General features: G+C 59.8%; 51 protein-coding genes and 3 pseudogenes (1 of these 54 running past the window's edge). 37 read left to right on the top strand and 17 right to left on the bottom strand.

All coding sequences use genetic code 11. The features are described from left to right. From phaZ to ACP7E4_RS16465, 3 genes are all read left to right on the top strand, one after another. Nucleotides 1-216, top strand: the 3' portion of a protein-coding gene (gene phaZ, locus ACP7E4_RS16475) for a poly(3-hydroxyalkanoate) depolymerase (RefSeq protein WP_020293525.1). 639 nt of this gene lie to the left of the window's left edge; 216 of the gene's 855 nt are visible here — the last part of the coding sequence; the start codon falls outside the window, past its left edge; it ends in the stop codon at nt 214-216. Between the two features lie 173 nt (nt 217-389). Then, complete coding sequence (gene phaC / locus ACP7E4_RS16470) at nt 390-2,072, top strand: class II poly(R)-hydroxyalkanoic acid synthase (protein ID WP_426116074.1); 1,683 nt, start codon at nt 390-392, stop codon at nt 2,070-2,072. A 141-nt stretch (nt 2,073-2,213) separates the two neighbouring features. Next, nucleotides 2,214-2,828, top strand: coding sequence for a TetR/AcrR family transcriptional regulator (locus ACP7E4_RS16465; RefSeq protein ID WP_331149397.1), 615 nt, complete (start codon nt 2,214-2,216; stop codon nt 2,826-2,828). Between the two features lie 178 nt (nt 2,829-3,006). Here the strand turns inward: ACP7E4_RS16465 and ACP7E4_RS16460 are convergent, their stop codons facing one another. The 3 genes from ACP7E4_RS16460 to ACP7E4_RS16450 all read right to left on the bottom strand — a co-directional run bounded on the left by ACP7E4_RS16460 (nt 3,007) and on the right by ACP7E4_RS16450 (nt 4,819). Further along, on the bottom strand, nt 3,007-3,831 hold the full coding sequence (locus ACP7E4_RS16460) for a phasin family protein (RefSeq protein ID WP_426116072.1): 825 nt from the start codon (nt 3,829-3,831) through the stop codon (nt 3,007-3,009). A 10-nt stretch (nt 3,832-3,841) separates the two neighbouring features. After that, nucleotides 3,842-4,270 (bottom strand): phasin family protein, encoded by a 429-nt coding sequence (locus ACP7E4_RS16455; RefSeq protein ID WP_426116070.1) that lies wholly within the window; start codon nt 4,268-4,270, stop codon nt 3,842-3,844. Between the two features lie 270 nt (nt 4,271-4,540). Continuing rightward, the gene (locus ACP7E4_RS16450) at nt 4,541-4,819 is read right to left on the bottom strand and encodes a polyhydroxyalkanoic acid system family protein (RefSeq protein ID WP_426116068.1); all 279 of its coding nucleotides are present in this window, start codon (nt 4,817-4,819) and stop codon (nt 4,541-4,543) included. Between the two features lie 143 nt (nt 4,820-4,962). Here ACP7E4_RS16450 and ubiE point away from each other — a divergent pair, with 143 nt between their 5' ends. The 13 genes and pseudogenes from ubiE to ACP7E4_RS16385 all read left to right on the top strand — a co-directional run bounded on the left by ubiE (nt 4,963) and on the right by ACP7E4_RS16385 (nt 15,000). Further along, nucleotides 4,963-5,733 (top strand): bifunctional demethylmenaquinone methyltransferase/2-methoxy-6-polyprenyl-1,4-benzoquinol methylase UbiE, encoded by a 771-nt coding sequence (ubiE, locus tag ACP7E4_RS16445; protein WP_020293519.1) that lies wholly within the window; start codon nt 4,963-4,965, stop codon nt 5,731-5,733. Next, entirely contained in the window at nt 5,733-6,356 is a 624-nt protein-coding gene (locus ACP7E4_RS16440; protein ID WP_426116066.1) for a ubiquinone biosynthesis accessory factor UbiJ, read from the top strand. The genes ubiE and ACP7E4_RS16440 overlap by 1 nt, the downstream gene beginning before the upstream one ends. Next, nucleotides 6,353-7,972, top strand: a complete 1,620-nt coding sequence (gene ubiB, locus ACP7E4_RS16435) for a ubiquinone biosynthesis regulatory protein kinase UbiB (protein ID WP_426116064.1) — start codon at nt 6,353-6,355, stop codon at nt 7,970-7,972. The genes ACP7E4_RS16440 and ubiB overlap by 4 nt, the downstream gene beginning before the upstream one ends. 68 nt (nt 7,973-8,040) lie before the next feature. Continuing rightward, nucleotides 8,041-8,433, top strand: a complete 393-nt coding sequence (gene hisI / locus ACP7E4_RS16430; RefSeq protein ID WP_331149402.1) for a phosphoribosyl-AMP cyclohydrolase — start codon at nt 8,041-8,043, stop codon at nt 8,431-8,433. A 3-nt stretch (nt 8,434-8,436) separates the two neighbouring features. Next, nucleotides 8,437-8,769: a phosphoribosyl-ATP diphosphatase gene (locus ACP7E4_RS16425; RefSeq protein ID WP_426116062.1), complete on the top strand. Its 333-nt coding sequence runs from the start codon at nt 8,437-8,439 to the stop codon at nt 8,767-8,769. A 41-nt stretch (nt 8,770-8,810) separates the two neighbouring features. Then, a complete protein-coding gene (locus ACP7E4_RS16420) occupies nt 8,811-9,086 on the top strand; it encodes a twin-arginine translocase TatA/TatE family subunit (protein WP_426116060.1) in 276 nt (91 codons plus the stop codon). A gap of 10 nt (nt 9,087-9,096) precedes the next feature. Beyond that, nucleotides 9,097-9,615, top strand: a complete 519-nt coding sequence (gene tatB / locus ACP7E4_RS16415; protein ID WP_426116058.1) for a Sec-independent protein translocase protein TatB — start codon at nt 9,097-9,099, stop codon at nt 9,613-9,615. Beyond that, the gene (gene tatC, locus ACP7E4_RS16410) at nt 9,612-10,406 is read left to right on the top strand and encodes a twin-arginine translocase subunit TatC (RefSeq protein ID WP_426116056.1); all 795 of its coding nucleotides are present in this window, start codon (nt 9,612-9,614) and stop codon (nt 10,404-10,406) included. Before tatB ends, tatC begins: the two co-directional genes overlap by 4 nt. Next, nucleotides 10,403-11,110, top strand: a complete 708-nt coding sequence (locus ACP7E4_RS16405) for a 16S rRNA (uracil(1498)-N(3))-methyltransferase (RefSeq protein WP_426116054.1) — start codon at nt 10,403-10,405, stop codon at nt 11,108-11,110. The genes tatC and ACP7E4_RS16405 overlap by 4 nt, the downstream gene beginning before the upstream one ends. Before the next feature lie 92 nt (nt 11,111-11,202). Beyond that, nucleotides 11,203-12,045, top strand: a pseudogene (locus ACP7E4_RS16400) (methyl-accepting chemotaxis protein); the annotation flags it as partial. A 24-nt stretch (nt 12,046-12,069) separates the two neighbouring features. After that, nucleotides 12,070-13,119, top strand: a pseudogene (locus ACP7E4_RS16395) (methyl-accepting chemotaxis protein); the annotation flags it as partial. Between the two features lie 25 nt (nt 13,120-13,144). Beyond that, entirely contained in the window at nt 13,145-13,297 is a 153-nt protein-coding gene (locus tag ACP7E4_RS16390; protein ID WP_426116052.1) for a hypothetical protein, read from the top strand. Between the two features lie 80 nt (nt 13,298-13,377). Next, entirely contained in the window at nt 13,378-15,000 is a 1,623-nt protein-coding gene (locus ACP7E4_RS16385) for a methyl-accepting chemotaxis protein (RefSeq protein WP_426116050.1), read from the top strand. A gap of 229 nt (nt 15,001-15,229) precedes the next feature. On the opposite strand, the gene mdoH is transcribed toward ACP7E4_RS16385, so the two are convergent. The 4 genes from mdoH to pip form a co-directional block, all read right to left on the bottom strand. Beyond that, nucleotides 15,230-17,806: a glucans biosynthesis glucosyltransferase MdoH gene (gene mdoH / locus ACP7E4_RS16380; protein ID WP_426116048.1), complete on the bottom strand. Its 2,577-nt coding sequence runs from the start codon at nt 17,804-17,806 to the stop codon at nt 15,230-15,232. Then, entirely contained in the window at nt 17,799-19,664 is a 1,866-nt protein-coding gene (locus tag ACP7E4_RS16375; protein ID WP_426116046.1) for a glucan biosynthesis protein G, read from the bottom strand. The genes mdoH and ACP7E4_RS16375 overlap by 8 nt, the downstream gene beginning before the upstream one ends. 259 nt (nt 19,665-19,923) lie before the next feature. Beyond that, nucleotides 19,924-20,361, bottom strand: a complete 438-nt coding sequence (gene dtd, locus ACP7E4_RS16370; protein WP_426116044.1) for a D-aminoacyl-tRNA deacylase — start codon at nt 20,359-20,361, stop codon at nt 19,924-19,926. Nucleotides 20,362-20,416: 55 nt separating this feature from the next. Continuing rightward, on the bottom strand, nt 20,417-21,388 hold the full coding sequence (gene pip / locus ACP7E4_RS16365; RefSeq protein WP_426116042.1) for a prolyl aminopeptidase: 972 nt from the start codon (nt 21,386-21,388) through the stop codon (nt 20,417-20,419). Between the two features lie 286 nt (nt 21,389-21,674). Between pip and ACP7E4_RS16360 the strand changes: the two genes are divergently transcribed. The 5 genes from ACP7E4_RS16360 to ACP7E4_RS16340 all read left to right on the top strand — a co-directional run bounded on the left by ACP7E4_RS16360 (nt 21,675) and on the right by ACP7E4_RS16340 (nt 30,433). Further along, a complete protein-coding gene (locus tag ACP7E4_RS16360) occupies nt 21,675-24,125 on the top strand; it encodes a glycogen/starch/alpha-glucan phosphorylase (RefSeq protein ID WP_047573151.1) in 2,451 nt (816 codons plus the stop codon). 227 nt (nt 24,126-24,352) lie between these two features. Beyond that, complete coding sequence (locus tag ACP7E4_RS16355; RefSeq protein ID WP_426116040.1) at nt 24,353-27,217, top strand: DUF2339 domain-containing protein; 2,865 nt, start codon at nt 24,353-24,355, stop codon at nt 27,215-27,217. Then, nucleotides 27,214-28,599 (top strand): DUF3999 domain-containing protein, encoded by a 1,386-nt coding sequence (locus tag ACP7E4_RS16350; protein WP_426116038.1) that lies wholly within the window; start codon nt 27,214-27,216, stop codon nt 28,597-28,599. Before ACP7E4_RS16355 ends, ACP7E4_RS16350 begins: the two co-directional genes overlap by 4 nt. Before the next feature lie 217 nt (nt 28,600-28,816). Beyond that, entirely contained in the window at nt 28,817-29,827 is a 1,011-nt protein-coding gene (locus ACP7E4_RS16345; RefSeq protein WP_426116036.1) for a class 1 fructose-bisphosphatase, read from the top strand. A 3-nt stretch (nt 29,828-29,830) separates the two neighbouring features. Next, nucleotides 29,831-30,433 carry a DUF924 family protein gene (locus ACP7E4_RS16340; RefSeq protein WP_426116034.1) on the top strand — a complete coding sequence of 201 codons (603 nt, stop codon included), beginning with the start codon at nt 29,831-29,833 and terminating at the stop codon, nt 30,431-30,433. Between the two features lie 4 nt (nt 30,434-30,437). On the opposite strand, the gene ACP7E4_RS16335 is transcribed toward ACP7E4_RS16340, so the two are convergent. After that, nucleotides 30,438-30,770, bottom strand: a complete 333-nt coding sequence (locus ACP7E4_RS16335) for a type II toxin-antitoxin system RelE/ParE family toxin (RefSeq protein ID WP_426116032.1) — start codon at nt 30,768-30,770, stop codon at nt 30,438-30,440. After that, nucleotides 30,767-31,039: a type II toxin-antitoxin system Phd/YefM family antitoxin gene (locus ACP7E4_RS16330; RefSeq protein WP_426116030.1), complete on the bottom strand. Its 273-nt coding sequence runs from the start codon at nt 31,037-31,039 to the stop codon at nt 30,767-30,769. Before ACP7E4_RS16330 ends, ACP7E4_RS16335 begins: the two co-directional genes overlap by 4 nt. A 185-nt stretch (nt 31,040-31,224) precedes the next feature. Here ACP7E4_RS16330 and ACP7E4_RS16325 point away from each other — a divergent pair, with 185 nt between their 5' ends. Next, entirely contained in the window at nt 31,225-31,479 is a 255-nt protein-coding gene (locus tag ACP7E4_RS16325; protein ID WP_065831637.1) for a hypothetical protein, read from the top strand. 3 nt (nt 31,480-31,482) lie between these two features. Next, nucleotides 31,483-32,061: a lipocalin family protein gene (locus ACP7E4_RS16320; protein ID WP_426116028.1), complete on the top strand. Its 579-nt coding sequence runs from the start codon at nt 31,483-31,485 to the stop codon at nt 32,059-32,061. Between the two features lie 147 nt (nt 32,062-32,208). Here ACP7E4_RS16320 and ACP7E4_RS16315 read toward each other — a convergent pair whose 3' ends face one another. Continuing rightward, nucleotides 32,209-33,570: a formimidoylglutamate deiminase gene (locus ACP7E4_RS16315; RefSeq protein WP_426116026.1), complete on the bottom strand. Its 1,362-nt coding sequence runs from the start codon at nt 33,568-33,570 to the stop codon at nt 32,209-32,211. Between the two features lie 149 nt (nt 33,571-33,719). On the opposite strand from ACP7E4_RS16315, the gene hutC reads away from it, so the two are divergent. The 11 genes from hutC to hutG all read left to right on the top strand — a co-directional run bounded on the left by hutC (nt 33,720) and on the right by hutG (nt 46,654). Continuing rightward, nucleotides 33,720-34,496 carry a histidine utilization repressor gene (gene hutC / locus ACP7E4_RS16310; protein ID WP_426116024.1) on the top strand — a complete coding sequence of 259 codons (777 nt, stop codon included), beginning with the start codon at nt 33,720-33,722 and terminating at the stop codon, nt 34,494-34,496. Continuing rightward, entirely contained in the window at nt 34,493-35,086 is a 594-nt protein-coding gene (locus tag ACP7E4_RS16305) for a HutD/Ves family protein (protein WP_426116022.1), read from the top strand. Before hutC ends, ACP7E4_RS16305 begins: the two co-directional genes overlap by 4 nt. 166 nt (nt 35,087-35,252) lie before the next feature. After that, entirely contained in the window at nt 35,253-36,431 is a 1,179-nt protein-coding gene (nhaA, locus tag ACP7E4_RS16300) for a Na+/H+ antiporter NhaA (RefSeq protein ID WP_426116020.1), read from the top strand. Nucleotides 36,432-36,840: 409 nt separating this feature from the next. Further along, the gene (gene hutU / locus ACP7E4_RS16295) at nt 36,841-38,526 is read left to right on the top strand and encodes a urocanate hydratase (RefSeq protein ID WP_426116018.1); all 1,686 of its coding nucleotides are present in this window, start codon (nt 36,841-36,843) and stop codon (nt 38,524-38,526) included. Between the two features lie 220 nt (nt 38,527-38,746). Next, complete coding sequence (locus tag ACP7E4_RS16290; protein WP_426116016.1) at nt 38,747-39,715, top strand: ABC transporter substrate-binding protein; 969 nt, start codon at nt 38,747-38,749, stop codon at nt 39,713-39,715. A 136-nt stretch (nt 39,716-39,851) separates the two neighbouring features. Further along, on the top strand, nt 39,852-40,703 hold the full coding sequence (locus tag ACP7E4_RS16285; RefSeq protein ID WP_426116014.1) for an ABC transporter permease: 852 nt from the start codon (nt 39,852-39,854) through the stop codon (nt 40,701-40,703). After that, nucleotides 40,700-41,530: a quaternary amine ABC transporter ATP-binding protein gene (locus tag ACP7E4_RS16280; RefSeq protein ID WP_426116012.1), complete on the top strand. Its 831-nt coding sequence runs from the start codon at nt 40,700-40,702 to the stop codon at nt 41,528-41,530. The genes ACP7E4_RS16285 and ACP7E4_RS16280 overlap by 4 nt, the downstream gene beginning before the upstream one ends. Nucleotides 41,531-41,541: 11 nt before the next feature. Then, nucleotides 41,542-43,098 (top strand): histidine ammonia-lyase, encoded by a 1,557-nt coding sequence (gene hutH, locus ACP7E4_RS16275; RefSeq protein ID WP_426116010.1) that lies wholly within the window; start codon nt 41,542-41,544, stop codon nt 43,096-43,098. 130 nt (nt 43,099-43,228) lie between these two features. Further along, entirely contained in the window at nt 43,229-44,620 is a 1,392-nt protein-coding gene (locus ACP7E4_RS16270) for an amino acid permease (RefSeq protein ID WP_426116008.1), read from the top strand. A 14-nt stretch (nt 44,621-44,634) separates the two neighbouring features. Continuing rightward, complete coding sequence (gene hutI / locus ACP7E4_RS16265; RefSeq protein ID WP_426116006.1) at nt 44,635-45,840, top strand: imidazolonepropionase; 1,206 nt, start codon at nt 44,635-44,637, stop codon at nt 45,838-45,840. Nucleotides 45,841-45,850: 10 nt separating this feature from the next. Beyond that, nucleotides 45,851-46,654 carry an N-formylglutamate deformylase gene (hutG, locus tag ACP7E4_RS16260; protein WP_426116004.1) on the top strand — a complete coding sequence of 268 codons (804 nt, stop codon included), beginning with the start codon at nt 45,851-45,853 and terminating at the stop codon, nt 46,652-46,654. Nucleotides 46,655-46,849: 195 nt separating this feature from the next. Here the strand turns inward: hutG and ACP7E4_RS16255 are convergent, their stop codons facing one another. Then, nucleotides 46,850-49,117, bottom strand: coding sequence for a heavy metal translocating P-type ATPase (locus tag ACP7E4_RS16255; RefSeq protein WP_426116002.1), 2,268 nt, complete (start codon nt 49,115-49,117; stop codon nt 46,850-46,852). Between the two features lie 83 nt (nt 49,118-49,200). Between ACP7E4_RS16255 and cadR the strand changes: the two genes are divergently transcribed. Then, nucleotides 49,201-49,647 (top strand): Cd(II)/Pb(II)-responsive transcriptional regulator, encoded by a 447-nt coding sequence (gene cadR / locus ACP7E4_RS16250; RefSeq protein WP_426116000.1) that lies wholly within the window; start codon nt 49,201-49,203, stop codon nt 49,645-49,647. A 135-nt stretch (nt 49,648-49,782) separates the two neighbouring features. Here cadR and ACP7E4_RS16245 read toward each other — a convergent pair whose 3' ends face one another. After that, nucleotides 49,783-50,754: a thymidylate synthase gene (locus tag ACP7E4_RS16245; protein ID WP_426115998.1), complete on the bottom strand. Its 972-nt coding sequence runs from the start codon at nt 50,752-50,754 to the stop codon at nt 49,783-49,785. Nucleotides 50,755-50,806: 52 nt separating this feature from the next. Further along, nucleotides 50,807-51,616, bottom strand: a complete 810-nt coding sequence (gene lgt, locus ACP7E4_RS16240) for a prolipoprotein diacylglyceryl transferase (RefSeq protein WP_065831655.1) — start codon at nt 51,614-51,616, stop codon at nt 50,807-50,809. Nucleotides 51,617-51,822: 206 nt separating this feature from the next. Between lgt and ACP7E4_RS16235 the strand changes: the two genes are divergently transcribed. Next, nucleotides 51,823-52,569, top strand: a complete 747-nt coding sequence (locus tag ACP7E4_RS16235) for an NRDE family protein (protein ID WP_426115996.1) — start codon at nt 51,823-51,825, stop codon at nt 52,567-52,569. Nucleotides 52,570-52,685: 116 nt separating this feature from the next. On the opposite strand, the gene ptsP is transcribed toward ACP7E4_RS16235, so the two are convergent. Further along, nucleotides 52,686-54,965 carry a phosphoenolpyruvate--protein phosphotransferase gene (gene ptsP, locus ACP7E4_RS16230; protein ID WP_065831657.1) on the bottom strand — a complete coding sequence of 760 codons (2,280 nt, stop codon included), beginning with the start codon at nt 54,963-54,965 and terminating at the stop codon, nt 52,686-52,688. A 21-nt stretch (nt 54,966-54,986) separates the two neighbouring features. Beyond that, nucleotides 54,987-55,466: an RNA pyrophosphohydrolase gene (locus ACP7E4_RS16225; protein WP_020293475.1), complete on the bottom strand. Its 480-nt coding sequence runs from the start codon at nt 55,464-55,466 to the stop codon at nt 54,987-54,989. A 142-nt stretch (nt 55,467-55,608) separates the two neighbouring features. Between ACP7E4_RS16225 and ACP7E4_RS16220 the strand changes: the two genes are divergently transcribed. Continuing rightward, complete coding sequence (locus ACP7E4_RS16220; RefSeq protein WP_426115993.1) at nt 55,609-56,265, top strand: HAD family hydrolase; 657 nt, start codon at nt 55,609-55,611, stop codon at nt 56,263-56,265. A 140-nt stretch (nt 56,266-56,405) separates the two neighbouring features. Here the strand turns inward: ACP7E4_RS16220 and ACP7E4_RS16215 are convergent, their stop codons facing one another. Both ACP7E4_RS16215 and ACP7E4_RS16210 read right to left on the bottom strand, forming a co-directional pair. Beyond that, nucleotides 56,406-56,831, bottom strand: coding sequence for a DUF2269 domain-containing protein (locus ACP7E4_RS16215; protein ID WP_426115991.1), 426 nt, complete (start codon nt 56,829-56,831; stop codon nt 56,406-56,408). Nucleotides 56,832-56,963: 132 nt separating this feature from the next. Beyond that, nucleotides 56,964-57,671: pseudogene (locus ACP7E4_RS16210) on the bottom strand (threonine ammonia-lyase, biosynthetic); the annotation flags it as partial.

Here is a 57,671-nt window from a genome sequence, read left to right as displayed (position 1 = left end):
CTGGTGCTGGCCGGTGACGACGACCCGCTGATCCCGCTGATCAATATGCGACTTCTGGCCTGGCGGATACCCAATGCCCAGCTACACATAATCGATGACGGTCATTTGTTTTTGATCACCCGGGCTGAGGCCGTGGCGCCCATCATCATGAAATTTCTGGAGCAGGAACGGCAGCGCGCCGTCATGCATCCACACCCTGCGCCCAGCGCGCGCTGAATTCATCGTCTTTAATCCACCACTCAAGGTTCACGACTCAAGATAGGCAAGACGCTTCACTGACTGCGCGCGAAGATCGGAGTTTCGCACGGCGCAGAACGACGCAAGCCCGCTCGGACAGGGGCTTGCGTAGCTGTATTGGTTCGATGGCCCGACGAAGGAGTGTTGCCCCCATGCGAGATAAACCAGTCAAGAACACTGACATCACTGCGACTTACATCAACGCACAAAGTGCAATCACTGGCCTGCGTGGCCAGGATCTTTTTTCCACCCTGCGGACCATGGCCGCGCAGGGTTTGCGACATCCGCTGCGCAGCGCCCGGCATACGCTGGCGCTGGGCCGCCAGTTGAGCCGTATCCTGTTGCTTGGCGAAACGCCGTACACGCCGAGCCCGCGCGACACCCGCTTCAAGGACCCGACGTGGAGCCTCAACCCGCTTTACCGGCGCGGCGTGCAAGCCTATTTAAGCTGGCAGCATCAGGTCAGACACTGGATCGACGACAGCGATCTGTCGAAAGACGACCGGGCTCGCGCGCACTTCATTTTCTCTTTGATCAACGACGCGGTATCGCCGTCCAACACCCTGCTCAATCCGATGGCGATCAAGGAATTGTTCAACACTGGCGGCAGCAGTCTGTTCAAAGGGCTGAGCCATCTGTTCGATGATCTGCTGCACAATAATGGCCTGCCTCGCCAGACCACTAAAGACGCGTTCGAAGTGGGCCGCACCGTGGCGACGACGGCGGGCTCGGTGGTGTTTCGCAATGAAGTGCTGGAGCTGATCCAGTACAAACCCATGAGCGAAAAACAGTACGCACGGCCGATCCTGATCGTGCCGCCGCAGATCAACAAGTTCTACATTTTCGATCTCAGCCCGAATAACAGCTTCGTGCAGTACTGCCTCAAGAACGGCCTGCAAACTTTTGCCATCAGCTGGCGCAACCCGGATGTGCGCCATCGTGAGTGGGGGCTCTCCAGCTACGTTCAGGCGGCAGAAGAAGCCCTGAACATCTGCCGCGCCATAACCGGTGCGCGGGAGGTGAATCTGGTCGGCGCCTGCGCCGGAGGCTTGACCATCGCCGCGCTGCAAGGGCACTTGCAGGCCAAGCGTCAGCTACGCCGCGTCTCCAGCGCCACTTACATGGTCAGCCTGCTGGACAGCCAGATCGAAAGTCCGGCCACACTATTCGTCGACGAACAGACGCTGGAAGCGGCCAAGCGGCGCTCCTATCAGCAAGGCGTACTGGACGGCCGCGACATGGCCAAGGTCTTTGCCTGGATGCGCCCCAACGATTTGATCTGGACTTACTGGATCAACAATTACCTGCTGGGGAAATCGCCACCGGCGTTCGACATCCTCTACTGGAACAACGACAGCACGCGCTTGCCGGCGGCCATGCATGGCGACTTGCTGGACTTCTTCAAGCACAACCCGTTGACCCATCCAGGCGGCCTTGAAGTGTGCGGCACGCCCATCGACTTGCAGAAAGTGAACGTCGACAGTTTCAACGTCGCCGGCATCAACGATCACATCACGCCATGGGACGCGGTCTATCGCTCGACCTTATTGCTGGGCGGCGAACGGCGCTTCCTGCTATCCAACAGCGGCCATGTGCAAAGCATTCTGAACCCGCCGGGCAACCCCAAATCGACCTTTGTCGAACATGAAAAACTCAGCAGCGACCCGCGTGCCTGGTATTACGACGCGAAAAGCCATGACGGCAGCTGGTGGCCGACCTGGCTGGAGTGGGTTCAGGCGCGGTCCGGCGCACAGCGGGAAACCTTGACCACCCTGGGCAACGCCAATTACCCGCCCATGGAGGCAGCGCCGGGGACTTATGTGCATGTGCGATGACTCGGACCTCTGTGGGAGCGAGCTTGCTCGCGAAGAGGCCCGTAATTCTGAAAAAATCTCGGGGACTGAAACATCGCCTTCGCAAGCAAGCTTGCTCCTACAAGGTCGCCAAAAATTCTGTAAATCAAACAAGAAGACCGGATGAAAACCCGCGACCGCATACTTGAATGTGCCTTGACCCTGTTCAACGAGCAGGGCGAGCCGAACGTTTCAACGCTGGAAATTGCCAACGAACTGGGGATCAGTCCCGGCAATCTGTATTACCACTTTCATGGTAAGGAGCCGGTGATCCTTGAGCTGTTCGAACGCTTTCATGCTGAGCTGGCGCCGCTGCTTGATCCACCGGACAACGCGCGACTGGCGGCAGAGGATTACTGGCTGTTCCTGCACCTGATCGTCGAGCGCCTGGCGTATTACCGATTCCTGTTTCAGGACCTGTCCAACCTCGCCGGACGCCTGCCCAAGCTGGCGCGGGGGATTCGTAATTTGCTCAATGCCATCAAACGCACCCTCGCGTCGCTGTTGGCGCGTCTCAAAGCCGAAGGGCAGATCGTCAGCGATACGCAGGCGCTGGGGCAACTGGTGGAGCAGATCAGCATGACCCTGCTGTTTTCCCTGGATTACCAGCGCATTCTGGGCCGCGAAGGTCAGAGCGAGGTGGTGGTCTACCAAATCATGATGCTGGTCGCGCCGCACCTGATCCCCACCTCACGCGACGCCGCGCAGCAGTTGGCGATGCATTATCTGGAGGCGTGAAGATACCGTGGGACCGGCTTCAGCCGGGAAAGGGCCGGTACATCAGCCGGCCTTTTCGGCGTCATGAACGCAGCCTTCCCGGCTAAAGCCGGTCCCACAGGCTCGGACGTGACCGGATCTGTCGACAAAAAACCCGACCTGCTCACACAGGTCGGGTTTTTTGTTATCCAGCCTTGAATCAGGACTGGCTGGCTGGCGTCGACGATGTCGAGTTCGTGCTCGCTGCCGGGGAAGCTGCCGGAGTGCTGGCAGCCGGTGTAGCGCTTGCGGCCGGAGTGGTCGCAGGTTTTGCCGCAGGTTTCGCAGCGGCCGGTTTGGCGGCTGCGGTCTTCGGTGCAGCAGGTTTTTTTGGCGCTGCCGGTTTCTTCGGCGCAGAAGCCTTGGCCGCTACCGTTTTAGCCTTGCTGGCCGTGGCCGTCGCCGCTTTGTTGGCGGCTGCAACCGGTTTGGCGGCTGCCGCTTTCACAGCTGGTTTGGCCGCTGCGGTTTTGCTCGCGACTTTATCAGCGGTTTTGGCGACGGTCTTGGCGGCGGCCTTGACCAACGGCTTGGCCGTGGCTTTGGGCCGGGATGCCGACGCACGAGTAACCGGCGGTACCGATTCGCCGGTCAGCTTTTCGATCTGCCGGGTCAGCAGATCAACCTTGTTGTGCAGCGCCTTGACTTCATTGCGGCTCGGCACGCCCAGGCGGGAAATGGCACTGTTCAGACGCTTGTCGAAAGCCCCTTCCAGCTCGCTCCATTTACCCAGCGCAAGGTCCTTCACATCACCCACGCGCGACTTCGCCTTGCCTTTGACTTCATCGACCTGCTTGTCGATATCGGCTTTGGATTCTTTCTCAGCCTTCTCGCCATCTTTGACGAGGGTTTCAAACAGCTTACTGCCGTCATTGCTGACTTTAGAGTAAGCGCCCAGACCAGCCAGCCAGATTTGACGGGAGTATTTTTCGACTCCGCCGATCCAGGAGCTGCCTTCTTTCTCGAGTTTTTTCTTGCCAGCCATCCCGCTCTCCTTATTTTTTGTCTACGACACGTTCGAGCAATGCCGTCAGCCCATCGAGCTTAGCAGAGAGTGTCTCGACGTCATGTCTGGATGGGATGCCAATGCGATTCAGGGCACTGGCAACACGCCGATCAAAGGCGTTTTCGATCTTGTCCAACCGGCTTTCAACATTGTCTGCGACTTCGGCCACATCATCGGTGAAGGCCACGATTTCGCTGTTCGCCGCTTCGACTTTTTCGTCGATAACCCGTTTGGCTTTCTTTTCGGTTTCTTCGCCGGTACGGATCAGCTCTTTGATGTAATCGCTGCCTTCCTGCTCGGCCCAGGAATAAGCACCCAGCCCGGCGAGCCAGATTTTACGCGCATAGAGTCTGACTTCGGAAAGCGCCGTTTCCTGGTCGTCTTCGGCTTTTTTCTTCAACAACCTTACTTTGGCCATGCTGCACCTCGGGATCGAAATGTTGGAGGATCATCCCCGTGGGAATGGGGCATAGGCACAAAGTAGGCGGAAAAATTAGAATGCTCACCCTAGGTTGGTGATAGCCGGATTTGTTGGAGATTGCCATCTTGTTGATACGGCGTTGTCGCCCGGCGAACACCAAACATGTGGGACCGAATTTATCCGGGAAGGCGGCATTTCTAACCACGAAATGTAGTGAATGAACCGACCTCTTCCCGGCTAAAGCCGCTCCTACGGGATTGAAGCGACTTACGACACCAACGCCTTATCCAGCTGCTTCTCGACCTCAGCCTGGATCTGCCCGCTCATGGCCGACAAAAAGAAGTTCAGCTCAAGGTTGACCCGCACCAGTGCGTCTTCGACATCGACGCTGCCTTTGGCGCCCTTGCCGTTGAGTTCGACGCTGTCGCCGTTCCACTCATGGGCGATGCCATATTTTTCCGCCAGCTTTTCCACCAGCACTTCAGCCTTCTCGCGGGCCTTTTCTTTGCCCAGTGCATGCGGGCGTTCAACTGTAATTCGGGCCATCAAAGGACTCCTTCAGCGCAAGGTAAATCGTGGCGCAACTATAACAGCCGCTCTGAATGAAGAAACTGTTGTCGATGAGCCTTGTCAAGACAAAGCCAGCCACGACGATTAGAATGGCCGCACTTTATTCCGGTGACCGCGATATGAACGATCCGCGCAAAGGCAGCGATGCCGAACCCACGACTCACTTCGGTTACAAAAATGTGCCGGAAAGCCAGAAGGCCGAGAAAGTTGCGGAGGTGTTCCACTCCGTCGCGGCCAAATACGACTTGATGAACGACCTGCTGTCCGGTGGCATGCACCGCCTCTGGAAACGCTTTGCCATCGAGCTTTCGGGCGTACGCACGGGCAACCGTGTGCTGGACATCGCCGGCGGCACGGGCGACCTGACCAAAAAATTCTCGCACCTTGTCGGCCCGACCGGCGAAGTGGTGCTGGCCGACATCAACGCCTCCATGCTCAAGGTCGGTCGCGACCGCCTGCTGGATCTGGGCGTCGCCGGCAACGTCAAGTTCGTCCAGGCCGACGCTGAAAAGCTGCCGTTCCCGGACAACCATTTCGACTGCGTGACCATTGCCTTCGGCCTGCGCAACGTGACGCACAAGGAAGACGCGCTGCGCTCCATGCTGCGCGTGCTCAAGCCGGGCGGTCGTCTGTTGGTGCTGGAGTTCTCCAAGCCGACCAACAAGCTGATGTCCAAGGCCTATGACGCGTACTCGTTCGCCTTCATGCCGCTGATGGGCAAGCTGGTCACCAACGATTCGGAAAGCTACCGCTATCTGGCGGAGTCGATCCGCATGCACCCGAATCAGGAAACCCTGAAATCGATGATGGTCGAAGCCGGTTTTGACCGCGTGACCTATCACAACATGACAGCCGGTGTTGTTGCGCTGCATCGCGGCATCAAGCCCTGATGTTGCTGCGCGGCTTGCTCGCCAGTGTCGAGCACGGGCTGAACCGTGTGCTGCGCCTGGACAGCACGGCATTGCCGCGTCTGGAGCGTCTGGGCGGCAAGGTGATCGCAGTTGACTGCCGGAACCCGGCATTGCAGCTGTTCATCCTGCCCAGCGAAGAAGGCTTGATGCTCGCCGCGCACTGGGAAGTCGAGGCCGATTGCGCATTGCGTGCGCCGGCCGCGAGCCTGATGCGCCTGGCCTTGAGCCAGGACAAGAGCGCCGTGTTGCACGGCCCGGATGTCGAGCTGGATGGCGACAGTTCAGTGTTGCTGGAACTGTTCGGCATCCTGCAAGACCTGGAGCTGGACTGGGAATTCGAGCTGTCGCGCTGGCTTGGCCCGGTCGCCAGCACGCTGTTGGGCAATCATCTGCGCAGCCGCGCCCGCTGGAGCAGCGAAAGCTTCGCCAGCATGAGTCAGAATCTTGCGGATTACCTGAGCGAAGAATCGCGCACACTGGTAGGTACGCACGAAGCCGAAGCACGTTTCGCCGAACTCGATCAGATCAAACTCGATCTGGAACGCCTTGAGGCGCGCTTTGAGCGCCTCGCCCAATCCCTTAATTCCAGCGATAACGCATGAAGTTGCTTGCCGTCCGCCGTCTGTTCCGCATCCAGCGTGTCGTGATCCGCTACCGTCTCGATGACTTGCTGTTCGCCCTGCCGCTGCCGTGGTGGATGCTCGCCCTGCGTTTTGTCATGCCGTGGCGCTGGTTTCCGCGCAAGGTGTCAGAGCTGCCGCGCGGCGCTCGACTGCGCATGGCGTTGCAGGATCTGGGGCCGATCTTCATCAAGTTCGGCCAATTGCTGTCCACCCGCCGCGACCTGTTGCCGGAAGACATCGCCGATGAGCTGATGCTGCTGCAGGACCGCGTGCCGCCATTCGATCCGCAACTGGCAATCAAGCTGATCGAAGAGCAGCTGGGTGCGAAGATCAGCGAAGTGTTCAGCCGCTTTGATGTCACGCCGCTGGCCTCGGCGTCAGTTGCGCAAGTCCACTCCGCCAAGCTCAAGACCGGCGAAGAAGTCGTCGTCAAAGTGGTGCGTCCGGGCCTCAAACCGATCATCGGCCAGGATCTGGCGTGGTTGTTCATTCTGGCCCGCACCGCCGAGCGCATGTCCGCCGACGCGCGCCTGCTGCATCCGGTCGACGTGGTCGCCGATTACGAAAAAACCATTTACGACGAACTGGACCTGCTGCGCGAAGCGGCCAACTCCAGTCAGCTGCGCCGCAACTTCGAAGGCTCGCAGTTGCTGTATGTGCCGCAAGTCTATTGGGACTGGTGCCGGCCAAAAGTGCTGGTCATGGAGCGCATCTACGGCATTCAGGTCACCGATCTGGCGACCCTGGCCGATCAGCGCACCGACATGAAAATGCTCGCCGAACGTGGCGTGGAGATTTTCTTCACCCAGGTGTTCCGCGACAGTTTTTTCCACGCCGACATGCACCCCGGCAATATTTTCGTCAGCACGGTCAACCCGTGGAGCCCGCAATACATCGCCATCGACTGCGGAATCGTCGGCAGCCTGACTCCGGAAGACCAGGACTATCTGGCGCGTAACCTGTTTGCTTTCTTCAAGCGCGATTACCGCCGCGTGGCGCAGCTGCACATTGATTCGGGTTGGGTGCCGGCCGAAACCAAGCTCAACGAGTTCGAAGCGGCAATCCGCACCGTGTGCGAGCCGATCTTCGAGAAGCCGCTCAAGGATATTTCCTTCGGCCAGGTGCTGATGCGCCTGTTCCAGACCGCGCGACGCTTCAACATGGAAGTCCAGCCGCAACTGGTGCTGCTGCAGAAAACCCTGTTGAACATCGAAGGCCTGGGTCGCCAGTTGTACCCGGACCTGGACCTGTGGAGCACCGCCCAACCGTTCCTGGAACGCTGGATGCGCGAGCGCGTCAGCCCGAAAACCCTGTTCGGCAACCTGCAATCCCAGGTCGAGCAGATTCCGCATCTGGCCAACATGACCCGCGACCTGCTGGAGCGCATGTCCCAGCCCCACGCCAACGATCCGCCGCCACCCTGGCGCGAGCGCGGCGACGGCTGGGCCTTGCGTCTGCTGGGCGCCGGGTTGCTGGCTGGCGGCGCGGTGATGGCCTCGACGCTGGCGGCAGACGGTGGCGCACTGGTTGCGCCCACTGCCTGGCCGGCGTGGATCATGCTCGTTGCCGGTTTGTATCTGGTCGTGCGCCGATAGCCAGCGGCGCTGGCCGCTGGCACACTGTTCAACCCGCCGAGGCCCCAAGCCCGGCTGCCGGAGTAGATATGAAAGACTGGCTGGACGAAATCAAGTGGGACAGCGACGGTCTGGTGCCGGCGATTGCCCAGGATCACAAGACCGGGCGCGTGTTGATGATGGCGTGGATGAACCGTGAGGCGCTGAGCCTGACTGCCGCCGAAAATCGCGCCATCTATTGGTCGCGTTCACGTGGCAAACTCTGGCGCAAAGGCGAAGAATCGGGCCATGTGCAGAAACTGCATGAGCTGCGCCTGGACTGCGACGCCGACGTGATCATCATGATGGTCGAGCAAATCGGCGGTATTGCTTGCCATACCGGTCGCGAAAGCTGTTTCTACCGCGTCTATGACGATGCCGGCTGGAAGACCGTGGACCCGGTGCTGAAAGATCCGGACTCCATTTATCACGCAGGACACTGAAACATGACTGATACCTTGTCCCGCCTGGCCCAAGTGCTGGAATCACGCAAAGGCGCGGCTGCCGACAGCTCCTACGTCGCCAGCCTGTATCACAAGGGTCTGAACAAGATTCTGGAAAAGGTCGGCGAAGAGTCGGTCGAAACGATCATTGCTGCCAAGGATGCCGCCGTCAGCGGCGATTGCAGCGATGTCATCTATGAGACCGCTGACCTGTGGTTTCACAGCATGGTGATGCTTGCCGCGCTGGGTCAGCATCCACAAGCGGTGCTCGATGAACTGGACCGCCGTTTCGGCCTGTCGGGCCATGCGGAAAAAGCCGCGCGCCCGGCCGACTGATTGTCAATTTTCGAATTTGAAACTTCTACGAGGAATGCTTCATGGGTATTTTTGACTGGAAACACTGGATCGTCATCCTGGTTGTCGTGGTACTGATTTTCGGCACCAAGAAGCTCAAGGGCCTGGGTACTGATGTCGGCGAGTCGATCAAGGGCTTTCGCAAAGCCATGAGCGATGAAGAAAAAGCCGATCAGGCTCCGCCGCCGGTGCAGCCGCAGCAGCCACCGCAGGCCGCGCCACAGGGCTCGCCCCTGAACCAGCCGCACACGATCGACGCGCAAGCGCACAAAGTCGAAGAGCCAATCCGCAAAGACTAGGTCGTATCGAATGTTTGGTATCAGCTTCTCTGAACTGCTGCTCGTCGGTCTCGTCGCCTTGCTGGTGCTGGGGCCGGAGCGTCTGCCAGGTGCCGCGCGCACCGCCGGACTCTGGGTAGGCCGGTTGAAACGCAGCTTCAATGCGATCAAACAGGAAGTTGAACGCGAAATCGGCGCCGACGAAATCCGTCGGCAGCTGCATAACGAACACATTCTGTCGCTGGAGCAGGAAGCGCGCAAAATCATGTCGCCGCAACCGGCTGCCGCAGCACCTGCGGCTGCTGTTGAGGCAAGCACTGCACCGACCGAGCCGGTTGTCTCCACGGTGCCGGTTACCCCGCCCGCGCCGACACCTGCCGAACTTGGCCCTGCTGCACCTGCCGGGACTACGCCTGCCGATACAGTGCCGGTCGAGCCGGCAAAACCTGTCGAAGCGACGCCTGTTGAAGCATTGCCGCACGCCGAACCGACGCCAATTCCTAGCGCGCCTTCCGCCAACGATTCGTCACTGCCCCCGCGAGCCCCATGAGCGATATTCCGGAAAACGACCAGCAAATGCCGCTGGTCTCGCACCTCACAGAACTCCGCTCACGCCTGCTGCGCTGCGTTCTGGCGATCTTTGTAATCTTCGGCTGCCTGTTTTACTTCACCCAGAAGATCTACACCTTCGTCTCGGCGCCGCTGCGGGTGTTCCTGCCCGAAGGCGCGACGATGATCGCCACCGACGTGGCCTCGCCGTTCATCACGCCGTTCAAGCTGACCATGATGGTCGCGCTGTTTCTGGCCATGCCGGTCATCCTGCACCAGATCTGGGGCTTCATCGCACCGGGCCTGTACAAGCACGAAAAACGCGTCGCCGTGCCGCTTCTGGTGTCGAGCATCATCCTGTTTTATTCGGGTATGGCCTTCGCCTATTACCTGGTTTTCCCGCTGATTTTCCACTTCTTCGCCAGCGTGACGCCCGAAGGCGTGTCGATGATGACGGACATCGCCAGTTACCTGGACTTCGTCATGACGCTGTTCTTCGCCTTTGGCGTGGCGTTCGAGATTCCGGTGGCCGTGGTGTTGCTGGTGTGGATCGGCATCGTTGACGTGAAGTACCTGCGCAAGATCCGCCCTTACGTGGTCATCGGTTGCTTCGTGGTCGGCATGATCCTGACCCCGCCGGACATTTTCTCCCAGACCCTGCTCGCGGTGCCGATGTGGCTGCTGTTCGAAATCGGCGTGTTGTGCAGCTCGATGATCACCAAGCGTGGCGATCATCCTGAAGACCAGCCCGATGAAGACAAGCAAGATCAGCCGCCTGCGACTCAGCCGTGAATCTGCTGCTTCTCGAAGACGCCGACTTCATTGCGGCTGACCGGGTCATCCTGCGCGACCGGCGCCTCAAGCACATGCAAGAGGTGCATCGCGTCGTGGTGGGCGACAGCCTGCGCGTCGGCCGGATTGGCGGCTTGATGGGCAATGCCGAGTTGCTGCGTCTGGAAGATCACGAAGCGGAACTGCGCGTCAGCCTCGACAGCGCACCGCCCGCCAAACTGCCCTTGACCCTGCTGCTGGCCCTGCCTCGGCCGAAGATGCTGCGTCGGGTGTTCCAGACCGTGGCGACCATGGGCGTGCCGAAAGTCATCCTGCTCAACAGTTACCGGGTCGAGAAGAGCTTCTGGCAGACCCCGTTCCTGGAGCCTGCGGCCATTCGCGAGCAGTTGATCCTCGGCCTGGAGCAGGCCCGGGACAGCGTGCTGCCGGAAATCATCATCGAGAAGCGCTTCAAGCCCTTCGTCGAGGACTGTCTGCCGCAATTGGTCGAAGGCACGCTCGGGCTGGTGGGGCATCCCGGCCAATTCCCGGCCTGCCCGAGAGCGGCGCAACAACCTGTAACACTCGCGATAGGTCCCGAAGGCGGCTGGATTCCTTATGAAATCGACCTGCTGGCCAAGTCCGGCCTGCAGCCTGTGCAGCTCGGAGAGCGCATCCTGCGTGTCGAAACCGCCGTCACCGCCCTCCTCGCCCGCCTTTTCTAATCCCCTCATTCGAGGGCGCTGCGCCTTCAGTTTCCCTTCTGACAGCCGATGTAGGACTACGCCTACAATTATTCGCTACAAGGAGTTGCACCATGCCGCGCTGGTTCACCCAAGCCCTCGGAAACATGAGCGTCAGTCTCAAGCTGGCAGTGGGCTTCGGCCTGGTGTTGTTAATGACCGTGTTGATTACCATCACTGGCTGGCTGAGCGTGACGTCCTTGATTGAGCGCGGCGACAAGCTGGCGTCCATTGAGGAAGTCAGCGACCAGACGATGGAGCTGCGCGTCAAGCGCCTGGTCTACGAGCGGCAGTACGATGCCGAATCGGCAGCGGCTGTGGCCACCACTCTGGACAACCTGGACGGAGTGCTGAAAAAAGCCCGCAGCCAGGTTGCCAGCCCCGAAAGCCTGAAGTGGCTGGACGCGCAGCAACAATCGGCCAGTGAATACCGCCAGGCGTTTGTTGAAATGACCAAGGCCATTGCTTCCCGGGAAGCCAGCCGAGGCCTGATGGGCGACGCTGCAGACAAGGCCGTGGCCGAGATCAACAAGGTCGAAGCGTCGCTGTTGCAGGGCGACGACATGCTGCAATTCAATGGTGCGGTTGAGGTCAGCAAACTGATCCAGCAAGCGCGTTATCAGGTGCGCGGTTACACCTACAGCGGCAAGGCCGAGTTCGAAAAGAACGCCAACGCCGGAATCGATCAGGCGCTGGTCGGCATCAATGCACTGGCCGGCAGTATCCCACCGGTTTATCTGGGGCAGTTGCAGACTGCCATTGTCGGACTTAAAGCCTATCAGGCAGCCGTGGCGCAGTACCGCGATGGCCAACTGGCCGGTAAACAGGCCTTGGAAAAAATGACCAAGGCTGGCCAGGACCTGCTCGATGTCAGCGACAAGCTGAGCGCCGATCAGTACGCCAAACGGGGCACCGAGAGCCAGAACGCCCGGTCGATGTTGAGCATTGCTACTGCGCTGGCGTTGCTGTTCGGAGTGATCGCGGCCTGGATCATCACCCGTCAGATCGTCGTGCCGTTGCTGCAAACCTTGCAGATTGTCGAGCGCGTGGCGTCGGGTGATCTGAGCAACAACCTGACCATCGACCGTAAGGACGAGCTGGGCAAGTTGCAGGGCAGCATCCAGCGCATGACCGTCAGCCTGCGCGAGCTGATCGGCGGCATCCGTGATGGCGTCACACAAATTGCCAGCGCCGCCGAGCAACTGTCGGCGGTGACCGAGCAAACCAGCGCCGGGGTCAACAGCCAGAAGGTCGAGACCGATCAGGTCGCCACCGCCATGCACGAAATGACCGCCACCGTGCAGGAAGTGGCCCGCAACGCCGAGGAGGCTTCCGAGGCCGCCGTGGCTGCCGATCAGCAAGCGCGCGAAGGTGACCGCGTAGTCAACGAAGCCATCGCCCAGATCGAACGCCTGGCTGCCGAAGTGGGGAATTCCACCGAAGCCATGAGCGAACTCAAGCGCGAGAGCGACAAGATCGGCAGCGTCCTGGACGTGATCAAGTCGGTGGCGCAGCAAACCAACCTGCTGGCCTTGAACGCCGCCATCGAGGCCGCGCGCGCCGGTGAAGCGGGCCGCGGATTTGCCGTGGTGGCCGATGAGGTCCGCAGCCTGGCCCAGCGCACGCAAAAATCCACCGAAGAAATCGAGCAGCTGATTTCCGGCTTGCAGAGCGGTACGCAGCAAGTGGCGACCATCATGGACAACAGCCGCGAACTGACCGTCAGCAGCGTCGATCTGACCCGCCGTGCTGGCACCTCGCTGGAAAACATCACCCGCACCGTTTCGGCGATCCAGGCGATGAACCAGCAAATCGCCGCCGCAGCCGAAGAGCAAAGCGCGACCGCCGAGGAAATCAACCGCAGCATCCTCAACGTGCGCGACGTCTCCGAACAGACCTCCGCCGCCAGCGAAGAAACCGCCGCCTCCAGCGTCGAACTGGCGCGTCTGGGTAGTCATTTGCAAGTGCTGGTGAGCAAGTTTCGGGTGTAGTTGCGTAACCACTGTGGGAGCGAGCTTGCTCGCGAAGGCAACGTTCCAGGCGCTGAAAAATGTGCGCGCGGACCTATTCGCGAGCAAGCTCGCTCCCACAAGCTACAAAAACGTGACGCTGATCACCCCGTCCTTCTTCTCGGAAATCTCCTACGACCTGTTCAGGTCGCGCTTCTGATTCACCTGCCGATGCGCTGACAACGCAGGCCGGGGCTCGCCTCGGACCTGCCTGTCTGGCTCACTTGCAGGAGATTCCCCATGTTTCGATGGATCAACCATGCGCTCGGCAATACGAGCGTCAAACTCAAACTGGCGCTGGGCTTCGGGCTCGTGCTGTTACTTACCCTGGCAATCACCCTGACTGGCTGGCACGGCCTGGACAAGATGATCGATTGGTCGCAATCGCTGACCGCCACCGGTCAACTGAGCAACATGACCAAGGATCTGCGCGCCGAGCGGATCATGTTTCGCATAGATCACAGCGCGCAAAACGCCCAAAATGTTGTCGACCGCCTCAATGCGCTGGCAGCTCACCTGCAAGCGCTGGGCAAGGTGACCGACGATGACGCCAGCCTGCGGTTACTGACCGAGCAAAACCAGCTCGTCAGCAAGATGGAAGCAACCTTCACCGAGCTGAGTGCCGAGCGTCAAGCTCGTAAACAATCGCCCGACCTGCCGGAACAAAACTCGGAACAGGCGCAGATCAACATCAACGCGGCCCAGCAGCGGCTGGACGATCTGGGCGACCGAATGCTCGCCTCGGTGGCCGAGCTGATCAGCCTGCAAAACGCCCAGCGTAGCGCCGAAGCCGCCACCTCACGCACGACGCTGACCGGCGTCGCAAGCCTGGCGATGCTGCTGGGTCTGCTCGCAGCCTGGATAATCACCCGACAGATTATCACTCCGCTGCGCCAGACCCTGAACGCCGCCGAACGCATCGCCAAGGGTGATCTGAGCAAGGACATGGACGTCGAGCGCAGCGACGAAATGGGCCAGTTGCAAGCGAGCATCCAGGCCATGACGCTGAGCCTGCGGGATCTGATCGGCGGCATCGGCGACGGTGTCACGCAAATTGCCAGTGCCGCGGAGCAATTGTCGGCGGTGACCGAGCAAACCAGCGTCGGGATCAACAACCAGAAAGACGAGACCGATCAGGTTGCCACCGCCATGAATCAGATGACTGCATCGGTGCAGGAAGTGGCACGCAACGCCCAGCAAGCGTCCGAGGCCGCCGTCCATGCGGATCGGCAGGCGCGCGAGGGTGATCAGGTGGTAGGCGAAGCCATCGGCCAGATCGAGCAACTTGCGCAGGAGGTGGCCAATTCAACCCGGGCGATGAATCTGCTCAAACAAGAAAGCGACAAGATCGGCGGTGTCCTCGACGTGATCAAGTCGGTGGCGCAGCAAACCAATCTGCTGGCTCTGAACGCGGCCATCGAGGCGGCGCGGGCCGGTGAGGCCGGACGTGGCTTTGCGGTGGTTGCCGATGAGGTCAGAAGCCTGGCGCAGCGCACGCAGGAGTCCACCGAGGAAATCGAAGAGCTGATCGCCGCACTGCAGAATGGCACCCAGCAGGTCGCCACGACGCTGGACAGCAGCCGCAGCCTGACCGACAACAGCGTGCAATTGAGCCGCCGCGCTGGCAATGCACTGGAGCAGATCACCCGCACCGTGTCGAACATTCAGGACATGAACTTGCAGATCGCCACGGCCAGCGAGGAGCAAAGCGCCGTGGCCGAACAAATCAACCGGAACGTGCTGAGCGTGCGCGACGTATCCGAACAGACCGCCGCCGCCAGCGACGAAACCGCAGCGTCGAGCGTGGAACTGGCCAGATTGGGCACGCGTTTGCAGGGATTGGTAAGCAAATTTCAGGTTTGATTTGGGTAAACCCTTGTGGGAGCGAGCTTGCTCGCGAAGGCAATAATCCAAGCGCTGAAAATTGTGCTGGACGGACCGATTCGCGAGCAAGCTCGCTCCCACAAAAACGACCAACAACGTGACGCCGATCACCCGGGAATTTATTCCCTCCTACAGGTGATTCCCGCCGTCACCCCCATAAAAAACGGCGCCTTTTCGGGGCGCCGTTTTTGTTTCTACCGTTCAGCTATCAAGCATGAACCAACGTAGGTTCAGGCTCGTGCTCGACGGGCTTGAGAGGCAACAACGGAGCATGTGGATCAGCTTCGATGGAGGCTCTCCAGGCCGCCAGCCATTCCGGATGGCTTTCGTTCCAGACCTGTTCGTGCAAGCGCGCCAGGGCAACCGGGTCGCTCAACAGCATCAGTCGCTCATGGTTATCGAGCTTGTCGGGACCGGCTTTAAGCGCGTGACGCACACGCTCGGTACGCACGAACTCGATAGGCTCGACCACACGGTGACGTGAAGTCGCCAACGCACAGGCCAGGGCATTCTGCTGCGGATCGACCACTGCCCGGATGAAACCCTGCTTCAATGCATGCCAGCGGTTTTCATGGGTGTAGAGATCAGTGGAGATCAGCTCTTGCGGCGGCGCGTATTCCTCAGGAATCAGGAACAGCTTCTCGTCGCGCGCTTTCAGGCCCAGGTTGGTGCGGCTTGAGATCACCGATACCGGGATCGACAGCATCAACGAACCGACAATCGGCGCCAGCCACCACAGGAAGCTCGGGTTCAGCCAAGCCACCAGCAATGCCCAGCACGCGCCCAACAGGGTTTGCGGACCGTGCCGTTTGACCGCCTCAAGCCATGGCGTGGAGTCATCGTCGCGCTGCGGAGAGTTCCAGGTTGCAGCCCAGCCCAGGAAAGCAGCCAGTACGAAGCGGGTGTGGAACAGCATGCGTACCGGAGCCAGCAGCACCGAGAAAAGCATTTCCATCAACATCGAAGCGGTGACCTTGAACTTGCCGCCAAAACCGACTGCGCCCTTGGCCCAGATCAGAATCACGCTGAGCAGTTTAGGCAGGAACAGCAGGACAATCGTCGTTGAGAACAACGCAACGGCTTTTTCCGGGTGCCATTGTGGCCACAACGGATACAGCTGACGCGGTTCGAGGAAGTAGGTCGGCTCCATAAGTGTGTTCACCGCCAGCAAGGCCGTGGACAACACCAGGAAGAAGAACCACAACGGCGCCGACAGGTAGGACATCACACCGGTCAAGAACACCGCCCGGTGAACCGGGTGCATGCCTTTGACCAGGAACAACCGGAAGTTCATCAGGTTGCCGTGACACCAGCGACGGTCGCGCTTGAGTTCATCCAGCAGGTTCGGCGGCAATTCTTCGTAGCTGCCCGGCAGATCGTAGGCAATCCACACGCCCCAGCCGGCACGGCGCATCAGCGCAGCTTCGACGAAGTCGTGGGAGAGAATCGCACCGGCAAACGCGCCTTTACCAGGCAACGGCGCCAGGGCGCAGTGCTCGATGAACGGCTTCATGCGAATGATCGCGTTGTGACCCCAATAGTGGGATTCACCCAACTGCCAGAAGTGCAAGCCGGCGGTGAACAGCGGGCCATACACACGGGTCGCGAATTGCTGCATACGTGCATAAAGCGTGTCCATGCCCGATGCGCGTGGCGCGGTCTGGATGATACCGGCGTCCGGCGTGGCTTCCATCAAGCGCACCAGACTGGTCAGGCATTCACCGCTCATCACGCTGTCTGCGTCGAGCACGACCATGTACTTGTAGTCACCGCCCCAGCGACGGCAGAAGTCATCGAGGTTGCCGCTTTTGCGTTTTACGCGACGGCGACGACGACGATAGAAAATCTTGCCGAAACCTTTGGCCTCGCGACACACCTCAAGCCAGGCTTGCTGCTCGGCCACGGCGATGTCGGAATCATTGGTGTCGCTGAGCACGAAGAAATCGAAGCGATCCAGGTCACCGGTGGCGGCAACCGATTCGAACGTAGCGCGCAGACCGGCGAAAACCCGGGGCACATCTTCGTTGCAGATCGGCATGACCAGCGCGGTGCGAGCACCCTTTTCAATCGGCTCATTACCAGCGCTGGCGCCGGAGATGCGGTACTTATCGCGCCCGGTGAGCAACTCGAGGAAGCCCATCAGAGCAGTCCAGAAACCCGCCGAAACCCAACAGAACAGAATGCCGAACAGCAACAGAATACTGGTCTGCAATGCATACGGCAGCACTTGCATCGCCGTTTGCACGAACGTCTGGTGTGTGATTTCGTCCAGCGAAACCAGGGACCAGCCTTGGTACGGCATGATGCCTTTCATGTACCAGCTGGCGACGATGGTTTGACCCAGCATCAGGATCAGCAGGATATAGCGGCGCGTGGAACCGACCGTGCGCCAGCGTGCCTTGGGCAAGCGGTCCGGCTCGGGCTCGACCGGGTTGGAACGCCCGGTCAGTCGTCGCCAGCCGCGAACCAGAATATTGGTCCGCCATGGCTCGGGAACGACTTTGGTACGGCGAATAGGAGGCGTGGCTTTCAGGCACACCCGCCCGCTTGCATCGACGCCAAGCATCTCGGCTTCTTGCAGCTCGTCGGCAGTGGTCAGCGTCAGGCGACGACCCACCGATGCCTGGGCGGCATCGGCTGGATCGGCAATCGACTGTGCCGAAAGACGTTCATGCAGCTCCGTGAACGATTTACAGGAAGCCAGTTCGGCCCGCTGCTCGTCGCTCATCGGTAGATGTGCCAGATATTCGCTGAGCGACTCTGGCACCGGTAGAGAATTACTCATCGGCTGGCAACTGGTAGCTCCAGGTCTCGGTCATGACTTGCAGCGTCTTGGCCGGTTCCGGATGGGTGGGCGCAGCTTCGGCTACAGGCTGCTGGATCTCTTTGCCGTCTTTGTCTTTAGCGACGTCGGTCTTGGCTGCTTCGGTCTTCGCAGCATCCGCTTTGGCAGCGTCTGCAGGCGTACCCGCGGCGGCCTTGGCCAGGTCAGTCTGTGCATCTTTAGGGGCTTCTTTTACAGCCTCTTTAGGTGCAGCTTTTTTCTCTTCAACATGTGTTTTGTCAGCAACAAGTACCGCAGGTTCCTTGCCCGGTTCGGCTGGAATCTCGCGCAGCAGGTAAGCGCGCATCTCGATCGGCTTGTTGGTGTCCTTGACCTTCATGCGCAGCGTCAGGCGATAACCCTTGGTAACCGGGTTGTAGCGCAGGTTGTTCTCGACCAGATCCGTGTTGTCATCGGTAATAACCTGACTGCGAATGGTCTTGTCTTCCGGCAAGCGCGCCAGAACCGGACCGACGAAATCGACCTGGAAGGCAACACTGCCGTCTGGCTGACGAACCAGGTTGGACTGTTTCACGTCACCGAGCGAACGCAGGGTCTGCTTGACCCAACCCAGATCCGGCGAATGAATGGATTTTTCATCCATGGTCCAGTGAATGCGGTAGTTGAAGTTCACCGGCTCGCCAGGCGCTGGCAGAGTTTCCGGCTTCCAGAACGCAACGATATTGTCGTTGGTTTCGTCGGCAGTAGGGATCTCGACCAGATCGACGGTGCCTTTGCCCCAATCGCCTTTCGGTTCGATCCAGGCGCTTGGACGCTTGTCGTAACGGTCATCGAGGTCTTCGTAGCTGCTGAACTCACGGCCACGCTGCAACAGACCGAAGCCACGCGGGTTTTCTACCGAGAAGCTGCTGACCGACAGGTGTTTAGGGTTGTTCAGCGGACGCCAGATCCATTCGCCATTGGCTGCCTGAATCGACAGACCGCTGGAGTCATGCAGCTCGCGACGATAGTTGAGCACGCGCGAAGGCTGGTTGGCACCGAACAGGAACATGCTGGTCAATGGCGCAACGCCCAGCTTGGTGACCTTGTCACGCAGGAACATGCGCGACTCGACGTCCACCAGGGTGTTGGTGCCAGGACGCAGAGTCAGCTTGTAGGCGCCAGTCGCACGTGGCGAGTCCAGCAGCGCGAAGATCACCAGATGGTTGTCATCAGCGCCTGGCTTTTCAATCCAGAATTCAGTGAAACGCGGAAATTCTTCGCCCGATGGCAGAGCGGTATCGATTGCCATGCCACGCGCCGACAGGCCGTAGACCTGATCCTTGCCGATGACGCGGAAATAACTCGCGCCCAGCATGGTCATGATCTCGTCACGCTTGTCGTCTTTGTTGATCGGGTAAAGCACACGAAAGCCTGCATAACCGAGTTTCTCGGTGGATTTCGGGTCGACTTTCACGTCGCCAAAATCGAAACGACTGCTGTCGTACTTGATTTCTTCAACGGTGGTGGCCGTAACTTCGTTGATTTTGACCGGGGTGTCGAAATGCATGCCCTGATGGTAGAAGGACAATTTGAACGGCGTCTTGTCTGCCGCCCACTCTGCCTTGTCGTCACGGAAACGAATTTTTTGATAGTCCGCGAACTTCATGTCGCGGAACTCTGCAGGCAAATTGCTCTTCGGAGCTTCGTACTTTCGCCCGGACATTTCCTTTGCCTTGGCGGCTACGTCTTCCAGATCGAACGCCCACAGGGACGCGGAGCCGAACAGGCAGATCAGGGCCGAGCTTGCCAACAGCGCGCTACGCAACCGTTTGCCAGGTGTCTTTGCTGCATTACAGGGACTAACAATCACGAGCAACCCTCGCCGAAAACAGATGAAAAAACCAACGGCCAGCTATCAAGTGCCGGGTTGGCGAGCATTGTTCCGACTCCGAAAGGGCGTAATGATTCCCCAAACGATGTCGAACCAGACTACTGACCTTGCCGAACGGACCTACAAACGCCGATACCCGCAGCGCGCGATTATCTAGTAGCACGCGTTACAACGCATCAGGTGCAGCAAAGTATTTATCGCTTTATCGCCTAATAAATTCAGGGCACGCAGGCCAGATTGTCATTTATGACTCAAGCAAAAATGTCACTGGGCCATCATTGACCAAATGCACCTGCATATCCGCACCAAATTGGCCCGCTGAAACCTGCGCGTGCGAGCTTTTTGCCTGTGACAGTAAATAGTCGAACAATTGCGCGCCCAGTGCCGGAGGCGCGGCCCTGGAGAAGCTTGGGCGCATGCCACTTTTGGTGTCAGCGGCCAAAGTGAACTGTGAAACCAGCAGCAATCCGCCCGCGACATCACGCAGCGACAGATTCATCTTGCCCTCGGCATCGCTGAACACCCGGTAATTGAGCAACTTGTGCAACATCTTATCGGCACTGGCCTGCGTGTCTTGAGGCTCGACGCCGACCAGCACCAGCAGCCCTTGGTCGATGGACCCGACAATCTGCCCATCCACCTCGACACGGGCACCGCGCACGCGTTGTAGCAAGGCTTTCATTACCCTTTCCTTGATTCAGTCATGCAGATGACACACAGGCTTGCACCAATTGGTGTCACGCCTCTTCAGGCGGTAAATCCAGCAACCGGCGGGCCACTTGCGCGGCGGCGCGGACCAGTGCGTCGGTGATGCCCGGTTCAGAAGCTGCGTGACCGGCATCGCGAATCACTTGCAGCTCGCTGTTGGGCCACGCCTGATGCAATTCCCAGGCATTGTCCAACGGGCAGATCACGTCATAGCGACCATGCACGATGATGCCCGGCAGATGAGCGATCTTGGGCATGTCGCGAATCAGCTGGTTTTCTTCAAGGAACGACTGGTTGGTGAAGTAATGGCATTCGATGCGCGCAATGGACAGCGCCCGCTGCGGCTCCGAGAAGCGATCAACCACTTGCGGATTAGGGCGCAAGGTCGCAGCGCGGCCTTCCCAGGTCGACCAGGCCTTGGCCGCGTGCATCTGGGCGATCTGGTCGGAGCCGGTCAGGCGTTTATGGAAGGCGGCCAATAAATTGTCGCGCTCGTCCAGCGGGATCGGCGCCACGTAGTCCTGCCAGTAATCCGGGAACATGCGGCTCGCGCCACATTGGTAGAACCAGTCGATCTCTTGTTTGCGGGCCAGGAAAATGCCGCGCAGGATCATCGCATGGACGCGCTCTGGATGCTTCTGGGCATACGCCAGCGCCAGAGTCGAACCCCAGGAACCGCCGAACAGCACCCATTTGTCGATACCCAGATGCTCGCGAATCCGCTCCAGATCTTCGACCAGATGCCAGGTCGTATTGTTTTCGAGATTGGCGTGGGGCGTCGAACGGCCGCAGCCGCGCTGATCGAAAGTAATGATGCGATACATGTTAGGGTCAAAATAACGGCGGCTCTGCGCATCGCATCCTGCACCGGGACCACCATGAATGAAGACCACCGGCAGACCTTCCGGCGACCCGCTCTCGTCGACATACAACACATGCGGCTGCTCCACAGCCAGATCGTGCCGGGCGTAGGGTTTGATCTGCGGGTACAAGGTCTGCATAGGTGCTCCGTGATTGCGATTGGAGGGCTGCTATCTATCTGCCGTTGGGCATCATAAACCCGAAACGAGGAATGTTCATGCTGTCAAACGACAGCTTTCTTGCGACTGGAACGATCAATGCAAGCGTTTTGCCAATTACGTGGGTTCGCGAACCAGAGCGTCAAGCTTGTGTCGAAGCAGGGGATGTTCACCCGGTTAATTCGGATATTTCGGGAAATAACCGGAAACACGCCCTAAAGTCAAAAGAACCCATCCTTCATTCGTCTGACTACTTGAGGTCGCATTGATGTCTCAGGAACCACTCGTTCGTGACGCTGAGGTGGCTGCTTTCCGCGCCGCTGTTCTTGCCAAACTCACCTATGCGGTGGGCAAGGATCCCGACCATGCTTTTGAGCATGACTGGTTCGAAGCCGTGGCACTGGCCGCTCGCGACCACATGGTTGAGCACTGGATGGACCACACTCGGCAGATTTACCGCAAGGTTCAGAAACGCGTCTATTACCTGTCTCTGGAATTTCTCATCGGGCGTCTGCTGTACGACAGCCTGAGCAATCTCGGTTTGCTGGAAATCGCTCGCGAGGCCATGACCGAACTGGGCGTGGACATCGAGCGCATCCGTCTGCTCGAACCGGACGCAGCGCTGGGCAACGGCGGCCTAGGTCGTCTGGCCGCCTGCTTCATGGAAAGCATGTCGACCCTGGGCATTGCCGGGCATGGCTACGGTATTCGCTACGAACACGGCCTGTTCCGTCAGGCGATCGTCGATGGCTGGCAGCAGGAACAAACGGAAAACTGGCTGGACTTCGGTAACCCATGGGAATTTGAACGCCCTGAAGTGGTTTACCCCATCGGTTTCAGCGGCAGTGTCGAAACCGTCCTCAATGACGCGGGCGAACCGCATCAGGTCTGGCGTCCATCGGAAACCGTGCGGGCCATCGCCTATGACACGCCCGTGGTCGGCTGGCGCGGCAAGAGTGTGAACACCCTGCGCTTGTGGCGCGCCCGAGCCGTGGGCGATCTGCACCTTGAGCGTTTCAACGCCGGCGACCACTTCGGCGCGGTTGCCGAGGTCGTGCGTGCGGAAAGTATTTCCCGCGTGCTGTACCCCAACGACGCCACGGAAGCCGGCCAGGAACTGCGCCTGCGCCAGGAATACTTTTTCGTCTCCGCGTCCTTGCAGGACCTGCTGCGTCGTCACCTGAACATGCACGCCACGCTGCTGGATCTGGCCGATCATGCGGCGATCCAGATGAACGACACCCACCCGTCGATCGCCGTGGCCGAACTGATGCGTCAGTTGATCGACAATCACGGCATTGCGTGGGACACCGCGTGGAAAATCACCGTTGGCACCCTGGCCTACACCAACCACACCTTGCTGCCGGAGGCGCTGGAAACCTGGTCGGTGGGCCTGATGGAGCGGATGTTGCCGCGCCACATGCAGATCATCTACATGATCAACGCGCAACATATCGACACCCTGCGTGCCAAAGGCATTCATGATTTCGACGTGCTGCGCGCCGTATCGCTGATCGAAGAAGACAACGGCCGCCGCGTGCGCATGGGCAACCTCGCGTTCCTTGGCTCCCACAGCGTCAACGGCGTATCTGCGTTGCACACGCAACTGATGCGCAAGACGGTGTTCGCCGAGCTGCACAAGCTGTATCCGGAACGCATCAACAATAAAACCAACGGCATTACCTTCCGCCGCTGGCTGTTCCAGGCCAACCCGAAGTTGACCGAAATGCTCAAGGACGCCTTGGGCGACGAGGTGCTCGACAATGCCGAGACGCGCCTGATCGAGCTGGAACCCTTTGCTGACAAGAGCTCGTTCCGCAAGCAATTTGCCGATCAGCGACTGCACAGCAAGCGCGCCCTGGCGGCGATTATCCATGAACGCATGGGGATCGTGGTCAACCCGGCGGCGATGTTCGATGTGCAGGTCAAGCGGATCCATGAATACAAGCGCCAACTGCTGAACCTGTTCCACACCGTTGCGCTGTATCAGGCCATTCGCGCCGAGCCAGGCACCGATTGGGTGCCGCGCGTGAAGATCTTCGCCGGCAAGGCGGCGGCCAGTTATCACTCGGCCAAACTGATCATCAAGCTGACCAACGACATCGCGCGGACCGTTAACAACGACCCGACCGTACGCGGCCTGCTTAAAGTGGTGTTCATGCCCAACTATAACGTCAGCCTGGCGGAAAGCATCATTCCGGCGGCCGACCTTTCCGAACAGATTTCCACGGCGGGCCTGGAAGCATCGGGCACCAGCAACATGAAGTTCGGCCTCAACGGCGCGCTGACCATTGGCACACTGGACGGCGCCAACGTGGAAATGAGCGAGCTGATCGGTCAGGAACACATGTTCATCTTTGGCATGACCGCCCAGGAAGTCGAAGCGCACAAGCAGACCGGCGATTTCAGCGCCTATGCCGCAGCGGCGGCGTCCGGCCGGCTCAATGACGTGCTGCAAGCGATTCGTGGCGGGGTGTTCTCGCCGGATGATCCGAACCGCTATGTCGGCCTGATCGACCAGTTGATGGCTTACGACCGCTTCCTGGTCTGCGCCGACTTCGACTCGTATTGGGCCGCCCAGACCAAAGTCGAAGCACACTGGCACGACTCCAAGGAATGGTGGCGCTCGGCCGTGCTCAACACGGCACGCATGGGCTGGTTCTCCTCCGACCGGACCATCCGTGAATACGCGGGCGATATCTGGAAGGCGCTGGACTAATAAGGCCTGACCCGGAACCCGGTGGGAGCGAGCTTGCTCGCGAAAAGGCAGTGCAATCGGCGCATTTTCGGATGCCTGTCGCAATGCCTTCGCGAGCAAGTTCGCTCCCACGAAGTCCGATCAATCGGAGTCAGCCAGCCCCATCACGCCATTCCCCGGCGCGTCTCGCTATACTGCGCCGCTGCGTTCGCCCCTGAACGACTACTGACCGAAAAGGATGTCCTGGCGTGCAATGGATTTTGCTGGTGGTGGGGCTTGGCGCTGTGGGCTTTCTGACAGATGGCCTGTTTTATCCCTGGATGAACGGCAGCGCGTCGATTGCCCTGGTGTTGGCCGCCTGGTTGGGCGTGCGTCTGGCGAAACTGCGCAAGCAATTGGCAGAGCAACGTGAGCAACTCAACGCAGCACAGAAAAACATCGAATCCCTGCAACAACGCCTGACCCGCCTGGAATTCCCGCACACTTCCCCGTTCAGCACAGCCGAACCGGCGCTCGCCGCTGCGCCGCTGCCCGAAGACGCCGTGATCGTCGCCACGCAATCCGATGGACCGGAGTTGATCTGGGACTTGCCGGACGAAGCGCAGGCTCATTCGCAATGGCCACAACCGGCTGCACCGCTGACTCGCGCCAAAGCCATTGAAACTGAGCCCAAAGCAGCACCAGCCAGCCCCAATCCCATTGATGCCGTGATTCAAAAAGCCCGGGACTGGCTGCTCGGCGGCAACACGGTGTTGCGCGTCGGCGTGGTTTTGCTGTTTCTCGGCCTGGCGTTTCTGCTGCGTTATGCCACCGAAGGCATGGTCGTGCCGATTGAAGCGCGTTATGCCGGGGTCGCCGCCAGCGCCATGGCTTTGTTGGGTCTGGGTTGGTGGCTGCGGCAGCGCAACAGGCCTTTTGCCCTGATGATGCAAGGCACCGGGATCGGCGTGCTGTATCTGACGGTGATCGGCGCGATGAAAGTCCATGGTTTGCTCGACCCCAGTCTGGGCTTTGTCCTGCTGGTAGCGGCGACGGCCTTTTCCGCGATGTTGGCAATTATCCAGAACTCCCTGGCCCTGGCCTGCGCGGCGGCACTCGGCGGTTTCGCGGCGCCGATCCTGTCGTCCACCGGGCAAGGCAGCCACATCACGCTGTTCAGCTACTTCGCCTTGCTCAATGCTGGCATCTTCGCCATCGCCTGGTTCAAGGCCTGGCGCCTGCTCAACCTGATCGGGTTCTTCGGCACTTTTGGCATCGGTCTGGCGTGGGGCCTGCGCGGTTACACGCTGGAACTGTTCTGGAGCACCGAACCGTTCTTGCTGCTGTTCTTCTTGATGTATCTGGCCATCGGCCTGCTGTTCGCCCGTCGCAAGTTGCAGGAATTGCCCAGCACCCCGGAAGACGAGAGCCGCGCAGCCATGCTGCGCTGGTCCCGACGGCAGGGCGATTACGTGGACGGCACCTTGCTGTTCGGCACGCCCATCGTCGGCTTCGGCTTGCAATACGCGCTCATGCAGACCATCGAGTTGGGTGCAGCCTTCAGCGCACTTGCATTAGGCCTGCTTTATATGGGCATCGCCCGCTTGCTGGCCGGCCGTGCGCCGGGACGCGCGTTGCTGCTGGTGGAAACCTGTCTGGCGCTGGGCGTAGTGTTCGCAACCCTGGCGATTCCGCTGGGCCTCGATGCGCAATGGACGACATGCGCCTGGGCCATCGAAGGCGCTGCGGTGTTCTGGCTGGGCATGCGTCAGCAACGGCTGCTGGCGCGCATCTTCGGGCTATTGCTGCAAGCGGCTGCCGGGCTGGTGTTCCTCAACGAAATGAACGCCTGGTACTCGTCACTCCTGGCCCACGGCGATTTCTGGACGCCGATGATCATCGCCCTGGCGGGCTTGATCAGCGCCCTGCTGGTGCAGCGCATCGCGGCATCCGGCCCGCTGAAGGCTGAATACCTGTCGCCGCTGCTGACTCTCTGGGGCGGTGGCTGGTGGATATTGGCACTGACCGTGGCTGCGTTGCGTTTTTCCCCCGATGACCTGCTGGCAACCTGGATGCTGCTGCTCGCCGCCGCCAGCGTTGCGCTCTGGACGGTTACTGCCCTGCGCCTGCGTTGGCCGGGACTGGCGAAACTGACCCTGGCGCTGACGCCGATAAGTGGCGTGCTGATGCTCTTCAACTGGCTGTGGAACAATCATCTGTTCGCCCACTGGGCCTGGCTCGGCTGGCTGGCGGTACTCGCCGCACACCTGATTTCTCTACGCCGACTGGCAGACATGCTGCCCGGCAAAGCCTTGAGTCTGGCGCATGTATTGGGTTGCTGGCTGGCGATCAGCGTGCTCGCGCTGGAGTTGAGCTGGGTCATGGCGCAGCTGTCCGAGCATTACAACGCCTGGCGCTGGCTCGGCTGGGCGCTGCTGCCAAGTCTGTATCTGCTGGCGATGACCTCATCGCGCCGCTGGTCATGGCCGATTGCCGCGTATCCGAAAGAGTACCGCGTCTGGGTCGCCGCCCTGCTGGCGCTGCTGATGCTGACGTGGTTTTGGCTGGCCAACTCGTTCAGTGACGGAGCAGCCAATCCGCTGCCGTACATTCCGTTGCTCAATCCGCTGGAACTTGGCCTGCTGTTCGCGCTGCTGGGCGTATTTATCTGGACGCGCAATCTGTTGCCGCAACTGGGCGTGAGCGAACGCCATGCGCAGCGTGCCGCGCTGATCGCCGCTGGCGCCTCGCTGTTCGTGCTGTTCAGCGCCATGGTCACGCGCAGCGCTCACCACTGGGCCGGCGTGCCGTGGGACATCGATGATCTGCTGGGTTCCATGCAAGTACAGGCCGGGCTCTCCATCGTCTGGACGCTGATGGCCTTGACGCTGATGATCGGCGGGCATGTGCGCGCAAGACGCGAGGTCTGGATCGCAGGCGCAATGCTGATCGGCGTGGTGGTCGCCAAGCTGTTCTTCGTCGAACTGAGCAACCGAGGCGGGATGGCGCGCATCGTCTCGTTCATCGGCGTTGGCGTTTTGCTATTAGTGGTGGGATATTTCGCACCACTGCCGCCGAAAACTTCGGCACCAAATAACAAAAGCTCAGTCAATCCTGAGCCGGAAAATCCATGAGGATCGCGTTGGTGAGTCGTCAGCTGCTGTTCAAAACCGTTGTGTTCGGCGCTGCGTTGTTGGCAGCGACGCTGGCCAGTGCCCAGGAAAACCTGAGCGATTTTGCCAGCCAGACACCGCTGAAGCTGACCGGCGAAGGCCCTTGGTATCGCGTCGATTTGCCGCTGACGGTGCAGCTCAATTCGCGGCAGAACAGCCTTGGCGACCTGCGGGTGTTCAACAGCGAAGGCCAGGTCCAGGCCTACGCGCTGACTGAAAGCCCGGTCATGAAGCATGCCGACCAACCATCCACCGCCGTGAAGTGGTTCCCGATCTACAGCGCCGCCGACAATACCGAAGCCGCGCCAGGCATTCGCGTGCAGCGCACGGCCAGCGGCACGGTGATCGAAGTGCAGCCGCAAAGTGATATCGAGGCGGGCGACGAAGTGCTGCGCGGCTGGTTGCTGGACACCAGCGCCATCAAGGCGCCGCTGGAACAACTGATCATCGACTGGGACACCGAACACGAGGGCTTCCAGCGTTTCAGCATCGAAGCCAGCAACGACCTGCAACACTGGAAGGCCTGGGGTAACGGCCAAGTGGCACGTCTTTCCTTCGCTGACGAGTTGGTCGAGCAGCGCGAAGTCGCTTTGCCGGGCCGCTCGGCGCGTTATCTGCGCCTGTTGTGGAACGCACCGCAGACGGCGCCGAACCTGACCTCGGCGCAGTTGCTCAGCGCCAACACCGAGCGTCCGGAATTGCCGTTGACCTGGTCGTCTGCCGTGAGCGGCAAAGTCGAAAAACCGGGGGAATATGTCTGGCAGTTGCCTGGCGGTTTGCCGGTCGAACGCCTGCAGTTTGATATCGCCCAGGCCAACAGTCTTGCGCCGGGCACGCTGTTTGGGCGGCGCAGCGATCAGGACGCGTGGCAACCGGTCAGCAGCGGCTTGCTGTATCGCCTGACCCAGAACGGGCAGGACGTGGTGCAGGATGAACTGTTGTTGTCCGGCCAGATCGTTCGTCAGTTGAAGCTGGAAGTCGACGAGCGTGGCGGCGGACTGGGCAACGAAGCGCCACAGGTGCGCTTTGCCGTGCGCGCCACGCAGGTGGTGTTTCTGGCGCGGGGCAATGGCCCGTTTACCTTGGCCATCGGCAATCCGGCGGCAAAAGCTGCCAATCTGCCATTGGCGACGCTCATTCCCGATTACAGCGTGCAAAAAATGAACACTCTGGGCAAAGCCGAGCCCGCTGGCGCTCCGGTCATTGTTGCCGCGCAGCCAGAACCTGCGGTCGCCAGCATTGACTGGAAACGTGTCGGGCTGTGGGCGGTGCTGGTCTGCGGCGTGATCTTCCTCGGCTGGATGGCCTTGAGTACATTGCGGGCTGCGACGCCCAAGCCGTGAGCCCGCGACCCAATCGTAGGAGCAGCTTTAGCCGCGAGAAACACCCTCCCGGCTGAAGCCGGTCCTACAACATTGCAGGACTCCCATATTTACGATTTCCAGCTACGCTCAGCTGACACGTGAACTCAATGGGTGTTAACCCAGTCTTATGGGCAGTATTACGTCCCCACTCGCGTTAAACTGCGCGGGTTTTTATCCCCCATATTCGGAGCTCTCCATGTCCCGCGTTACCCTGAGTCGCTATTTGATTGAGCAGACCCGCAGCAACAACACCCCTGCCGATCTGCGTTTCCTGATCGAAGTGGTGGCGCGTGCGTGCAAGGAAATCAGCCACGCCGTCTCCAAAGGCGCGCTGGGCGGCGTACTCGGCAGCATGGGTACTGAAAACGTACAAGGCGAAGTTCAGAAAAAACTCGACGTGATCTCCAACGAAATCCTGCTCGAAGCCAACGAATGGGGCGGTCACCTGGCCGGCATGGCGTCCGAAGAAATGGACAACGCCTACCAGATCCCGGGCAAATACCCGAAAGGCGCGTACCTGCTGGTTTTCGACCCGCTTGATGGTTCGTCGAACATCGATATCAATGCCCCGGTCGGTACTATCTTCTCGGTGCTGCGATGCCCGAATGAATACCTGAGCCAGAACGAACACCTGAACGAAAAGGCTTTCCTGCAGCCAGGCACCGAGCAGGTCGCTGCCGGTTATGCAATCTACGGCCCGCAGACCATGTTGGTGCTGACCCTGGGTGATGGCGTGAAAGGCTTCACGCTGGACCGCGAAATGGGCAGCTTCGTCCTGACCCACGAAGACATCAAGATCCCGGAATCCACTCAGGAATTCGCCATCAACATGTCCAACCAGCGTTACTGGGAAGCCCCGGTAAAACGCTACGTGAACGAGTTGCTGGAAGGTGAAGATGGCCCGCTGAGCAAGAACTACAACATGCGCTGGGTTGCCGCGATGGTAGGCGACGTGCATCGCATCCTGACCCGTGGCGGCGTGTTCATGTACCCGCGCGACAGCCGCGAGCCGTCCAAGCCGGGCAAACTGCGTCTGATGTACGAAGCCAACCCGATGTCGTTCCTGGTCGAGCAAGCGGGCGGCGCGTCCACCGACGGCCGTCAGCGTATTCTCGACATCCAGCCTGAAGGCCTGCACCAGCGCGTTGCGGTATTCCTCGGTTCCAAGGAAGAAGTGGCGCGCGTAACGGCCTATCACAAGGAATAAACCATGATTGCCCCTTGGCTGCCCGTGCTGGAGTGGTGGTTCGGCAGTGCCGAAACCGCCACTGAAGTGGTGCAGGCCAAGGGCAAGCTGTGGTTCGGCAAGAAAAAATCCCAGGACACCGAAGCCCTTGCTCGCTTCGGTGAACAGGTCGACAAGGCACTGGCGGGCGGTTTGAACGAATGGGTGGCAAACCCGGACGGCTGGCTGGCGCTGGTGCTGTTGCTTGATCAATTGCCGCGCATGATCTATCGCGACACCCCAAAAGCCTTTGCCGGTGATGCCCGTGCCCAGGCCCTGGTCGAACATGGCTTGAAACTCGGCCGCGACCAACTGCTCGACCCGCTGCAACGCACCTTCATTTATCTGGTCCTGGAACACAGCGAAAACATCGACGCGCAAAATCAGGCCGTCGCCCGTTTCGCCGAACTGCTCCCGCTCCTGCCCGCCACCGACCGCGACTACTTCAACGAAAGCCTCGACTACGCCGAGCGCCACCAGCAAGTCATCGCCCGCTTCGGCCGCTTCCCCCACCGCAACGAAACCCTCGGCCGCCCTTCGACGGATGAGGAAATCGAGTTCTTGAAGGGGCGTGGGTCGAGGTTTTAGGCAATTACAAAGTGCTATGCATCAATCGTTTGGTTAGTAACGAAGTCAGGTTGCGCCGCGTATCAACAATTGCGTGAACGAAAACGACATCCTGTCGCGTTTCATAGATGATGCGATTCATATCCGAAATGATCTGCCGGAACGGCCCCAGATTCAGCATTTCGATTTCTTCAGGAACGCTTCCCGAAAATGGGGATATCTCCAGGGTCTTCAGCGTGCTCTTAAGCTTGTCGGACGTTACCAGCCAAGTTTCATGGGAGAACTTATTTACGATGTAGTTACGAAGCTCTTTCAGGTCGTGCTGTGCGGATTTCAGGATCACCACTTTGAAACTCATTCGTCATCGATCCTATCCAGCTCCGCAAATACTTCCTCGACATTCTTGTACTCCCCTCGCTCGATTTCACGGCTGCCAAGAGCGAGTATTTTTAGCAGAGCGAAGGTTTCCATTTGCTCTTCATAGCTTTTCACATCGATGACTACCAGTTTCGCCTCACCATTCTGGGTAATGAGCATGGGCTCGCGACTCTCCGATATATCTTTTACGATTTCAGCCGCATGGCTTTTGAGATAGCTGATGGGCTTAACCCGGGATGAATACTTCATGCGCATCCTCCTTCAAATTTCCGGAAAGACTGATTTTAGTCTTAATTTGGTCCGACAAGCGAACTATAGGCGACCAAGGGAACCAGATCCGGTTTTTCTCTTCTAAGCTATCGGCATTACGCCAGTATGTTTGTCCATCGGACCGATGCTGCGACGTTGCCCCCTTCCGTTCAGGAGCTTCATCCATGTCTCTGCGCTCTCTCGCGTTGTTGTCGTTTTGCGTTCTGCTGGCCGCTTGCAGCAAGATCACTCAGGAAAATTATTCGAAGATTTCTGCCGGCATGGGCAAGGGCCAGGTTGAGAGTCTGTTAGGCAGCCCGACCGAATGTTCCGGCGCGCTGGGCATGTCCAGCTGCACTTGGGGCGACAAGAACAGCTTTATCAGCGTGCAATACGCGGCCGACAAAGTGGTGCTGTTTTCGGGCCAGGGTCTGAAGTAAGTCATGATCAAATTACTGATGCGATTCGGCCTGGTGCTCATGGCGAGCTTTCTGGCCATCGGCTTTGCTCATTCGGCTGACTCGCTTGAGCCCAAGACCGTCGATAACGTCGACCTGAAGAAATATCAGGGCACCTGGTACGAACTGGCGCGCCTGCCGATGTTCTTTCAGCGTAATTGCGCCCAGTCCGAAGCCCATTATTCGCTCAAAGACGACGGCAACGTTGGCGTGACCAACCGCTGCCAGACTGCTGAAGGCGAGTGGCAAGAAGCGACGGGAACGGCATCGCCGCAGGTTCCGGGCAAGACCGACAAGCTGTGGGTCGTGTTCGATAACTGGTTTTCGCGACTGCTGCCGGGCGTAGCCAAGGGCGATTACTGGGTGCTGTACATCGGCGACGGTTACAAGACCGCCGTGGTGGGCAATCCGGATCGCAAATACCTGTGGCTGCTGTCGCGCACGCCAACCGTATCGGACGCCACCAAGGCCGAACTGCTGAGCAAAGCCCAGCAGCAGGGCTATGACACCACCAAGCTGATCTGGCGGGTTGAAGATTCAAAGATCGGTAAGGCTGGGAAATGATCTCTGACTGAAAAATTGTGGGACCGGATTTATCCGGGAAGGCTTCGGTTCAGCCGCCAGACAAGTGTCGGCAGGAATGCCGCCTTCGGGAATGAATTCCCTCCCACAATGAATCTCATGCCGCCCGTATAAGCCAGCTTCTGGCTATCAGCCCAACATCTCCCGCAACACTTGGGCAAATTCCCGATTGCTCTGCTCTTCCCCGGCATGACGCCCTTCACGCACGACCCATTGGCCGTTGACCATCACGTCACGAATCTGCCGATCACCACCCGCAAACAACCAACGGTTGAGAATCCCGTCGCCCGACGCCGTGGCGATATACGGATCATTGCCATCCAGCACCAGCCAGTCGGCGCGTTGCCCGATCTGCAATTGGCCGATTGGCTGACCCAAGGCCTGCGCGCCGCCCGCCAACGCTGCGTCATACAAAGTCCGGCCAACCATCGGCTGATCGCTGCGATACAAGCGATTACGGCGCTGGTCGCGCAAGCGCTGCCCGTACTCCAGCCAGCGCAGCTCTTCGACGACACTGAGCGAAACGTGGCTGTCTGAACCAATCCCCCAGCGCCCGCCTTGCGCGATGTAGTCGACAGCAGGGAAAATCCCGTCGCCCAAATTTGCCTCCGTGGTCAGGCACAAACCCGCCACCGCACCACTTTTGGCCATTAGCGCAACCTCATCGGGCTGCGCGTGAGTGGCATGAACCAGACACCAGCGCTCGTCCACCGGCGCGTTTTCATACAGCCATTGCAACGGCCGCCGCCCACTCCAGGCCAGGCAGTCATCGACTTCCTTCTGTTGCTCGGCGATATGGATATGCACTGGACATTGCTGGTCGCTGGCGCTCAACACCTCGCTGATCTGCTGCGGCGTGACCGCCCGCAACGAGTGAAAGCACAGCCCTAACGCTTGCGCAGGCTGTTTTGCCAGCAGCGGTTGCAAGCGTGCCTGCAAATCCAGATAGCTGTCGGTGCTGTGGATAAATCGCCGCTGACCTTCGTTCGGTGCTTGCCCGCCAAAACCGGAGTGGCTGTACAGCACCGGCAGCAGCGTCAGGCCAATACCGGCGGCGCTGGCGGCCTGGCTGATCTGCAACGCCAGTTCAGCGGGGTCGGCGAAAGGTTTGCCGTTGGTGTCCTGGTGCACATAGTGGAATTCAGCCACCGAGGTGTAACCGGCCTTGAGCATTTCGATGTACAGCTGGCGGGCGATGACACCCAATTGCTGCGGGCTGATCTGCCCGACCAGACGGTACATGAGGTCGCGCCAGGTCCAGAAACTGTCGTTGGGATTGCCCGCCACTTCGGCCAGACCGGCCATCGCCCGCTGAAAAGCGTGGGAATGCAGATTCGGCATGCCCGCCAGCAAAGGCCCGTTGAGCAGCTCGGCGCCATTCGCGTCGGCATCAGCCGTTACCTGCGTGATAAAGCCATTACTGACTTCAAGACGCACGTTGTTGGCCCAACCACTGGGTAATAATGCACGCTCGGCAAAGAAGGCGGACATGGCTCTGCATCCCGAAAAGAACTGATTTGTATATACATATACAGACGTTTGCCTGCTGGGTAAACTCCGACAAGCTTGCCGCCGGACCGGTTAGTGGTTAGCGTGAGCACACTTACGTAACGGTCGATGCGCCACGTAACTGCATCGACATGACCATTGAAAACAAGGATTGCCCAGTGCCGACTCCGCCTGCCATTTCTCCACTGGCCGCCCAGATGGGTGACAGTCCGGCGCCGCTATACGCCCGAGTCAAGCACATGATCGCCCAGCAGATCCAGAATGGAACCTGGGCGCCACATCACCGCGTGCCGTCGGAAAGCGAGCTGGTCACCCAATTGGGTTTCAGCCGCATGACCATCAATCGTGCCTTGCGTGAGCTGACCGCCGAGGGCTTGCTGGTGCGGATGCAAGGCGTAGGAACATTCGTCGCAGAACCCAAGAGCCAGTCGGCGCTGTTTGAAGTCCATAACATTGCCGACGAAATTGCCGCTCGTGGTCATCGTCATAGCTGCAAGGTCATCCTGCTCAATGAAGAAGCGGCAGGCTCGGAACGCGCCCTGGCCCTGGACATGCGGGAAGGCCAACGAGTCTTCCATTCGCTGATCGTGCATTTCGAAAACGATCTGCCGGTGCAAATCGAAGACCGTTTCGTCAACGCCCTGGTCGCGCCGGAGTACCTCAAGCAGGATTTCACCCTGCAAACGCCCTACGCCTATCTGTCGCAAGTCGCACCGCTGACCGAAGGCGAGCACGTGGTCGAGGCGATTCTCGCCGAGACCGACGAATGCAAACTGCTGCAAATCGAGCCCGGCGAACCTTGCCTGCTGATTCGCCGCCGCACCTGGTCCGGCCGTCAGCCTGTTACCGCTGCGCGCCTGATTCATCCCGGTTCCCGCCATCGCCTGGAAGGACGTTTCAGCAAATGACCCGACTGACTGTTCTGCGCGCCGCCGACTACCCCCGCATGCCTTGGAAAAACGGCGGCGGCAGCACCGAAGAAATCACCCGCGATGCGGGCGTTGGCCTGGACGCTTTTGGCTGGCGGCTGTCGATTGCCGATATCGCGGAGTCGGGCGGGTTTTCGGTATTTGCCGGTTATCAGCGCATCATCACCGTGCTGCAAGGCGCGGGCATGACGCTGGATGTGGACGGCGCGTTGACCGAGCCGCTGCTCCCCGGCGATCCATTTGCCTTCAGTGGCGACAGTCAGGTCAGCTGCAATCTGCTTGATGGACCGATTCGCGACTTCAATCTGATCTACGCTCCCCAGCGCTACCGCGCCAGCCTGAAGTGGATCGATGTCCTGCAACCGCAACGCCTGTTCACCTCGGCGCACACACTGCTGCTGTTCAGCATCGCCCAGCAAATGGCCGCGAACCTGGGCGAACACCCGCCGCAATTGCTGGAAAAGCACGATTGCCTGCAATTGGACAATGAGTCCGGCACGCTGCAGGAAGTGGTGCTCTACGCACCCAAGGCCAGTCGGTGTTGTTTGATTGAACTAAGCAAGATCTGAATTCTGTGGGACCGGATTTATCCGGGAAGACGGCATTCCTGACGACGAAAATGCAGTGAATGAAACGACCTCTTCCCGGATAAATCCGGTCCCACGGATTCTCAACAGATAGTTATGTGTTTTTTTACAGTTCCCTTCAAGGACGCCACGACCGCCAATGACGACGATGAATAACAACAATAAAGAAACCCCACGCGCCATCGCCATTCTTGCCAGCTTCCTGGCGTCCGAGTCCGCTGGCGGCATTGTCTTGATGGGCGCGGCGCTGGCCGCGTTGATCGTCGCCAACTCAGGCATGGCTGCGAGCTATTTTTCGATATTGCACAGCGTCTGGCTCGGCCTTTCCGTCGAGTTGTGGATCAACGACGGGCTGATGGCGATCTTCTTTCTGATGGTCGGCCTGGAAATCAAACGCGAAGTGCTGGCGGGCGGACTCGCCACCTGGGGGCAACGCGCCCTGCCCGGCTTTGCGGCGGCGGGCGGCATGCTGGTGCCGGCGCTGATCTATATCGCCATCAACTGGGGCAACCCGCAAACCATGAGCGGCTGGGCGATCCCGGCGGCCACAGACATCGCCTTCGCCCTTGGCGTGCTGTCCCTGCTCGGCAAACGTGTGCCAACGTCCCTGAAAGTCTTCCTCGCCGCGCTGGCGATTCTCGATGACCTGGGCGCAGTGACAATCATTGCCTTCTTCTACAGTTCCGGGCTGAACATGCCGATGCTGCTGGCTTCGTTCGTGACCCTGGGCGTATTGATCGCCATGAATCGCCTGCAAGTGCGCCGCCTGTTGCCGTATTTGCTGTTGGGTGCGCTGCTGTGGTTCTTCGTCCTGCAATCGGGAGTCCACGCCACGCTGGCCGGAGTTGCGCTGGCACTGTGCATTCCGCTGGGTAAACCCGAAGAAGAAGCGCGCTCGCCGCTGCTGTTTCTCGAAGAAAAGATGCATTACTGGGTGGCGTTCGCCATCGTGCCGATTTTCGGCTTTGCCAATGCTGGCGTGTCGCTGTCCGGGATATCCCTGCAAAACCTGATCGATCCTGTGCCGCTGGGCGTCGCCCTCGGCTTGTTCGTCGGTAAACAGATCGGCGTGTTCCTCGCGGCCGTACTGGCAATACGCGCCGGTCTGGCGACGTTGCCCGAAGGCAGCAACTGGGTACAACTCTACGGCGTCGCGATTCTGTGCGGCATCGGCTTCACCATGAGTCTGTTCATCGGCAACCTGGCATTTCCGGGCTCGGCGCATCTGGTCGATGAAGTGAAAGTCGGCGTACTGATGGGTTCCGGGCTGGCGGCGATTGTTGGCGTGATCCTGCTGCGCAGTCGCGTGAGCACCGGGAAACACTGACTCAAGAATGCTGAATCCACCGGGAAAGCCTGCCGTTCGGCGCAGGTTTCCCGGTAACGGAATTTTGCTCCCGCCTGACCTGTAAGCGCGCCCCGTTTTGTTACCGAACGCCCCGAAACGAGGCACGAATTCGTTCCAGTAACATCCCGCCGACCTCTCCTTGTACCCCTCGCTAAATCCAAGACTTGTTAAAAAGCCAGCAAATCCAGGCGTTTACGCGGTTTTTTGCTGAGCCCTCGATACCTGCCAACAGAATTGGTCCTTCAATTGCATATGCTTGTATGTACAAGTAAAGCCAAGTGCGTCGAATGACCCCTGCTACAGTCAAACGATGCCTGCGCCGTGCTTACCCCAATTGCCCGCTCGCCGACTGATGGCGGGGCTGGATTGATCGCTGAGGAGTTCGTTCGTGACCGAGAATAACCAACACTGGACCCGCTACCGTGACGTCGAAGTGCGTGCTGCCCGTGGCACCCAGCTCACCGCCAAAAGCTGGATGACCGAAGCACCGTTGCGCATGCTGATGAACAACCTCGACCCTGAAGTCGCCGAGAACCCCAAGGAATTGGTGGTTTATGGCGGCATCGGGCGCGCCGCGCGCAATTGGGAATGCTACGACAAGATCGTCGAAAGCCTGACCAACCTGAATGACGACGAAACCCTGCTGATTCAGTCCGGCAAACCGGTCGGCGTGTTCAAAACCCACAGCAACGCGCCGCGCGTGCTGATCGCCAACTCCAACCTGGTACCGCACTGGGCGAGCTGGGAGCATTTCAACGAACTGGATGCCAAAGGCCTGGCGATGTATGGCCAGATGACCGCCGGCAGCTGGATCTACATCGGCAGCCAGGGCATCGTGCAAGGCACTTACGAAACCTTCGTCGAGGCCGGTCGCCAGCATTACAACGGCAGCCTCAAGGGCAAGTGGGTACTGACCGCAGGCCTTGGCGGCATGGGCGGTGCGCAACCGCTGGCCGCAGGCATGGCCGGTGCCAGCTCGCTGAATATTGAATGCCAGCAGAGCCGCATCGATTTCCGCCTCAAGACCCGTTACGTCGACGAGCAAGCCGTGGACCTGGACGACGCCCTCGCGCGCATCGCCAGATACACTGCGGAAGGCAAGGCAATCTCCATTGCGCTGTGTGGCAATGCCGCCGACATTCTCCCGGAAATGGTGCGTCGCGGCGTACGGCCGGACATGGTCACCGACCAGACCAGCGCCCACGACCCGCTCAATGGTTATCTGCCAAAGGGCTGGAGCTGGGACGAATACCGCGCCCGCTCGCTGACCGAACCGGCCGCCGTGGTGAAAGCCGCCAAGCAATCCATGGCGGTACACGTCGAAGCCATGCTCGCGTTCCAGAAAATGGGTATTCCGACCTTCGACTACGGCAACAACATTCGTCAGATGGCCAAGGAAGAGGGCGTGGAAAACGCCTTCGACTTCCCGGGTTTTGTTCCCGCTTACATTCGTCCGTTGTTCTGCCGTGGCGTAGGACCGTTCCGCTGGGCGGCATTGTCCGGCGACCCGGAAGATATCTACAAGACCGACGCCAAGGTCAAGGAGCTGATCCCGGATGACGCTCACTTGCACAACTGGCTGAACATGGCCCGCGAGCGCATTGCGTTTCAGGGTCTGCCGGCGCGGATTTGCTGGGTTGGCCTGGGCCAGCGCGCCATGCTCGGCCTGGCGTTCAACGAAATGGTACGTAGCGGCGAGTTGTCGGCGCCGGTGGTGATCGGCCGCGACCATCTGGACTCCGGCTCGGTCGCCAGCCCGAACCGTGAAACCGAATCCATGCAGGATGGCTCCGATGCAGTGTCCGACTGGCCGCTGCTCAACGCCCTGCTCAATACCGCGAGCGGCGCGACCTGGGTTTCGCTGCACCACGGCGGCGGCGTCGGCATGGGTTTCTCGCAGCATTCAGGCATGGTCATCGTCTGCGATGGCACTGACGAAGCCGCCGAACGCATCGCCCGCGTGCTGCACAACGACCCGGCGACTGGCGTGATGCGTCACGCCGATGCGGGTTATCAGATCGCTATTGATTGCGCCAACGAGAAGGGCTTGAACCTGCCGATGGTTGGCAGCTGAAGATGTGGGACCGGCTTCAGCCGGGAAAGCGATACATCTGCCGCAAAAAATGCAGCGAATGTACTGGCCCCTTCCCGGCTAAAGCCGGTCCCACCAGTTCGATGCCGTAACGCCAGCAAGGGACACAACGCTCAGGACCATCAAGTGTCCAAGCGTCAGGCCGGATGCCTGTTTTTGATCGGAAACTGCCAATCCCATTTCCTGACTCGGAGCTTCAATAATGAAAATGAACAAGGCCCTGCTTTCCACGACGCTTTGCCTGGGAATGCTCACCGCCGCCGGTGCAAGCCAGGCAGCTGGCTGGTGCGAGTCCGGCAAGCCGGTGAAATTCGCCGGTTTGAACTGGGAAAGCGCAATGCTGCTGACCGACGTGCTGCAGGTTGTCCTGAACAAAGGCTACGGCTGTGAAGTCGACAGTCTGCCGGGCAATTCCATCACCATGGAAAACGCCTTGAGCACCAATGACATTCAGGTGTTCGCCGAGGAATGGGTAGGCCGCAGCGAAGTCTGGAACAAAGCAGAGAAAGCCGGGAAAGTCGTCGGTGTCGGCTCGCCGGTCAAAGGCGCGATTGAAGGCTGGTACGTGCCGCGCTATGTGATCGAAGGCGATGCCAAGCGCAAGCTGGAAGCCAAGGCGCCGAACCTCAAGTCAATCAGCGATCTGGCCCAGTATTCGACCCTGTTCAAGGACGCCGAAGAGCCTGACAAGGGCCGCTTCTACAACTGCCCGGCCGGCTGGACCTGCGAGCTGGAAAACTCCGAGATGCTCAAGAGCTACGGCCTGGAAAGCAAGTACACCAACTTCCGCCCAGGCACCGGCCCGGCGCTGGATGCAGCGATTCTGTCCAGCTACAAACGTGGCGAGCCGATCCTGACGTACTACTGGTCGCCGACGCCGCTGATGGGTCAGGTGGACATGGTTCGTCTTGAAGAAAAAGCCGGAGTGAACAAGACCATCGACATCAAGGTCGGCCTGTCCAAAGCCTTCCATGAACAGGCCCCGGAACTGGTGGCGGTGATGGAAAAGGTCAACATCCCTATCGATTTGCTGAACCAGAACCTGGCGCGCATGACCAAGGATCGCATCGAGTCGCCGAAGCTGGCGAAGATCTTCCTCAAGGAACATCCTGAAGTCTGGCACGCCTGGGTCAGCGCAGAAGCGGCCAAGAAGGTTGATGCTTCGTTGTAAGGGCAAAGCTTTGTGGGACCGGCTTTAGCCGGGAAGGCGGCATAACTGACGAAAGAAGTGCAGTGAATGTACCAGCGTCTTCCTGGCTAAAGCCGGTCCCACAGATCAACCGCAATCCAGTTCAGAGAGCACCTTTATGTTCCCCGAAAGCTTCACGTTCTCCATCGCCAACTGGGTCAATGACTGGGTCGACGCGCTGGTCACCAATTATGGCGACGTGTTCCGGCACATTTCCGACACGCTGCTGTGGGCCATCGTCCGTCTCGAAGGTTTGCTGCGCATCGCGCCTTGGTGGGTATTGCTCGCCATCGTCGGCGGCATTGCCTGGCACGCGACCCGCAAATTGACCACCACCGCCGTCATCGTCGGCCTGCTGTTTCTGGTAGGCGCGGTTGGTCTGTGGGACAAACTCATGCAGACCCTGGCGTTGATGCTGGTCGCCACGTTGATTTCGGTGGTCATCGGCATTCCGCTGGGCATTCTGTCGGCGCGCAGCAATCGCCTGCGCTCGATACTCATGCCGCTGCTGGACATCATGCAGACCATGCCCAGCTTCGTGTACCTGATCCCGGTCCTGATGCTGTTTGGCCTGGGCAAGGTTCCGGCGATTTTCGCCACGGTGATCTACGCCGCGCCGCCGCTGATTCGCCTGACCGATCTGGGCATCCGGCAGGTCGATGGCGAGGTGATGGAAGCGATCAACGCATTCGGCGCCAATCGCTGGCAGCAACTGTTTGGCGTGCAACTGCCGCTGGCCTTGCCGAGCATCATGGCCGGGATCAACCAGACCACGATGATGGCGCTGTCGATGGTGGTGATCGCTTCGATGATTGGCGCTCGCGGGCTGGGCGAAGACGTATTGGTAGGGATTCAGACACTCAACGTCGGGCGCGGGCTGGAAGCCGGTCTGGCCATCGTGATTCTCGCGGTGGTGATCGACCGTATCACTCAGGCCTATGGCCGCCCACGGCATGAGGCGAACAAATGATGAGCGTCGAACCGAATAAAATCGTGGTCAAGAACGTCTACAAGATTTTCGGCAGCCGTGCCCAGGACGCACTGAACATGGTCCGCCAGAACCAGAGCAAGGATCAGGTCCTGGCGCAGACGGGCTGCGTGGTTGGCGTAAACGACCTGTCGCTGTCCATTGGCAGCGGCGAAATCTTCGTCATCATGGGCCTTTCCGGCTCCGGAAAATCGACCCTTGTGCGCCACTTCAATCGGCTGATCGATCCAACCAGCGGCGAAATCCTCGTCGATGGCGAGAACATTCTGACCTACGACATGGAAGCCTTGCGTCAATTCCGTCGGCACAAGATCAGCATGGTGTTCCAGAGCTTCGGCCTGCTGCCGCACAAGACCGTGCAGGACAACGTCGCCTACGGCCTGAAAGTTCGCGGCGAAAGCAAAGAGCATTGCGCCGAACGCGCGCTGCACTGGATCAGCACCGTGGGCCTTAAAGGCTACGAGAACAAATACCCGCATCAGCTTTCCGGCGGCATGCGCCAACGGGTGGGTCTGGCGCGAGCCTTGGCGGCGGACACCGATATCATTCTGATGGACGAAGCCTTCAGCGCCCTCGATCCGCTGATCCGCGCCGAAATGCAGGACCAGTTGCTGGAACTGCAAAGCGCGCTGAAGAAAACCATCGTGTTCATCACCCACGACCTGGACGAAGCCGTGCGCATCGGCAACCGGATCGCGATCCTCAAGGATGGCCGGTTGATTCAGGTTGGCACCCCAAAAGAAATCCTCCACTCCCCTGCAGATGATTACGTAGATCGTTTCGTGCAGCGCCGTGCGGTCATTTTGTAAGGACGTTCGAGATGTTGCCAGTTGAAGAAATCGTAATCGACGAAGGCCCGCTGCGTTGGCAGGATGTGGTCGCCGTGGCCCGTAACGGCGCGCACTTGAGCCTGTCGGCCGGCGCCTGGGCGCGGATCGACAATGCTCAGGCCATCGTCGAGTGCATCGTCGCCAGCGGCGAACGCGCGTATGGCGTGAATACCGGGCTCGGCGCGTTGTGCAACGTCTCGCTGCATGGCGAGCAGTTGAGCCAGTTGTCACGCAATACCCTGCTCAGCCATGCCTGTGGCGTCGGCACCGCGCTGCCCGACGAACAGACCCGAGCGATCATCTGCGCGGCGATCATCAATTACAGCCAGGGCAAGTCCGGGCTGCATCGGCAAGTGGTTGAAGCCCTGCTGACCTTGCTCAATCGGCAGATTACCCCGCAGGTGCCATCCCAGGGTTCGGTCGGCTACCTCACGCACATGGCGCACATCGGCATCGCGCTGCTGGGCGTCGGCAACGTCAGCTATCGCGGCCACGTCATGCCAGCCTTGCAGGCGCTGGACGCTGAAGGCCTGAGCCCGGTGGTCCTCGGCGCCAAGGACGGCTTATGTCTGGTCAACGGTACGCCGTGCATGACCGGTTTGAGCTGCCTGGCCATCGCCGATGCGCAACGCCTGACGCAATGGGCCGATGTGGTCGGCGCCATGAGTTTCGAAGCCCTGCGTGGCCAACTGAATGCTTTCGACCCAGAAATCATCGCGCTTAAACCGCATCCCGGCATGCAAATCGTCGGCAGCAACCTGCGCAGCCTGCTCGATGGCAGCGAAGTGCTTGCCAACAGTAAGGGCATTCGCACCCAGGACGCGCTGAGCATTCGCTCGATTCCGCAGGTGCATGGCGCCACTCGCGATCAACTGGCCCATGCCACCCGGCAGATCGAAATCGAGCTGAATTCTGCGACTGATAATCCCCTGGTGCTGGGCACGCCCGAAGCATATCGCGTGGTGTCCCAGGCCAACCCGCACGGTCAATCCGTGGCGATGGCGGCGGATTTGCTGGCGATTGCCGTGGCGGAACTGGGCTCTATCGCCGAGCGCCGCCTGGATCGCCTGATCAACCCGACGGTCAGCGGTTTGCCAGCGTTTCTGGTCAGCCAGCCGGGGGTGAACTCCGGGATGATGATCGTCCAGTACGTCGCCGCTTCGCTGTGCGCGGAGAACCGGCAACTGGCGCAACCGGCGGTCACCGACAATTACGTGACCTCCGGCTTGCAGGAAGATCACCTGAGCATGGGCACCAACGCGGCGCTGAAACTGCATCGGGTGCTGGATAACGCCACGCAGATTCTGGCCATCGAATATTTGCTGGCGGCCCAGGCGTTCGAATTCTTCAAAGGGCAACGCTTTGGCGTCGGCACCGACGCCGCCTGGCGCCTGCTGCGCGAACACGTCCCGGCCTACGACGAAGACCGCTGGCTAGCGCCGGACATCGCCGCCAGCGCGGCATTGTTGAAGAGTGAAGCGTTGTTGGAGACTGTGCTGGCGGAACTGGTTCCTGTGGGGGCCAGTCCAGTCAAACTAAACGTATAGACATCCGTGACACCGGATGTCAGCCAGGCGACACCCGACACAGCGCCGATTCGAGCAACGCAGCCAAACGGTTATCCTTGCCGCCTTGAGCAACTGGCAGTTCGCTGGAAAGAACGGAATTGGATTGGAAATGACGTCACAACAAGGTTTGAAACGCGGGCTGTCGGCCCGTCACATTCGCTTCATGGCCCTGGGATCGGCCATTGGCACCGGGCTGTTCTACGGTTCGGCCTCGGCCATTCAGATGGCTGGGCCAGCGGTGCTGCTCGCTTATCTGATCGGCGGCGCAGCAGTGTTCATGGTCATGCGCGCCCTGGGCGAAATGGCGGTACACAATCCGGTAGCGGGCTCGTTCAGCGAGTACGCCAGCACGTATCTGGGACCGATGGCGGGCTTCGTCCTGGGCTGGACCTACGCCTTTGAAATGATCATCGTCTGCCTCGCCGACGTGACCGCCTTCGGCATCTACATGGGTTTCTGGTTTCCGGATGTGCCGCGCTGGATCTGGGTGCTGAGCATCGTGTTCCTGATCGGCGCGCTGAACCTGTGCAACGTGAAAGTCTTCGGCGAAACCGAGTTCTGGCTGTCGCTGCTCAAAGTCAGCGCCATTGTCGCGATGATCGTTGCCGGCTTTGGCCTGTTGCTGTTCGGCGTCACGCTGACCGGCGCAGAAACCGTGCCCAGCGTCAGCAACCTGTGGAGCCACGGCGGCTTCATGCCCAACGGCATCGGCGGCCTGATCGCCTGTTTCGCGGTGGTGATGTTCGCGTTTGGCGGGATCGAAATCATCGGCATCACGGCGGGTGAAGCGCAAGATCCGCAACACACAATCCCGCGCGCCATCAATGCCGTGCCGCTGCGCATCCTGCTGTTCTACGTGCTAACCCTGTTTGTGCTGATGTCGTTATTTCCCTGGTCGCAAATCACCAAGGCCAACAGCCCGTTCGTGCAGATTTTCTCCAGCCTGGGCATTCCGTGGGCCGCCGCGCTGCTCAACATCGTGGTGATTTCCGCAGCGGTTTCGGCGATCAACAGCGATATCTTCGGTGCCGGTCGCATGATGTATGGTCTTTCCCAGCAGGGTCAGGCGCCAAAAAGCTTTTCCCGTTTGTCGAAACAGGGTGTGCCGTGGATGACCGTGCTGGTGATGGGCATCGCCTTGCTGGGCGGAGTGCTGCTCAATTACCTGATCCCGGAAAACGTTTTCCTGCTGATCGCGTCGCTGGCGACCTTCGCTACGGTTTGGGTCTGGCTGATGATCCTCCTGACGCAAGTGGCGATGCGCCGCGCCATGAGTCGCGAAGAAGTCGCGCGATTGAAATTCCCGGTGCCGTTCTGGCCGGCCGCTCCGGCAGCGGCCATCGTTTTCATGCTGTTCATCTTCGGCGTGCTGGGCTACTTCCCGGATAACCGCGCGGCGCTGATCGTCGGTGCGGTCTGGGTTGTCTTGCTGGTGGTCGCTTATAACGCCTGGATCAAACCCGGCATCCATAATCAAAAGAAACCTTCCCCCACTCGATAGCCTCGGAGACCCGAATGAAAACGCTCTGGAAGCACTGCCATGTGGCGAGCATGGCGCAAGGCAAGTACTCGATCATCGAGGATGCCGCCATCGTGACCTCTGGAGCGTGTATCGAATGGATCGGGCCGCAAACGCAGCTGGTCGAGTCGGACTACGAGAGCGTCGTTGATCTTAACGGCGCGTGGGTGACGCCGGGGCTGATCGATTGCCACACGCACACCGTGTTCGGCGGCAATCGAAGCGGCGAATTCGAGCAGCGTCTGCAAGGTGTGAGCTATGCCGAGATCGCCGCAGCCGGTGGCGGCATTGCCAGCACCGTGCGTGCGACTCGCGCTGCCAGCGAAGACGAGCTGTATGCCAGCGCCGAAAATCGCCTGCGGCATCTACTCAAGGATGGCGTGACCACGGTCGAGATGAAATCCGGCTATGGTCTGGATCTGGCCAATGAGCGCAAGTTGCTGCGGGTCATCCGTCGCCTGGGCAACACCTTGCCGATCACCGTGCGCAGCACCTGTCTGGCCGCTCATGCCTTGCCGCCGGAATACACCGACCGAGCCGACGATTACATCAATCACATTTGCAGCGAAATGCTACCCGCGTTGGCCGATGAAGGGCTGGTCGACGCCGTGGATGCGTTTTGCGAATACCTGGCGTTTTCCCCCGCGCAGGTCGAGCAGGTGTTCATCACGGCGGGTCAATTGGGTTTGCCGGTGAAACTGCACGCCGAGCAATTGTCCTCCCTGGCCGGCTCCAGTCTGGCGGCGCGCTATCACGCGTTGTCGGCGGACCATCTGGAATTCATGACCGAAGCCGACGCCATCGCCATGGGCGCAGCCGGAACCGTCGCGGTGCTGCTGCCCGGCGCTTATTACTTCCTGCGTGAGACCCAGCTGCCGCCCATGGACGCCTTGCGCAAACATGGCGTCGATATCGCCATCGCCAGCGACCTCAACCCCGGCACGTCTCCCGCGCTGTCCCTGCGCCTGATGCTGAACATGGCGTGTACGCTGTTTCGCATGACACCCGAAGAAGCCCTCGCGGGCGTCACGATCAATGCCGCCAAGGCGCTGGGCATGAGCGACACTCATGGCTCGCTGGAAGTGGGCAAGTTCGCCGATTTCGTGGCGTGGAACATCGAACGCCCAGCCGACCTGGCCTATTGGCTGGGCGGTGATCTGGACAAACGCATCGTGCGCCACGGCGTCGAATCCCTGATTTAAGGAGAGACCGATGGACAACGTTCTGAAATTTTCTCGCGGCAGCGTGCCGCTGCTGATCAGCATGCCCCACGCCGGATTGCATCTGACGCCTGCGGTCGAAGCCGGTCTTGTGGATGAGGCCCTGAGCCTGCCGGACACCGACTGGCATATCCCGCAACTCTATGACTTCGCCGCCGAACTGGGCGCCAGCACCCTGGCGGCCGAATATTCGCGTTTCGTCATCGACCTGAATCGCCCGTCCGACGACAAACCGCTGTATGCCGGCGCGACCACCGGGCTGTTCCCGTCGATCCTGTTCGATGGCGTGCCGCTGTTCAAGGAAGGTCAGGAGCCGAGCGCCGAGGAGCGCGCGCGTTATCTGGAGCAGATCTGGACGCCGTACCACCAGACGATTGAGCAAGAGCTGGCAAGGCTGCGCGATGAGTTCGGCTATGCGCTGCTGTTCGACGCCCACTCGATTCGCGGACATATCCCACACCTGTTTGAAGGCCGCCTGCCGGACTTCAACCTCGGCACCTTCAACGGCGCCAGTTGTGATGCTGAGTTAGGCCAACGCGTGGAAGCCATCTGCACCGCCGCCACCGATTACAGCCATGTGCTTAATGGCCGTTTCAAAGGCGGCCACATCACCCGTCACTACGGCGATCCAGCCAGCAATATCCATGCGGTGCAACTGGAACTGACCCAAAGCACCTACATGGAAGAATTTGTGCCGTTTCATTACCGCCCTGATCTGGCCGAGCCGATGCGGGTGGTGTTGCGGCAGTTGCTGGAGGGGATAATCGCGTGGGGACAGACTAAATACGGTCGTTAAACCTGTGGGAGATTCTATTGGGGGCAACCCACAGATGTGGTGTCTGCACCGACGCCTTCCCGGATAAATCCGGTCCCACGAGATGACCGCATTTCACCTGTGGGAGCGAGCTTGCTCGCGAATTGATACATCAGGCAGCACAGTATTGCCTGACCCAACGCTTTCGCGAGCAAGCTCGCTCCCACAGTTCGCTGTTTATTTTTTCAGCAACCGCAACCCGTTGAACACCACCAGCAAACTCACGCCCATGTCAGCGAACACAGCCATCCACATGGTCGCCATACCGGCAAAGGTGACTACCAAAAAGATCGCCTTGATCACCAGCGCCAGGATGATGTTCTGCTTCAAGATCGCCGAGGTGCGGCGCGACAGTTGAATGAATGCCGGGATCTTGCGCAGATCGTCGTCCATCAGGGCGACATCAGCAGTTTCAATCGCGGTATCGGTCCCGGCAGCGGCCATGGCGAAACCGATTTCGGCGCGGGCCAGGGCTGGCGCGTCGTTGATGCCGTCGCCGACCATGCCGACCCGATGACCTTGAGCGTACAGCGCCTCAATTGCCTGCAACTTGTCCGCTGGCATCAGATTGCCTTGCGCCTGATCGATGCCCACCTGCGCTGCAATCGCCTTGGCGGTGTGCGGGTTATCGCCGGTCAACATCAGGGTTTTCACGCCCAGCTTATGCAGTTGCTCAATGGCCTCGCGGCTGCTGTCCTTAACGGTATCGGCCACGGCGAACAACGCCAGCGGGCCGCTGTTATCCAGCAACAACACCACGCTTTTGCCCTGTTTTTCCAGCACATCGAGCTGCGCTTCCAGTTCTGGCGAACACAGGCCCAACTCTTCCACCAGGCGGTGGTTGCCCAGGTGATACACCTCGCCGTTGATCTCGCCGCGCACACCACGGCCCGCCAACGCCTCCAATGCGGTAACCTCATGCAAGGTCAGGCGCTTTTCTGCTGCCTGGGCGATTGCCTGGGAAACCGGGTGATCGGAGCGTCCGGACAGGCTGGCGACGACAGCCGGAACCAACTCGCCAGCGGATTCCTTGAGCAGGATGTAATCGGTCTGCACCGGTTTGCCGTGGGTAATGGTCCCGGTCTTGTCGAGGGCCAGATAATCAAGCTTCTCGCCCATCTCCAGATAAACGCCGCCTTTGATCAGAATGCCCTTGCGCGCCGCAGCCGCCAGGCCACTGACAATCGTCACCGGCGTGGAAATCACCAGCGCACACGGACACGCCACCACCAGCAACACCAGCGCGCGATAGATCCAGTCGAACCATACTGCGCCCATGAACAGCGGCGGAATGATCGCCACGGCCAACGCCAGCAGGAAAACCGCCGGCGTATAGATGCGTGAAAAGCTGTCGACGAAGCGTTGTGTCGGGGCGCGCGCGCCCTGCGCGGCTTCCACCGCATGAATGATCCGCGCCAGTGTCGAGTTGTTGGCTGCGGCCGTAACCTTGTATTCCAGCGAACCCGACTGATTGATCGTGCCCGCGAAGACTTTGTCGCCTTCAGCCTTCTCGACTGGCAGGCTTTCACCGGTAATCGGTGCTTGATCGATGGTGGAATTCCCGGAAACCACTTCGCCGTCCAGGGCAATCCGTTCGCCGGGCTTTACCCGCACGATGGCGCCAAGCTCGATGCTTTTCGCGCCCAGTTCCAGCCATTGACCATCAGCCTGGCGCACCGTCGCCACTTCCGGCGTCAGTTGCAGCAGCCCGCCGATGGCGTTACGGGCGCGGTCCAGGGACTTGGCTTCGATCAACTCGGCCACGGTAAACAGGAACATCACCATGGCCGCTTCCGGCCATTGTCCGATCAGCACGGCACCGGTCACGGCGATGCTCATCAACGCGTTAATGTTCAGGTTGAAGTTCTTGAGGGCGATCCAGCCTTTTTTGTAAGTGGTGAGTCCGCCACTGAGAATGGCCACCAAGGCGACCAGCGCAACAACCCAGTTCGGCGCGAGGTCAGCGAAGTGGATCACCTCTGAAGCCAGCGCGGCGACGCCCGACAACGCCAGCGGCCACCAAGGTTTCTTCACCGGCGGCAGCGAAGCGGTATCAACGCTGGCGCCCTCTTCAATCGGCTCGGCCTGCATGCCCAACGACGAGATCGCTTCACGAATCGGCTCAGTCGACGGCAATTCGTGCCAGACGCCGAGCATCCGGTTGATCAGGTTGAATTCGAGCTTCTGCACACCGGCCAGCTTGCCCAGTTTGTTCTGGATCAAGGTCTGTTCGGTAGGACAATCCATCTGCTCGATGCGGAAACTGCTCAGCCGACCGCCAGACGCTGGTGCATCGCTGAAGGTAACGACAGCGGGTGCCGCGTCCGTAGAGCAGCAACTATGTTCGTGCTTGGCGTGGCTATGTTCTGAATGGGCATGATCGTGCGCCGAATGGTCGTGTTCGGCATGTTCGTGTTTCGGATCGATTGGGGTCGCTTGGCTCATGGTCCAGTCCTTTGACTTGCTTGTTGCCAAGTGAACACCCTGTAGCCACTATAGGGTCAAGCACCAAAAACAGGATCGACGAGATGAAGATTGGCGAGCTGGCAAAACTGACCGACGCCCAGGTGGAAACCATCCGTTATTACGAGCGCGAAGGGCTGCTGCCGCCTCCGGCGCGCAGTGATGGCAACTACCGGCTGTATACGCAGGCGCATGTGGAGCGGCTGACGTTCATCCGCAATTGCCGTGGCCTGGACATGACCCTGGAAGAGATTCGCAGCCTGCTCAACTTGCGCGACAGCCCGCAGGACCAGTGCGAAAGCGTCAATGCGCTGATCGACGAGCACATCCAGCACGTCAACACCCGCATCGCCAGCCTGCAAGCCCTGCAGGCGCAACTGCTCGACCTGCGTGAACGTTGCAGCGAAGGCGCGCCGGATCATTGCGGGATTCTGGATCGGCTGGAGGTAAGCGGCGGCGTGGCAACGCTGGAATCAGAGCATTCCCATGTGGGCAGGAGTCATGGACATTGAGGGGGTGGGAGCTTCACAAAATTGTGGGAGCGAGCTTGCTCGCGAAGAGATCATTACACCCGACACATATTGGGGCCTGAAAAATCGTCTTCGCAAGCAAGCTTGCTCCCACATTCACCTCATTCCAGCCAGCAGTTAAACCGCCATCGGCGCCGTCATCGCTGGATGGTGTTGGTAACCTTCCAGGGTGAAGTCCGAGGGTTCGATCTGCTCCAGCCACTCCGGCTGATAAACACCGGTCCTGGCAAACTCGGGCACGCGCTCGGAGATCACCAGTTTCGGCATCGGGAACGGCTCGCGGGTCAGCTGCTCGTTGAGCATGTCCAGGTGGTTTTCGTAGACATGGGCATCGCCGATGAAATACGTGAACCAACGCGGCGTGTAGCCCGTCAGGCGACCGATCAGGCTCAGCAAGGCCGCGCCTTCGGTCAGGTTGAATGGGGTGCCCAGCCCCAGATCGTTGGAGCGGATATACAGGGTCAGGGAGATTTCTTTGGTCTCCTGATTCGGGTGGAACTGATACAGCAAATGGCAAGGCGGCAACGCCATTTCGTCCAGTTGCGCGCAATTCCAGCCGTGGAACAGAATCCGGCGACTGCCCGGGTCCTTGATGATCGTGTCGACACACTGGCGAATCTGGTCGATGGCCTTGTACAGCACGACGTAAGCCTGGCCGTTTTCTTCAGATTGGGCGATCTGCTGATAGCCCTGGCTCAGCGCCAGCTCGATGGCGGCCGGACTGCTCAGGTCGATGCGCTTGTAAGCGGGCCATTTGCGCCACTGCACGCCGTAGATCTCGCCCAGATCGTCGTCGCCCTTGCGGAACGGGTTGTCCAGCCACTGGGCGTTTTCGTTGGCGTTTTGATCCCAGACCTTGCAGCCCAGCTCGCGAAATTCGGCAGCGTTATTCACGCCACGCAGGAAACCGACCATTTCGCCAATCGCTGACTTGAAGGCCATGCGCCGCGTGGTGATCGCCGGAAAGCCTTCCTGCAGGTCATAGCGCAGCATGGCGCCGGGAAAGCTGATGGTCTTCACGCCGGTACGGTTGGCTTGCAGCGTCCCGTTCTTGATGACGTGAGCGACGAGTTCCAGATATTGCTTCATAAATTACCTGCATCGATGAATCCGCCGGACAGCCGCGCCCGGCGTTTCGGTGTTAAACCGCTGCGGTCTTGCCCGCAGCGCGATGGTACGCCAGCCAGATCAGCACGATACCGGCGATGATCATCGGCAGGCTGAGGATCTGACCCATGGTGACCCAACCCCATGCGAGGTAACCCAGCTGCGCATCCGGCACGCGGACAAACTCGACGATGAAGCGGAAAATCCCGTAAAACAAGGCGAACATCCCGGAAATAGCCATGGTCGGGCGGGGCTTGCGCGAGAACAGATAGAGGATGAGAAACAGCGCAACGCCTTCCAGCGCGAACTGATACAGCTGCGACGGGTGACGCGGCAGTTGCGCCGGATCGCTGAACGGCGGAAAGACCATGGCCCAAGGCAGGTCGGTCGGCTTGCCCCACAATTCGGCATTGATGAAGTTACCGATACGCCCGGCACCCAGGCCAATCGGCACCAACGGTGCGATGAAGTCCATGAGTTCAAAGAACGACTTACCGTTGCGTCGACCGAACCACCAGGCCGCCAGCATGACGCCGACGAAGCCACCGTGGAACGCCATGCCGCCGCGCCAGACTTCGAAAATCAGCAGCGGATTGGCGATGTACGCGGGCAGATCGTAGAACAACACGTAACCCAGCCGCCCGCCGACGATAACGCCCATGGCCAGCCAGAAAATCATGTCGGAAAGTTTTTCTTTGGTCCAGGTCGGATCAAAGCTGTTCAGGCGACGCGATGCCAGCAGCCACGCACCACCGATGCCGACCAGGTACATCAATCCGTACCAGTGAATTTGCAGCGGGCCGATAGCCACCGCGACCGGGTCAATCTGCGGGTAAGGCAGCATTGCGACTCCTCAAAAAATTCGAACGCTCTTGCGAGCAACTAAACCAGAACACACTAAAGCAGGAAACTTAAACCCACGCTGAACAGCAACGCTGCGGGATCACGCGAAAAGAGAACGGCATGTTACCGGAGCACGGTCTCGCGCTCTACCAGCACGATGGATGTCGGCCCGGTGGATGCGTAGAGTGGTGAAAAAAGGAGTACCGCATGTGTCTGATCGTCTTTGCCTGGCGCCCTTCTCACGCACAACCGCTGATTGTTGCCGCCAATCGTGACGAATTCTACGCGCGTCCCACCCAGCCGTTGGCGCAATGGGTCGATGCGCCGCACGTCTATGCAGGTCGCGATCTGGAAGCGGGCGGCACCTGGCTGGGCATCAGCGCCGACGGGCGATTTGCCGCACTGACCAATATTCGCGACCCTAACCAGCCCTTGGGCCGTCGCTCCCGGGGCGAACTGGTTGCGCAATTTTTGACCGGCCAAGCGCCAATTGAAGAATATTTGTTCGAAGTGGCAGGCCGGGCAGACGAGTACGGCGGCTTCAATCTGCTGGTCGGCGATGGCCAAACGCTGCATTACCTCAATAGCTCGAACCCAGAACCACAGCAATTGAGCGAGGGGGTCTACGGATTATCGAACGCCGGGCTGGACACGCCATGGCCCAAGCTGATCAAGGCCAAGGCCGCATTGAACGCCCAACTGGACGACCCGCAACCAGGGGCGCTGCTGACATTGCTGGGCGATCCAGACACCGCACCGCTCGCGGACCTGCCGGATACTGGGGTGAGTCTGGCCACGGAAACCCTGCTTTCCAGCATCTTCATCGCCAGCCCGACCTACGGCACCCGCGCCAGCACCGCGCTGATCGTCAATGCCGATGGCAGCCGACGCATCGTCGAACACAGTTTCGGGCCGTATGGCGGGGGATTGGGGGAAGTGGAGCTGGTTCTTTAACTGTGCAGACTGTGTGGGACCGGCTTTAGCCGGGAAAGCGGAATTCCTGACACAGCAGATGTGTCGGCAGCCCCCGACGCTTCCCGGATAAATCCGGTCCTACGGTGGTTATTGAATCAATGCCCCTTGACCGACCCCGGATTGATCATCCGCGACAGCCCAAGATTTTTCAGCGCCAGTTGCAGCGAGCTGCTGATGACTTGCGGGTTGTCGTTGGTCATCAATTGCGCAAGCAATTCCTTGGCCTTGCTCAAGTGGATCTGACGCAGCATCCATTTCACTTTCGGCAGGTTGGTGGCGTTCATCGACAGGCTGTCAAAGCCCATCGCCATTAACAGCACCGCAGCCGCCGGATCGCCGGCCATCTCACCGCAGATGCTCACCGGCTTGCCTTCGGCATGGGCGTCGCGCACGACGTTCTGCAAGGCTTGCAGCACCGCCGGGTGCAGATAGTCGTAAAGGTCGGCTACCCGTGGGTTGTTGCGGTCCACCGCCAGCAAATATTGGGTCAGGTCGTTGGAGCCGACCGACAGGAAGTCCACCTGACGCGCCAGATCGCGGGTCTGATAAACCGCCGCAGGCACTTCGATCATCACGCCAACCGGCGGCATCGGCACGTCGGTGCCTTCGTCGCGCACTTCGCCCCACGCGCGGTGGATCAGGTGCAAGGCCTCTTCCACTTCGTGAGTGCTGGAAATCATCGGCAGCAGAATTCGCAGATTGTTCAAGCCTTCACTGGCCTTGAGCATGGCGCGGGTCTGCACCAGGAAGATTTCCGGGTGATCGAGGGTGACGCGAATGCCGCGCCAGCCGAGGAACGGGTTGTCTTCCTTGATCGGGAAGTAGGACAGCGCCTTGTCGCCGCCGATATCAAGGCTGCGCATGGTGACCGGCAATGGGTGGAAAGCGGCCAGTTGCTCGCGGTAGATCGCCAGCTGTTCCTTTTCACTCGGGAAACGCTGGTTAATCATGAACGGCACTTCGGTGCGATACAGACCAACACCTTCGGCGCCACGCTGCTGCGCGCGGGCCACATCGGCCAGCAGACCGGTGTTGACCCACAACGGCATGCGATGGCCGTCCAGCGTTACGCAAGGCAACTCACGCAGGGAATCCAGGCCTTGGGAGAGCTGACGCTCTTCCTCGACCACCTCGGCGAACTGCTTGCGCATGATGTCGCTGGGGTTGGTGAAGACTTCGCCGTGATAGCCGTCGACGATCAGCTCGATGCCGTCAACCTTGGAATACGGCAGATCGACCACGCCCATAACCGTCGGAATACCCATGGCGCGGGCCAGGATCGCGACGTGGGAGTTGCCGGAGCCGAGGACCGAAATCAGGCCGACCAGCTTGCCTTCCGGCACTTCACCCAGCATGGCGGGCGTGAGTTCCTCGCTGACCAGAATCGTGTTATCGGGGTACACCAGCGTCTGTTGCCGGGCTTGTTGCAGGTAGGCCAGCAGGCGACGACCCAGATCCTTGACGTCGGACGCGCGCTCGCGCAGGTAGGCGTCGTCCATCAATTCGAAGCGTTTGACGTGTTCGCTGACCACCGAGCGCAGCGCGCCCTGCGCCCACTGGCCGGTCTTGATGACATTGGTCACTTCGCTGCCCAGCGAGGCATCGTCGAGCATCATCAGGTACACATCGAACAGCGCGCGTTCTTCCGGCCGCAGCTGGGTCGCGAGCTTGGCGGACAAAGTGCGCATGTCGCCGCGCACGCCTTCCAGGGCGGTCTGAAACAAGGCCAGCTCGGCGGCGATGTCAGTGACGGTCTTGTCCGGCACCACTTCCAGATCGGCGGGCGGCAGCATGACCACGGCCACGCCCACGGCAGCACCGGGCGAACCGGCGACGCCGACAAATTTTGCTTCCTGAATCCCTTTGCCCTGACGACCAAGACCCCGGATCGAGCCGGTGGCCTCAGCGTGGGCGATAACGCCGGCGAGCTGCGCGCTCATCGTCACGAGGAAAGCTTCTTCCCCTTCGTCGAACTGGCGCCGCTCCTTTTGCTGGATGACCAGTACGCCCACCACGCGACGGTGGTGAATGATCGGCGCTCCAAGGAATGAGGCGAAACGCTCCTCGCCGGTTTCGGCAAAGTAGCGATAACGTGGGTGATCGGCGGCGTTTTCGAGGTTCAGCGGCTCTTCGCGGGTGCCGACCAGACCGACCAGGCCCTCGTTCGGGGCCATGCTGACTTTGCCGATCGAGCGCTTGTTCAGACCCTCGGTCGCCATCAGCACGAAACGATTGGCTTCGGGGTCGAGCAAGTAGACCGAGCAGACCTGGCTGCCCATGGCCTCTTTTACGCGTAACACAATAATGCCCAACGCCGCCTTTAGATCCTTGGCGGAGTTAACTTCCTGGACGATCTTGCGCAGCGTATTGAGCATGGCTCGGGGTCGAACTCCGTGTCAGTCGCGCGATAAAAGGCGCGGGGCAAGCTCTTTGAGTGCGCGTCGATACACCTCGCGCTTGAATGTCACCACCTGACCCAGCGGATACCAATAACTGACCCAGCGCCAGCCATCGAACTCCGGTTTCCCGGTCAAATCCATCCGCACCCGCTGCTCGTTGGAGACCAGGCGCAGGAGAAACCATTTTTGCTTTTGGCCGATACACAGCGGTTGGCTGTGCGTCCTGACCAGTCGTTGCGGGAGACGATAACGCAACCAGCCTCGTGTACAGGCAAGAATTTGCACATCTTCGCGCTCAAGCCCGACTTCTTCATTCAATTCACGGTAAAGCGCGTCTTCTGGCGTTTCCTGAGGGTTGATCCCGCCTTGTGGAAACTGCCAGGCATCTTGGTTGATTCGCCGAGCCCATAGGACCTGGCCAGCATCGTTTGTCAGAATAATCCCGACATTTGGACGGAAACCATCGGGGTCGATCACGGCAACAACCTCGCAAACGCATGTCGCCGCATTGTTCCACAAAGGCGATCAAAGCAGCAACGAGGCTTAGCAGGTTATGTGAAGACTTGTGAAAACCTCGTATTCTTGGGCTCTTTTTTCAGCAATTTCAGCGGGTAACTGCATGCGTCTGGCCTTATTCGACCTCGACAACACACTTTTGGGCGGCGACAGCGATCACGCATGGGGCGATTACCTGTGCGAGCGCGGCATCCTCGACGCCGTTGTCTACAAAACGCGTAACGACGCGTTTTATCAGGATTACCTGGCCGGAACCTTGAATCTGACCGATTACCTGAACTTCAGCCTGGAAATCCTCGGTTCTACCGATATGGCGCAACTCGACGAGTGGCACCGCGACTTCATGCGCGACTGCATCGAACCGATCATCCTGCCCAAGGCCATGGAACTCATCGCCATGCATCGCGAAGCTGGCGACAAGCTCGTGGTGATCACCGCAACCAATCGTTTCGTCACCGCCCCCATCGTCGCGCGGCTGGGTATCGACACCCTGCTGGCGACCGAATGTGAAGTCATCGACGGACGCTACAGCGGCCGCACCACCGATATACCCTGCTTTCGTGAAGGCAAAGTGACGCGGCTCAATAGATGGCTGGAAGAGAACCACTTCAATCTGGATGACAGCTATTTCTACAGCGACTCGCTGAACGACCTGCCGCTGCTGGAACAAGTCGCCAACCCGGTGGCCGTCGATCCCGACCCGAAACTGCGCGCCGAAGCCGAGAGTCGGGGTTGGCCAGTGATTACGTTGCGCAGTTGATCCCAGCCCTTGGATGGGATGTGATCCTGTGGGACCGGCTTCAGCCGGGAAGAGGCCAGTGAGGCCGACGCATTTGCACTGTCAAAAATGCCGCCTTCCCGGCTAAAGCCGGTCCCACAAGGTGAACCGGGACTTGCTCACTAAACCGGCTTCGCACCCATCAGCCCGGCAATGGCGATAAAGCACACGGCGCTGAAGATTGCCAAACCCAGAGTGATCGCTGGTTTACCGCCGCCTGCGGTGCGCAGTCGATTGAGCCGCGCTACCAGCCACGCCCAACTCAGCGTGCCGAGGGTGTAGAGCACGCTGCTCGCCAGCAGCCAGGTCTGCCCCAGCGACCAGCCAGCGTAATGCACCAGCCACCAGCCGCTGATCGGCATGATCAGCAGACAAAGCCCCATCAGCAACCAGACGAACAGCCACGGCCGCTGCAACAAGCGGTTTTGCACGCTCGCATCGCCTGCACGGCGTTGCTTGATGACGAATCCAGCCAGCCCCAGCGCGCTGAGCAAAAACAGCACAGTGGTGACGACGTGGAGGATTTTGATCGTGGTGAAATGTTCCATTTTCGGAGTGCTCCAGTGAAATAGATGAGCCCGTGGGACCGGCTTTAGCCGGGAAGGCGCAGGTTCAGGCTCTGAAAGTCTAGCGAATGTACCGGCCTCTTCCCGGCTAAAGCCGGTCCCACAACCACCCATTCACCCCAAAAACAGCTTATAAGCCGGATTCTCGCTTTCATCCCAATACGGATAGCCAATCTCGGCCAGCGCCGCCGGGATCAGGTGTCGTTCGTCCTCAGGCACCACCAGTCCGGCCATGACCCGGCCATCCGCCGCGCCGTGGTTGCGGTAGTGGAACATCGAGATATTCCACTGACCGCCCAGCTTGTTGAGGAAGTTGAACAGCGCGCCCGGCCGTTCCGGGAATTCGAAGCGGAACACCACTTCATCGCTGACCCGCTCGGAATGGCCGCCGACCATGTGCCGGATGTGCAGCTTGGCCAGTTCGTTGTCAGTCAAATCCAGCACCGGAAAGCCCTGTTCGGTCAGGCTGGCCACCAAGGCTGCACGCGGATCGGTGTCGGGATGGGTTTGCACGCCGACGAAGATGTGCGCTTCGCGGTCAGTGTGGTAGCGGTAGTTGAATTCGGTGATCTGCCGTTTGCCGATGGCTTCGCAGAAGGCCTTGAAACTGCCCGGCTGCTCGGGGATGGTCACGGCGATGATGGCTTCGCGGCCTTCACCCAGCTCGGCGCGCTCGGCCACATGACGCAGGCGGTCGAAATTAACGTTGGCGCCGGAATCGATAGCCACCAGGGTCTGGCCGCTGACGCCGTAGTGCTCGACGTACTTTTTGATCCCGGCCACGCCCAACGCACCGGCAGGTTCGGTGATCGAGCGGGTATC

It is taken from the genome of Pseudomonas sp. DSP3-2-3 (assembly GCF_049898225.1).
Lineage (GTDB): Bacteria > Pseudomonadota > Gammaproteobacteria > Pseudomonadales > Pseudomonadaceae > Aquipseudomonas.
This window is presented reverse-complemented; position numbering and strand designations above follow the sequence as displayed.

Coding starts and splice junctions, on each gene's coding strand:
- ACP7E4_RS16460 (WP_426116072.1), bottom strand. CDS start 3,831: ATGGCTGGCAAGAAAAAACTCGAGAAAGAAGGCAGCTCCTGGATCGGC.
- cadR (WP_426116000.1), top strand. CDS start 49,201: ATGAAGATTGGCGAGCTGGCAAAACTGACCGACGCCCAGGTGGAAACC.
- ACP7E4_RS16235 (WP_426115996.1), top strand. CDS start 51,823: ATGTGTCTGATCGTCTTTGCCTGGCGCCCTTCTCACGCACAACCGCTG.
- nhaA (WP_426116020.1), top strand. CDS start 35,253: ATGAATAACAACAATAAAGAAACCCCACGCGCCATCGCCATTCTTGCC.
- ACP7E4_RS16215 (WP_426115991.1), bottom strand. CDS start 56,831: ATGGAACATTTCACCACGATCAAAATCCTCCACGTCGTCACCACTGTG.
- hutI (WP_426116006.1), top strand. CDS start 44,635: ATGAAAACGCTCTGGAAGCACTGCCATGTGGCGAGCATGGCGCAAGGC.
- ACP7E4_RS16340 (WP_426116034.1), top strand. CDS start 29,831: ATGATTGCCCCTTGGCTGCCCGTGCTGGAGTGGTGGTTCGGCAGTGCC.
- ACP7E4_RS16465 (WP_331149397.1), top strand. CDS start 2,214: ATGAAAACCCGCGACCGCATACTTGAATGTGCCTTGACCCTGTTCAAC.
- ACP7E4_RS16270 (WP_426116008.1), top strand. CDS start 43,229: ATGACGTCACAACAAGGTTTGAAACGCGGGCTGTCGGCCCGTCACATT.
- ACP7E4_RS16360 (WP_047573151.1), top strand. CDS start 21,675: ATGTCTCAGGAACCACTCGTTCGTGACGCTGAGGTGGCTGCTTTCCGC.
- ACP7E4_RS16455 (WP_426116070.1), bottom strand. CDS start 4,270: ATGGCCAAAGTAAGGTTGTTGAAGAAAAAAGCCGAAGACGACCAGGAA.
- ACP7E4_RS16425 (WP_426116062.1), top strand. CDS start 8,437: ATGACTGATACCTTGTCCCGCCTGGCCCAAGTGCTGGAATCACGCAAA.
- pip (WP_426116042.1), bottom strand. CDS start 21,388: ATGCAGACCTTGTACCCGCAGATCAAACCCTACGCCCGGCACGATCTG.
- dtd (WP_426116044.1), bottom strand. CDS start 20,361: ATGAAAGCCTTGCTACAACGCGTGCGCGGTGCCCGTGTCGAGGTGGAT.
- ACP7E4_RS16385 (WP_426116050.1), top strand. CDS start 13,378: ATGTTTCGATGGATCAACCATGCGCTCGGCAATACGAGCGTCAAACTC.
- hutH (WP_426116010.1), top strand. CDS start 41,542: ATGTTGCCAGTTGAAGAAATCGTAATCGACGAAGGCCCGCTGCGTTGG.
- ACP7E4_RS16345 (WP_426116036.1), top strand. CDS start 28,817: ATGTCCCGCGTTACCCTGAGTCGCTATTTGATTGAGCAGACCCGCAGC.
- tatB (WP_426116058.1), top strand. CDS start 9,097: ATGTTTGGTATCAGCTTCTCTGAACTGCTGCTCGTCGGTCTCGTCGCC.
- hutG (WP_426116004.1), top strand. CDS start 45,851: ATGGACAACGTTCTGAAATTTTCTCGCGGCAGCGTGCCGCTGCTGATC.
- ACP7E4_RS16325 (WP_065831637.1), top strand. CDS start 31,225: ATGTCTCTGCGCTCTCTCGCGTTGTTGTCGTTTTGCGTTCTGCTGGCC.
- hisI (WP_331149402.1), top strand. CDS start 8,041: ATGAAAGACTGGCTGGACGAAATCAAGTGGGACAGCGACGGTCTGGTG.
- ACP7E4_RS16320 (WP_426116028.1), top strand. CDS start 31,483: ATGATCAAATTACTGATGCGATTCGGCCTGGTGCTCATGGCGAGCTTT.
- ACP7E4_RS16440 (WP_426116066.1), top strand. CDS start 5,733: ATGTTGCTGCGCGGCTTGCTCGCCAGTGTCGAGCACGGGCTGAACCGT.
- ubiE (WP_020293519.1), top strand. CDS start 4,963: ATGAACGATCCGCGCAAAGGCAGCGATGCCGAACCCACGACTCACTTC.
- mdoH (WP_426116048.1), bottom strand. CDS start 17,806: ATGAGTAATTCTCTACCGGTGCCAGAGTCGCTCAGCGAATATCTGGCA.
- ACP7E4_RS16420 (WP_426116060.1), top strand. CDS start 8,811: ATGGGTATTTTTGACTGGAAACACTGGATCGTCATCCTGGTTGTCGTG.
- tatC (WP_426116056.1), top strand. CDS start 9,612: ATGAGCGATATTCCGGAAAACGACCAGCAAATGCCGCTGGTCTCGCAC.
- ACP7E4_RS16255 (WP_426116002.1), bottom strand. CDS start 49,117: ATGAGCCAAGCGACCCCAATCGATCCGAAACACGAACATGCCGAACAC.
- hutC (WP_426116024.1), top strand. CDS start 33,720: ATGACCATTGAAAACAAGGATTGCCCAGTGCCGACTCCGCCTGCCATT.
- ubiB (WP_426116064.1), top strand. CDS start 6,353: ATGAAGTTGCTTGCCGTCCGCCGTCTGTTCCGCATCCAGCGTGTCGTG.
- ACP7E4_RS16290 (WP_426116016.1), top strand. CDS start 38,747: ATGAAAATGAACAAGGCCCTGCTTTCCACGACGCTTTGCCTGGGAATG.
- ACP7E4_RS16315 (WP_426116026.1), bottom strand. CDS start 33,570: ATGTCCGCCTTCTTTGCCGAGCGTGCATTATTACCCAGTGGTTGGGCC.
- ACP7E4_RS16350 (WP_426116038.1), top strand. CDS start 27,214: ATGAGGATCGCGTTGGTGAGTCGTCAGCTGCTGTTCAAAACCGTTGTG.
- ACP7E4_RS16335 (WP_426116032.1), bottom strand. CDS start 30,770: ATGAGTTTCAAAGTGGTGATCCTGAAATCCGCACAGCACGACCTGAAA.
- phaC (WP_426116074.1), top strand. CDS start 390: ATGCGAGATAAACCAGTCAAGAACACTGACATCACTGCGACTTACATC.
- ptsP (WP_065831657.1), bottom strand. CDS start 54,965: ATGCTCAATACGCTGCGCAAGATCGTCCAGGAAGTTAACTCCGCCAAG.
- ACP7E4_RS16330 (WP_426116030.1), bottom strand. CDS start 31,039: ATGAAGTATTCATCCCGGGTTAAGCCCATCAGCTATCTCAAAAGCCAT.
- ACP7E4_RS16305 (WP_426116022.1), top strand. CDS start 34,493: ATGACCCGACTGACTGTTCTGCGCGCCGCCGACTACCCCCGCATGCCT.
- ACP7E4_RS16220 (WP_426115993.1), top strand. CDS start 55,609: ATGCGTCTGGCCTTATTCGACCTCGACAACACACTTTTGGGCGGCGAC.
- ACP7E4_RS16285 (WP_426116014.1), top strand. CDS start 39,852: ATGTTCCCCGAAAGCTTCACGTTCTCCATCGCCAACTGGGTCAATGAC.
- lgt (WP_065831655.1), bottom strand. CDS start 51,616: ATGCTGCCTTACCCGCAGATTGACCCGGTCGCGGTGGCTATCGGCCCG.
- ACP7E4_RS16450 (WP_426116068.1), bottom strand. CDS start 4,819: ATGGCCCGAATTACAGTTGAACGCCCGCATGCACTGGGCAAAGAAAAG.
- ACP7E4_RS16280 (WP_426116012.1), top strand. CDS start 40,700: ATGATGAGCGTCGAACCGAATAAAATCGTGGTCAAGAACGTCTACAAG.
- ACP7E4_RS16245 (WP_426115998.1), bottom strand. CDS start 50,754: ATGAAGCAATATCTGGAACTCGTCGCTCACGTCATCAAGAACGGGACG.